The sequence below is a fragment of the Bradyrhizobium liaoningense genome (genome assembly GCF_018130955.1).
Lineage (GTDB): Bacteria > Pseudomonadota > Alphaproteobacteria > Rhizobiales > Xanthobacteraceae > Bradyrhizobium > Bradyrhizobium liaoningense_C.
Genome location: NZ_JAFCJM010000019.1, coordinates 57133 through 112209, shown reverse-complemented (window position 1 = coordinate 112209; position 55077 = coordinate 57133). Strand labels below are relative to the sequence as shown.

At 63.0% G+C, this 55077-nt stretch carries 58 protein-coding genes (2 of these 58 cut by a window edge); 15 read left to right on the top strand and 43 right to left on the bottom strand.

Annotated features, from left to right (window positions below; translation table 11 throughout):
• The 9 genes from JQ632_RS18235 to JQ632_RS18195 all read right to left on the bottom strand — a co-directional run.
• A protein-coding gene (locus JQ632_RS18235; RefSeq protein ID WP_212403944.1) for an O-antigen ligase crosses the window boundary here: on the bottom strand, nt 1–752 show its 5' portion. The gene continues 724 nt to the left of window position 1, outside the view; only the first 752 of its 1476 coding nucleotides appear in the window; it begins with the start codon at nt 750–752; the stop codon falls past the left edge of the window.
• Nucleotides 742–2040 carry a cellulase family glycosylhydrolase gene (locus JQ632_RS18230; protein ID WP_212403943.1) on the bottom strand — a complete coding sequence of 433 codons (1299 nt, stop codon included), beginning with the start codon at nt 2038–2040 and terminating at the stop codon, nt 742–744. The genes JQ632_RS18235 and JQ632_RS18230 overlap by 11 nt, the downstream gene beginning before the upstream one ends.
• 36 nt (nt 2041–2076) lie before the next feature.
• A complete protein-coding gene (locus tag JQ632_RS18225; RefSeq protein WP_212403942.1) occupies nt 2077–3123 on the bottom strand; it encodes a glycosyltransferase family 2 protein in 1047 nt (348 codons plus the stop codon).
• A 345-nt stretch (nt 3124–3468) separates the two neighbouring features.
• Complete coding sequence (locus tag JQ632_RS18220) at nt 3469–4278, bottom strand: hypothetical protein (protein ID WP_212403941.1); 810 nt, start codon at nt 4276–4278, stop codon at nt 3469–3471.
• Complete coding sequence (locus JQ632_RS18215; protein WP_212403940.1) at nt 4226–6487, bottom strand: AAA family ATPase; 2262 nt, start codon at nt 6485–6487, stop codon at nt 4226–4228. The genes JQ632_RS18220 and JQ632_RS18215 overlap by 53 nt, the downstream gene beginning before the upstream one ends.
• Before the next feature lie 252 nt (nt 6488–6739).
• Complete coding sequence (locus tag JQ632_RS18210) at nt 6740–7345, bottom strand: hypothetical protein (RefSeq protein WP_212403939.1); 606 nt, start codon at nt 7343–7345, stop codon at nt 6740–6742.
• A gap of 119 nt (nt 7346–7464) precedes the next feature.
• On the bottom strand, nt 7465–8955 hold the full coding sequence (locus JQ632_RS18205) for an O-antigen ligase (protein ID WP_212403938.1): 1491 nt from the start codon (nt 8953–8955) through the stop codon (nt 7465–7467).
• 44 nt (nt 8956–8999) lie between these two features.
• Entirely contained in the window at nt 9000–9581 is a 582-nt protein-coding gene (locus tag JQ632_RS18200; protein ID WP_212403937.1) for a hypothetical protein, read from the bottom strand.
• Between the two features lie 159 nt (nt 9582–9740).
• Complete coding sequence (locus JQ632_RS18195; protein ID WP_212403936.1) at nt 9741–10943, bottom strand: polysaccharide biosynthesis/export family protein; 1203 nt, start codon at nt 10941–10943, stop codon at nt 9741–9743.
• A 378-nt stretch (nt 10944–11321) separates the two neighbouring features.
• On the opposite strand from JQ632_RS18195, the gene JQ632_RS18190 reads away from it, so the two are divergent.
• The 3 genes from JQ632_RS18190 to JQ632_RS18180 all read left to right on the top strand — a co-directional run bounded on the left by JQ632_RS18190 (nt 11322) and on the right by JQ632_RS18180 (nt 13503).
• The gene (locus JQ632_RS18190) at nt 11322–11765 is read left to right on the top strand and encodes a hypothetical protein (protein WP_212403935.1); all 444 of its coding nucleotides are present in this window, start codon (nt 11322–11324) and stop codon (nt 11763–11765) included.
• 73 nt (nt 11766–11838) lie between these two features.
• Entirely contained in the window at nt 11839–12114 is a 276-nt protein-coding gene (locus tag JQ632_RS18185) for a hypothetical protein (RefSeq protein WP_212403934.1), read from the top strand.
• A 126-nt stretch (nt 12115–12240) separates the two neighbouring features.
• Nucleotides 12241–13503, top strand: coding sequence for a hypothetical protein (locus tag JQ632_RS18180; RefSeq protein ID WP_212403933.1), 1263 nt, complete (start codon nt 12241–12243; stop codon nt 13501–13503).
• A gap of 20 nt (nt 13504–13523) precedes the next feature.
• Here the strand turns inward: JQ632_RS18180 and JQ632_RS18175 are convergent, their stop codons facing one another.
• On the bottom strand, nt 13524–14138 hold the full coding sequence (locus tag JQ632_RS18175) for a transglutaminase-like cysteine peptidase (RefSeq protein ID WP_212403932.1): 615 nt from the start codon (nt 14136–14138) through the stop codon (nt 13524–13526).
• A gap of 190 nt (nt 14139–14328) precedes the next feature.
• Nucleotides 14329–14955: a transglutaminase-like cysteine peptidase gene (locus tag JQ632_RS18170; RefSeq protein WP_212403931.1), complete on the bottom strand. Its 627-nt coding sequence runs from the start codon at nt 14953–14955 to the stop codon at nt 14329–14331.
• Between the two features lie 194 nt (nt 14956–15149).
• Here JQ632_RS18170 and JQ632_RS18165 point away from each other — a divergent pair, with 194 nt between their 5' ends.
• Both JQ632_RS18165 and JQ632_RS18160 read left to right on the top strand, forming a co-directional pair.
• Nucleotides 15150–15887 carry a metallophosphoesterase family protein gene (locus JQ632_RS18165; protein ID WP_212403930.1) on the top strand — a complete coding sequence of 246 codons (738 nt, stop codon included), beginning with the start codon at nt 15150–15152 and terminating at the stop codon, nt 15885–15887.
• Between the two features lie 74 nt (nt 15888–15961).
• A complete protein-coding gene (locus JQ632_RS18160) occupies nt 15962–16552 on the top strand; it encodes a hypothetical protein (RefSeq protein ID WP_212403929.1) in 591 nt (196 codons plus the stop codon).
• Between the two features lie 15 nt (nt 16553–16567).
• Here JQ632_RS18160 and JQ632_RS18155 read toward each other — a convergent pair whose 3' ends face one another.
• Entirely contained in the window at nt 16568–16948 is a 381-nt protein-coding gene (locus tag JQ632_RS18155) for a hypothetical protein (protein ID WP_212403928.1), read from the bottom strand.
• Nucleotides 16949–17147: 199 nt separating this feature from the next.
• On the opposite strand from JQ632_RS18155, the gene JQ632_RS18150 reads away from it, so the two are divergent.
• A complete protein-coding gene (locus JQ632_RS18150; protein WP_212403927.1) occupies nt 17148–17540 on the top strand; it encodes a hypothetical protein in 393 nt (130 codons plus the stop codon).
• A gap of 7 nt (nt 17541–17547) precedes the next feature.
• Here JQ632_RS18150 and JQ632_RS18145 read toward each other — a convergent pair whose 3' ends face one another.
• Nucleotides 17548–17790, bottom strand: a complete 243-nt coding sequence (locus JQ632_RS18145) for a hypothetical protein (RefSeq protein ID WP_212403926.1) — start codon at nt 17788–17790, stop codon at nt 17548–17550.
• A gap of 1165 nt (nt 17791–18955) precedes the next feature.
• Here JQ632_RS18145 and JQ632_RS39480 point away from each other — a divergent pair.
• The gene (locus JQ632_RS39480; RefSeq protein ID WP_249152190.1) at nt 18956–19483 is read left to right on the top strand and encodes a hypothetical protein; all 528 of its coding nucleotides are present in this window, start codon (nt 18956–18958) and stop codon (nt 19481–19483) included.
• An 18-nt stretch (nt 19484–19501) separates the two neighbouring features.
• On the opposite strand, the gene JQ632_RS18135 is transcribed toward JQ632_RS39480, so the two are convergent.
• The 3 genes from JQ632_RS18135 to JQ632_RS18125 form a co-directional block, all read right to left on the bottom strand.
• Nucleotides 19502–19780 (bottom strand): hypothetical protein, encoded by a 279-nt coding sequence (locus JQ632_RS18135; protein WP_312015622.1) that lies wholly within the window; start codon nt 19778–19780, stop codon nt 19502–19504.
• A 98-nt stretch (nt 19781–19878) separates the two neighbouring features.
• Nucleotides 19879–20295: a hypothetical protein gene (locus JQ632_RS18130; protein WP_212403924.1), complete on the bottom strand. Its 417-nt coding sequence runs from the start codon at nt 20293–20295 to the stop codon at nt 19879–19881.
• A gap of 42 nt (nt 20296–20337) precedes the next feature.
• Complete coding sequence (locus JQ632_RS18125; RefSeq protein WP_212403923.1) at nt 20338–20613, bottom strand: hypothetical protein; 276 nt, start codon at nt 20611–20613, stop codon at nt 20338–20340.
• 762 nt (nt 20614–21375) lie between these two features.
• Here JQ632_RS18125 and galE point away from each other — a divergent pair.
• Entirely contained in the window at nt 21376–22371 is a 996-nt protein-coding gene (gene galE / locus JQ632_RS18120; protein WP_212403922.1) for a UDP-glucose 4-epimerase GalE, read from the top strand.
• A 26-nt stretch (nt 22372–22397) separates the two neighbouring features.
• Here the strand turns inward: galE and JQ632_RS18115 are convergent, their stop codons facing one another.
• Nucleotides 22398–22658, bottom strand: coding sequence for a hypothetical protein (locus JQ632_RS18115; RefSeq protein WP_212403921.1), 261 nt, complete (start codon nt 22656–22658; stop codon nt 22398–22400).
• A 524-nt stretch (nt 22659–23182) separates the two neighbouring features.
• Here JQ632_RS18115 and JQ632_RS18110 point away from each other — a divergent pair.
• Nucleotides 23183–23356, top strand: a complete 174-nt coding sequence (locus JQ632_RS18110) for a hypothetical protein (protein ID WP_212403920.1) — start codon at nt 23183–23185, stop codon at nt 23354–23356.
• A gap of 661 nt (nt 23357–24017) precedes the next feature.
• Here JQ632_RS18110 and JQ632_RS18105 read toward each other — a convergent pair.
• From JQ632_RS18105 to JQ632_RS18070, 8 genes are all read right to left on the bottom strand, one after another.
• Complete coding sequence (locus tag JQ632_RS18105) at nt 24018–24302, bottom strand: hypothetical protein (RefSeq protein ID WP_212403919.1); 285 nt, start codon at nt 24300–24302, stop codon at nt 24018–24020.
• Nucleotides 24303–24361: 59 nt separating this feature from the next.
• On the bottom strand, nt 24362–24817 hold the full coding sequence (locus JQ632_RS18100) for a hypothetical protein (RefSeq protein ID WP_212403918.1): 456 nt from the start codon (nt 24815–24817) through the stop codon (nt 24362–24364).
• Nucleotides 24818–25022: 205 nt separating this feature from the next.
• Nucleotides 25023–25808 (bottom strand): ABC transporter permease, encoded by a 786-nt coding sequence (locus tag JQ632_RS18095; protein WP_212403917.1) that lies wholly within the window; start codon nt 25806–25808, stop codon nt 25023–25025.
• Nucleotides 25805–26617, bottom strand: a complete 813-nt coding sequence (locus JQ632_RS18090; protein ID WP_212403955.1) for an ABC transporter permease — start codon at nt 26615–26617, stop codon at nt 25805–25807. Before JQ632_RS18090 ends, JQ632_RS18095 begins: the two co-directional genes overlap by 4 nt.
• A gap of 73 nt (nt 26618–26690) precedes the next feature.
• Nucleotides 26691–27752: an ABC transporter substrate-binding protein gene (locus tag JQ632_RS18085; protein WP_409363496.1), complete on the bottom strand. Its 1062-nt coding sequence runs from the start codon at nt 27750–27752 to the stop codon at nt 26691–26693.
• A gap of 29 nt (nt 27753–27781) precedes the next feature.
• The gene (locus tag JQ632_RS18080; RefSeq protein ID WP_212403916.1) at nt 27782–29089 is read right to left on the bottom strand and encodes an FAD-binding oxidoreductase; all 1308 of its coding nucleotides are present in this window, start codon (nt 29087–29089) and stop codon (nt 27782–27784) included.
• Between the two features lie 15 nt (nt 29090–29104).
• Entirely contained in the window at nt 29105–29821 is a 717-nt protein-coding gene (locus tag JQ632_RS18075) for an HAD family hydrolase (protein WP_212403915.1), read from the bottom strand.
• Nucleotides 29822–29866: 45 nt separating this feature from the next.
• Nucleotides 29867–30949, bottom strand: coding sequence for an ABC transporter ATP-binding protein (locus tag JQ632_RS18070; protein ID WP_212403914.1), 1083 nt, complete (start codon nt 30947–30949; stop codon nt 29867–29869).
• A 210-nt stretch (nt 30950–31159) separates the two neighbouring features.
• On the opposite strand from JQ632_RS18070, the gene JQ632_RS18065 reads away from it, so the two are divergent.
• Complete coding sequence (locus JQ632_RS18065) at nt 31160–32098, top strand: LysR family transcriptional regulator (RefSeq protein WP_212403913.1); 939 nt, start codon at nt 31160–31162, stop codon at nt 32096–32098.
• On the opposite strand, the gene JQ632_RS18060 is transcribed toward JQ632_RS18065, so the two are convergent.
• The 7 genes from JQ632_RS18060 to JQ632_RS18030 form a co-directional block, all read right to left on the bottom strand.
• Nucleotides 32095–33009 carry a lipase family protein gene (locus tag JQ632_RS18060; protein ID WP_212403912.1) on the bottom strand — a complete coding sequence of 305 codons (915 nt, stop codon included), beginning with the start codon at nt 33007–33009 and terminating at the stop codon, nt 32095–32097. The genes JQ632_RS18065 and JQ632_RS18060 overlap by 4 nt on opposite strands.
• A gap of 146 nt (nt 33010–33155) precedes the next feature.
• On the bottom strand, nt 33156–34346 hold the full coding sequence (gene uxuA, locus JQ632_RS18055) for a mannonate dehydratase (protein WP_212403911.1): 1191 nt from the start codon (nt 34344–34346) through the stop codon (nt 33156–33158).
• A 71-nt stretch (nt 34347–34417) separates the two neighbouring features.
• Nucleotides 34418–35467 carry an L-idonate 5-dehydrogenase gene (locus JQ632_RS18050; protein WP_212403910.1) on the bottom strand — a complete coding sequence of 350 codons (1050 nt, stop codon included), beginning with the start codon at nt 35465–35467 and terminating at the stop codon, nt 34418–34420.
• Entirely contained in the window at nt 35464–36870 is a 1407-nt protein-coding gene (locus JQ632_RS18045) for a TRAP transporter large permease (protein WP_212403909.1), read from the bottom strand. The genes JQ632_RS18050 and JQ632_RS18045 overlap by 4 nt, the downstream gene beginning before the upstream one ends.
• Nucleotides 36871–36874: 4 nt before the next feature.
• On the bottom strand, nt 36875–37453 hold the full coding sequence (locus JQ632_RS18040; RefSeq protein ID WP_212403908.1) for a TRAP transporter small permease: 579 nt from the start codon (nt 37451–37453) through the stop codon (nt 36875–36877).
• A gap of 115 nt (nt 37454–37568) precedes the next feature.
• On the bottom strand, nt 37569–38546 hold the full coding sequence (locus JQ632_RS18035) for a sialic acid TRAP transporter substrate-binding protein SiaP (protein WP_212403907.1): 978 nt from the start codon (nt 38544–38546) through the stop codon (nt 37569–37571).
• A 67-nt stretch (nt 38547–38613) separates the two neighbouring features.
• Complete coding sequence (locus JQ632_RS18030) at nt 38614–39429, bottom strand: FadR/GntR family transcriptional regulator (protein ID WP_212403906.1); 816 nt, start codon at nt 39427–39429, stop codon at nt 38614–38616.
• Nucleotides 39430–39568: 139 nt separating this feature from the next.
• Between JQ632_RS18030 and JQ632_RS18025 the strand changes: the two genes are divergently transcribed.
• The gene (locus JQ632_RS18025) at nt 39569–41029 is read left to right on the top strand and encodes a mannitol dehydrogenase family protein (protein ID WP_212403905.1); all 1461 of its coding nucleotides are present in this window, start codon (nt 39569–39571) and stop codon (nt 41027–41029) included.
• A 42-nt stretch (nt 41030–41071) separates the two neighbouring features.
• Nucleotides 41072–41485: a nuclear transport factor 2 family protein gene (locus JQ632_RS18020; protein ID WP_212403904.1), complete on the top strand. Its 414-nt coding sequence runs from the start codon at nt 41072–41074 to the stop codon at nt 41483–41485.
• A 26-nt stretch (nt 41486–41511) separates the two neighbouring features.
• Here the strand turns inward: JQ632_RS18020 and JQ632_RS18015 are convergent, their stop codons facing one another.
• Together JQ632_RS18015 and JQ632_RS18010 are read right to left on the bottom strand one after the other, a co-directional pair.
• Nucleotides 41512–41715: a hypothetical protein gene (locus JQ632_RS18015; protein WP_212403903.1), complete on the bottom strand. Its 204-nt coding sequence runs from the start codon at nt 41713–41715 to the stop codon at nt 41512–41514.
• A gap of 68 nt (nt 41716–41783) precedes the next feature.
• Nucleotides 41784–42644, bottom strand: coding sequence for a DMT family transporter (locus JQ632_RS18010; RefSeq protein WP_212403902.1), 861 nt, complete (start codon nt 42642–42644; stop codon nt 41784–41786).
• A gap of 157 nt (nt 42645–42801) precedes the next feature.
• On the opposite strand from JQ632_RS18010, the gene JQ632_RS18005 reads away from it, so the two are divergent.
• The gene (locus JQ632_RS18005) at nt 42802–44166 is read left to right on the top strand and encodes a PLP-dependent aminotransferase family protein (protein WP_212403953.1); all 1365 of its coding nucleotides are present in this window, start codon (nt 42802–42804) and stop codon (nt 44164–44166) included.
• A 15-nt stretch (nt 44167–44181) separates the two neighbouring features.
• Here JQ632_RS18005 and JQ632_RS18000 read toward each other — a convergent pair whose 3' ends face one another.
• From JQ632_RS18000 to JQ632_RS17970, 7 genes are all read right to left on the bottom strand, one after another.
• Nucleotides 44182–45273, bottom strand: a complete 1092-nt coding sequence (locus JQ632_RS18000; RefSeq protein ID WP_212403901.1) for an AI-2E family transporter — start codon at nt 45271–45273, stop codon at nt 44182–44184.
• 113 nt (nt 45274–45386) lie between these two features.
• Nucleotides 45387–46436 (bottom strand): LacI family DNA-binding transcriptional regulator, encoded by a 1050-nt coding sequence (locus JQ632_RS17995; RefSeq protein ID WP_212403900.1) that lies wholly within the window; start codon nt 46434–46436, stop codon nt 45387–45389.
• Nucleotides 46433–47077: a ThuA domain-containing protein gene (locus JQ632_RS17990; protein ID WP_212403899.1), complete on the bottom strand. Its 645-nt coding sequence runs from the start codon at nt 47075–47077 to the stop codon at nt 46433–46435. Before JQ632_RS17990 ends, JQ632_RS17995 begins: the two co-directional genes overlap by 4 nt.
• 11 nt (nt 47078–47088) lie before the next feature.
• Nucleotides 47089–48186, bottom strand: coding sequence for a Gfo/Idh/MocA family protein (locus JQ632_RS17985; protein WP_212403898.1), 1098 nt, complete (start codon nt 48184–48186; stop codon nt 47089–47091).
• 28 nt (nt 48187–48214) lie between these two features.
• Nucleotides 48215–49063, bottom strand: coding sequence for a carbohydrate ABC transporter permease (locus JQ632_RS17980; RefSeq protein ID WP_212403897.1), 849 nt, complete (start codon nt 49061–49063; stop codon nt 48215–48217).
• Entirely contained in the window at nt 49056–49997 is a 942-nt protein-coding gene (locus tag JQ632_RS17975) for a carbohydrate ABC transporter permease (protein WP_212403896.1), read from the bottom strand. The genes JQ632_RS17980 and JQ632_RS17975 overlap by 8 nt, the downstream gene beginning before the upstream one ends.
• 3 nt (nt 49998–50000) lie before the next feature.
• Nucleotides 50001–51260 (bottom strand): extracellular solute-binding protein, encoded by a 1260-nt coding sequence (locus JQ632_RS17970; RefSeq protein ID WP_212403895.1) that lies wholly within the window; start codon nt 51258–51260, stop codon nt 50001–50003.
• A gap of 186 nt (nt 51261–51446) precedes the next feature.
• On the opposite strand from JQ632_RS17970, the gene JQ632_RS17965 reads away from it, so the two are divergent.
• Complete coding sequence (locus tag JQ632_RS17965) at nt 51447–52205, top strand: SDR family NAD(P)-dependent oxidoreductase (RefSeq protein ID WP_212403894.1); 759 nt, start codon at nt 51447–51449, stop codon at nt 52203–52205.
• A 14-nt stretch (nt 52206–52219) separates the two neighbouring features.
• Nucleotides 52220–53878 carry a glycoside hydrolase family 3 protein gene (locus tag JQ632_RS17960; RefSeq protein WP_212403893.1) on the top strand — a complete coding sequence of 553 codons (1659 nt, stop codon included), beginning with the start codon at nt 52220–52222 and terminating at the stop codon, nt 53876–53878.
• Between the two features lie 30 nt (nt 53879–53908).
• On the opposite strand, the gene JQ632_RS17955 is transcribed toward JQ632_RS17960, so the two are convergent.
• Both JQ632_RS17955 and JQ632_RS17950 read right to left on the bottom strand, forming a co-directional pair.
• Nucleotides 53909–54934, bottom strand: coding sequence for an ABC transporter permease (locus JQ632_RS17955; RefSeq protein ID WP_212403892.1), 1026 nt, complete (start codon nt 54932–54934; stop codon nt 53909–53911).
• A 7-nt stretch (nt 54935–54941) separates the two neighbouring features.
• Nucleotides 54942–55077, bottom strand: partial view of a sugar ABC transporter ATP-binding protein gene (locus JQ632_RS17950; protein WP_212403891.1) — the end only. The gene runs 1370 nt beyond the window's last position; 136 of the gene's 1506 nt are visible here — the last part of the coding sequence; its start codon lies beyond the right edge, outside the window; the stop codon is at nt 54942–54944.

Below are 55077 nucleotides of genomic sequence, written 5' to 3'. Positions count from 1 at the left end.
CGGGCCTGAGCACCAATGATCAAGACTGTAAAAGCCAAGAGCAAAGCAATATGGAGTGCCTTCCTGATGCCCCGGGTCATGAAGACAGCAGCGAAAAGCCATGGCCATGCAAGTCCGGCAAAATTCCCGAACGATGGAGGCTCGAACGAAACGGTTCGAAGGCGCTTATCCCATCCTTCGACAAATCTCAGATTCAAGGCGCCATCCCACGCTTGAACACTATGGTCCGAACCCGCGTGGAGAAACGAATTCAGAGTTTGATAGAATGGAAAACTGACTCCGGCTCGATCGAGAGCCTCGAGCGAGCCGAAGCCGACACACAGTGCCGCGCTAATACAAATGGGCAGTATGAGGCAGGTATACCATCGCCCCGGAACGACTGCACAGGTCAACAATGCGAGTGCCAAGCCGTAGATTACCACGGTCGCGGAAGTGGCCAATTTCACAACCCCATCGCGATCATGAAACCTCGCGGCGCTGATGTCAGTCGCATTCCAGAGGGCCGAAATCGCTATAACGGCTACGATGGCCGCGCCGGTTCGCCAGATAAGGCTCGCGCCTGGCGGCGCGCCAAGATCACCAGCTACGGTAGCGCCAGCAGCGTTGATTCCATACAGCCCCATGGCCAACGCAAAGAAATAGAAAGAACTCTCGTCCCCGAGCTCTCCGAAAGCTTTGAAACCCGCGATCGCGTCGAAGGGAATCGCAATCACGGCCATCGCGAATACCGGGGCAATCAGTCTAACGCGCATGACGAAGTCCGCCGGCTTCGATCTGGTCACCAACGACGATTGCAGGGTAGTTGCTGAGAACGACGGCCTTTCCGGCTATCGTGACGACGGTGTTTCGAGTGGGGTCGTCTGACCTAAGCCAAGCAACGATCCGATTCGCCCCCTCTTCCTCGAACAACAGAACTTGTACCTGAGGGTCCACAGACTCCAATCGGCGAACGAACCTCATGCTCGTCAATCGCCGAACCAATCCGTCATCCGGCTCAACCTTGAAAATACCCTGCGCCGTCTGAAGTCCGAAATGAGACTCTGGATTGGCGGGCTCGTCCCTCGAGTCCTTCCATTCGTACCAGACCGTTGCCCGAACGCCGCTGGCGACGTTCGCAAGATACGCGCGAGCCAAATATGCTCGCTGGGTTGCACGGCCGACCGCCGACGTGGGATATCCCCATTCAGTGCACAGCATGGGCACGTCACGCCATCGATCGGACAGGCGCTCAAGCAGTGCGCGACTGGCCAGGTTCTCAGTTTCCACGCTCTCCGGATCCGGCCGCTGTCCGCGGCTTATGCGATAACTATGCATACTCAAGCCATCAAGACACCCTGCCGCCTCGGTCTTCGCCAGGGCCCCATAGAGTGCGGGCGCCCGGACCGGCAGGCTGGCAGTCGCCGGCGCAAGCACCATTGCCTTGGGAGCAGCCATCTTGATTGCGCTGCAAGTCATTGCGGCGAGTTGCGCATAAGCATCTGGCTTTGGTTTGGGCGGCCAGAATATTGGCAAGTCCGGTTCATTCCAGACCTCCCACGTAACTGACTCGTCAGCGTACCGCTTCGCGGCTGCGGCAGCGAAGCGGCTGAAGGCCGCGATGGCAGCCTCACTCTCTGGTGGTGCCGCAACTTTCCTTTCTCGCACGCCCGGATCTGCCGGCAATTCCAGCCAGCGGCTATAAAGATGGTTTCCGGTAGCTAGAATCACGACGGAGGAAAGACCCGAATGTCTGACCTTCTCAAAAAACGCGTCCGTCGCTGCCCAGTCGAATTCTCCTGGATTTTTCTCGATCGCTTCCCACGACATACCCCATCGTACAAAGCTGAAGCCAAAATTCCGGATATGTTCCAGGTCAGCAGCGTCAATCTGCCATACCTGCACGTGAACACCCAAGCCGGAGGGGAGGCCTTCGGCCATCGCACCCCGATTCGGTGCCGCCAACTCAACGAGCAGCAGAAGAAGCTGTGCCAGCAGCCGTCTGCCTCTACGCAACGGCTTCCTGCGTGGGGTGAATCGGCTTTTGTAAGGAGTTTCGACCATCGTCTGACGCTCGGCTAGCGACGAATGCTGACAACTTCAAACGATCGACATCCAACCACTGTCTGTGCGCATCAAGCCGCGGTCAACCAACTCGCGACTCGAGCTGTAACGGACGCTTTCGGCGTCTATGAGCGACAGGTTTGGATTTGCTGCCAGGAGTTCACCGTAGCGGCGGTACTCAATTGAGCCGCCGTAGTGTTCTCCGTGCGCAAGGGAGTCCTCTATGCGCTTACCGAAATCTTGGAAGTACTTGAAGTGTAACAGAGCGCCCGTGACCGGCGACAGTCTAACCGCGTTAAGCCTGTGACTGTTTACATATCCGTTTCCCTTCCGCCATTTGACGAGCGGCACCTTATATGCCTGCGTTGCCACGACCGGAGCTATCTGCTTGTGCAAAAATCCGGCCTTGTGAGCGACGGATAAGGCCCGCCTGGCCAATTTTGGCTTGAGACGCGGCCATAGTGCCCGTGTATTCTGATCTCCGAAACAAAGGCGCAGACGCGGCCCACCGATGTGCTCAAAGGGTGGGAAGGCAGACGGGAAACCGTATCGGCGCACCACAACATAGCTGCTGTCGTGGTAAGAGCATGTCGCTCTAAAGTCTTCTCCTTGCCGATAGTTGACCTCGCGAATTGGAAGCGAGCTGTACATGTCGAGGAGCAGAGCGTACACGGCCTCATGACCGGACTGATCCAGCCAATTGCAGAATTGCTGCAGCTCCGTATTTTCGCAACCGGGATAGACAAACAGCTCGTCGGTGTCCGCCAGAATAATCCAATGCGATACGCCATAAGTATCCAGAAGGGAGTTCAGCCAATAGACACCGGCGCGGCTCTTCCCGTATGATCCTTCCGTGTAAAACACGTGACAATCTGGTTGATCGAGGACGAACTGCCCTGAGCCATCCTTGGAGCCATTATCGATTATAAAGAAACGGGATACGCCGAGTTGGCGATAATAGTTGAGAAAGTAGGGTAGGCGTAACATTTCATCGCGCAGCACCGCGAAGACACGGATTTCACTCTTATTGTCGGGTATGTTTCTTCGGTCTTGCCGAACGAGTTCAGGATGGAGCGTATTCATATGATCTCGTGAAAATCGTTAGCTGTGGGGCTGAGGAACCGCTAGGCAAATCATCTGCTGTTCCAGTTGTGATCGTACAAGCGCCACCCGATCGTTGAGCGCGCGCACAGTGTGAAGGCGAGAATGCCGGGGCCCGTCAGGGAGTATATTCGACATCAATAGAGCTTTCAGCTACTCGCTCCGCGTTGCCTATCCCGCCCCGCCGGTGGTTGTCCATACGTCGATCAAGGTGCATCCATTTAATTATTAATGCTGGCGCACTGGAGATGCTACTCGGCGAGTGCACGACCACACGAACGGATTGAAGCTCGGCTCCGAGTTTCGTGTCCGACCGCTTGCCCCTTCTCACCGCCAAAATCTCTCGTCCAGCTCAACCCCAGGTATACGCACCTTCGCCCCGTCGCGCGCCAATCTCTTGGCAAAGATTTCGCGCGATACGATATCCACTTGCTTCAGGTTCTCTAACAAGCGCTCGCGCTCAACCCAGCCTACACCAGTCAAATTGATCGCGGCTTCCTCGACGAAGCCGCTATTGATGAGAGCCGCAAATTCAGAGACCACTTCTTGTTGAACAGATTTGCTTAGCATCGAGAAGATCGCAAGCGACAACTGATTGCGTCGAAGCCCGACCCAGCCCTCGTTCGGTCCAGACGCATAGGACCGATCTAGATAGCGTATATTCTCTGGGTCGAATCCGTTGCGCCTCGTCACTACCGAATAGAGCATCAGCCAAAGATACGAGTCGGTTGGTTTTACCTCGAGGGCCGACCGCAACGCGCCCTCGGCCGCTTGCATTTCGCGATCAGCCTCATCCGGGCTCTTTCGCTGCATCGCATTCTCGGCAGCTTGCAGCGTTACCAGCGCCAGTGCGTATCGTAACTCAGGTTGCAGGATAGCCGGTTGCTGCTGGGCTTTCATGCGGACCAGCATGTCTGCCAAAATACCAGGCCTGAACCGGCCATCGGCCATGATGTGTAGTGACACTTTACGGACGGGTGCCATCAACCAGAAGGATGGCAGGACAACCAACGCCCAAAGCGTACCGAAGAGCGCCACGAACAGCAGTATCGCGCGCACGAACGCCTTCCGCACCGGGCGACCGTTATTCCACGTACCCATACTTTGCGTAGTATTTCTGGTAATAATGGCGGCCATGATAGGCTTCATAGCGCGAAAGCAGCCTCGTCTCGGCCTTGTTCAGCACGGCTCCAAGCAGCTTGCTGTGGATCTCCGGCGCTCCGCGCAGATTGTGTCGTGCCACATCAGTCTTTGTCTTGCCCCACTCGACCACAAACAGAAACGAATCGACGAAGGACGAGGTGACACGCACGTCCACCACTGGCGCCATCGGCGGCATGTCTAGCACCACGTAGTCGAATTTCGAGCGCAACAACGCGACAAGATTGTGCATCGCTTTAGATGCGAGGATCTCGTTGGTGTGCAGGAGCTTCGAGGTCGCCGCTATCGGCAATACGGAGAGCTTGGTCTCAGGGTCGACGACTAACGTGTCTTCCAGCCCTGCCCTGAGCGCGATCACATCGACCAAGCCGACCTGCGCGTCCGGCACCAGCGCGCGCGACAACGACGGGTTGCGCAGGTCAGTATCGACCAAGATTACCCGGGCACCACCATGGGCCATAAGCTGGGCGAGATTGACGGAAAGCGTGCTCTTTCCTTCATTGGGAAGGGTCGAGGTGACCGCCAGCACACGGTTCTCCCGCACGACGGAGTTGAGATCCATCGCCACCTTAAGAGTGCGTATAGCCTCGGAATAGCGGGACAGCGGATTTTCGACCACGTAGCGCAGGAGGTCCGGATTGGAGTTGCCCGGGTTGTTGGCAAACCTGTCCGCAAGCGAGCCGGGAAGAAGCGATCGCGACCGTGCGGCGGGGCCACCCACAGCGGGGAGGATCGCGAGGCAATTCGTACCGAGGATTTCCTCCACCTGCTCGGTAGTCCGGAACACGTTGTCCGTGAGCTCGCGAGCCATCGCCACGCCGAAGCTCAGCAGCAGTCCTCCCAATAGCCCCGCCGCCAGAACGACCAGCGACTTCGGGTAGCTCTTTTTCAGCGGCATCGTCGCTGCGCTGATAATGCGCGCCTCAGTGATCGGGAAGGACTGCTGCTGCACCGATTCCATGTAGCGCTGCAGAAAATTGTCGTACATCGCTTGGTATGACTGGGCGGTACTCTCGAGCTCGCGCAACTGGATCTGCGCCTGATTGGTGAGCTGTGCTTCCGAGACGGCCGCGTTCAGGCTGGTTTTGATGCTCTCCTCGCGGGTGAGTGCGATATCATAGTCGCTCTTGTAGGATTCCTGGATGCGCTTGAGCTCGTCCGTAATGTTCTTTCTGATCTCGTCCATTTGCCGGCGAAGGTTAACAGCGGCGAGATGATCGTGCCCATATTTCGTCGACCAAATGGACTCCTTCGACGCCATATCGACATATTGGGCGCGCAACTTGACGATGGTCTCGTTCTTCAGCGCGTCGGCAACAGAGGCATCCGGTATCTCCTGCCTGAGGATGCTATTCATGCGATCGAGCCGCGCCTTGGCTTCGGCGGTCGCTGCATGCGCCAGCACCAGCTGGCTGTTCACTTCAGCAAGCTGCTGTTCATTCATCAGCCGCCCGCCAGTATTGACGATGTTGTTCGCGCTCTTGAAATCAACCACCGCCCTCTGCGCTGTCGAGGCTTGGGTGCGCAGCTCCTTGATGCGGTCCTGCAGCCAGACGCTGGCGCGGCGGGTCGCCTGGTACTTCGCCTCAAGCTGGTCGACGATATAGGCGTCCGCGATGGCATTGGCGATCTTCGCCGCTTTCGCCGGATCGCGCGAGGTGAAGCCGATCTCCATCACATAGGTCGTGCCAAGGCGCTTGATAACGCGATTGCTGGCGAACTGCTCGAGCGCCTTTCGCGTCAATTCGAATTCGGAAAGTGGGCTGCTTGAGGAAAACAGCCCGGCAATAGCACCAAGCAGGGCGGCACCGGTGCCGGTGAACTCGGGGTCATCGATCAGGTGAAGGTCGCGGATGACGGTAAGGCTGATGTTTTCAGATTTAAGGATTTCAACCTGTGTTTCCACGGTGGAGGAATCGATCGCGACGTCCCCGAGCACCGACTGTTGCTGGAACAACTGCACCTTGCGCGTGTCGATCACCATCGACGCTGTCGAGGTGTATTGTGGGGCGGCGGTAAAGAGATATAGCAGCGCAACGATCAGGCAGGCCGCCAGGATGGCGATCATCGTCGGGAACTGTCGGCGAATAATGGCAAGGTAGGAGGCCGGCGACTGCGACTGAGAGCTTTGCATCTCAACGAATTCGCTGTTGATCTCCGAGGCCGGCTTGTTCACCTGCAACATCTATCGATTCCTGAAAATCAGTCCGCGAATGCTTTCAAGGATTGTAAATTTGCAACAGAGCCCTAGCGCTCCACGCGCGCCCTTGCCAGCGCCCAAATAGCGATAGCACAGCACTCGCTGGAATTGAACGCCGGCGCGGGGCGCAAGCGCAGCACCCACGCACCATTTTGCGTGAACCTTAACGGCACGAAAGCAGAGCGGCGCCCAATGGCGCCGCTCTCGGGACCGAGTGAGGCAACTCAGATGCTTGCCTCAGCGAGGACTCACGCTATTCGTGGCGCTTGCAACCGAACCGCTAGGCGTGCTGGTAGCGGAGTTTGGCCTCGCGGAGTTGCCGAAAGTCGTCGCTCCGCTAGCGTTGCCGCCAGTGGCAAATCCGCCGGTCCCCGTGGGACCACCTGCCCCGGTGCCACCACCGCCGGCTGCGGCGATAGCCACATCGCCCGTTGCGGCCTGATAAGCGGCTATCACGTCAGCGTTGCCGCTCGCAGCAATAGCGGTCTGGATCTCGTTTCCGTAGGCTTGGTCCTGCTGCGCGGCCATGCGCGCCACCAGAGCAAGCCCGGCAACAATCGCCCGCATCTGGTCCTTGGTGGTTCCGGAGTTTTTGAGCAGCCCAATCAACCCATCCAGTGTCGTTGGATCGGAAGCTCCGAGATCCCGCACGCGCGAGATCATCTGCGCGCCCCCGTCTGGAAATTGCTGCAGCAAGCTCGCGGGCGATGACTTGAAGTCAGATATCACCTGGGAGGAAAGCTGGCGGTTCGGCGGGTAAATGGCCGCACTGGCGGCCGAGACAATCGTTAGGGCAACCGCCGCCGCGGAAGCCATCCGCAGCGCAAATCGCATGACGCTCATACATACCTCCTGAAATCAATTGGCCCGATCCGCGGGCAATTAATGTGCGATGCGGAACAGTAACGAAACAACCGAGAGCTGTCCACTTAATCTAAAGACTTCGTTAACCAGCAACTGCTTCAGAAATAGACAGTTTTATGAATTTCTGGACTGCGATGGCCCGCCTTGGCGGCAATCTCGGAGCGCGTATTTTCCCATCCCGCGGGTACGGCGAGCTGTCGACCAGACTGCTCGGTTGTACGGAAGGACTGCACCAGCCCGGCGCCAAAAAGCGCAAAGAAAGGAATGGAGTAGCCGGGGACCTGGAGTGTGAAATCGAGACACGAATGCAGAAGCGAGAGGCTGGCAGTCGCCGCCCCCGCAAGCGGGATAATGGCGTCGCGCCGTCTTCCAAAGACGCCCTTCGCCAATACGATGAACATGGCGATCCAAGCGAACGCGACCAAAAGCCCTAAGGGGATGCCGACCTCGGATACCAGCTCGAGGGGGGTCGAATGAGCCGCATCCCAGATGCCGCGAATCGAGATGTTGGGGCTGCGGAAGGGCGGAAAGGCCCATTGGAAGGTGCCCATCCCGGTGCCGAACCAGGGATTGTCGGCGATGATCTTGACGGTGGATTTCCAGGCTTCCACCCGCCCTTCATCGACCAGGCCCTGACTGTCGAAGCGGCTGGAGACGCGCCCGCCCAGCAGCTGCATCAGCCCGAGCGCAACCACGACGCCTGAGCCGAGCGATATCCAGATGCCCGTCCTCGGCGGCAAATCCTTGCGCAGGAAGACGGTAAACGAAACGATCATCGCGAGCAGCGACAGCGCCACGCCGGCGCGCGAGGTCGTCATGAACATCGCCATCAAGCAGATCAGCAGGCTTGCGAGCTGCGGCAGGATTTCGCGCGGCGGGATGTCGGAGAGGTCGCGCGAGAGGCGCTTCCATTCGATGTGCCGCTCCGGGATGCGTCGGCGGATGTCTTCGAGGATCAACAGGATCCAGATCACCGCGCAGGAGCCGAAATAGGCCGCCGCCGTGTTGCGGTTGATGAAGGTGCCGGTGACGCTGCCGAGATAGGCGGTCTTGTCCCGCCAAAGGATCATGGTGGGCTCAATCAGGAACGAGAGCACGCCGTAGAGCGCGTACAGCGCCCCTGAGATCGCAATCACCCAAAGCAGTCTTCGCGCTCGCTCGCGGTCGGCGCCGACGGTGATGCCTAAAACGATGGCGAGGATGTTGGCGAGCGGCGCGCCGAGCGCAAAAAATGCCTCGTTCTTGACGATGGATGCAGAGGGGGCGATCGGCACTTCCAAAAGCTCTGAAGCCCGCTTCCAGATCGGGTTGAATGGCGCGATCCAAGGATGGTCAGACAGTTGCTCATGCAGCACGAAGGCATACCCCGCGACGATGACGCCAATGCCTGCGAGCAGCCAGACGTGCTGCGAGCGCAGGTCGCGCGTCGGCGCAAAGATCACGGCGATCCCAAGACACAGGCACCAGAACGCGATTGAGAGGTCGTTGGTCGAGCCGAACGGGAACGGCGCCCCGGCCACCACGAAGAACAGGATGAACGTGGCGGGCAGGCTCCACGACCAGCGGAAATGGGGAAGCCGAAGGCGCATCGTCGTTCTGGTGGGCTTTGCTTTAGCGTTACTTGCTTGAGCTCTTAGAGGAAGCAATCGATCGGATAGATCTTCAGATCAACGTTCAGGCGGCTGTTCCGGGTCTGCGCCCTGAAGGCGTAGAATAGCCCAAGACTGTCACTTCCCGGTTCGAGTTTTATTCCAGGGGTCAATTCGTCGGGCGGGACCAATAGGCCAATGTGCCGGTTGATGCCGCTGATCTCGACCCGCCCCTCGCCCTCGCCAAATCTGCCGCCAAGCTGTGTGACCGTGACCTTGGGCAGGCCTCGCCGCTGATGGCAAACCTCCTCCTCCCAGAGCTTGGTCTGTTGGACCAGCGGCTTGCCTGACGTGCTGGGCACAACGATATCCGGGAAGGATGGCCGAAGCATGCCGAAGAACCGGCTCTCCGTCGAGTTTGCCGATAATCGAACCGTGAAGGCGAGTTCGCCCTTGGCTCCCTTGAAGCGTTGAAAGATCGGCGCATCGGGCTCGGCGGAAACCACCACGTCGATCCGATGGCGGACGCCGAGTTGCTGAATTTGGCCGGCAGCCTTCTCGGGGAGCGTGGACCCCGCGAGCACTAGAGCCAGAAAACACCAGAATGCTTGCCGTCCAAAGCGCATGAAGCCCTCGCAACACTGCGGGGTGACCGATGACCGGCGCGCCTTGCTCAGTGGTGCCTTGATCCATTGGCCCGAAACAGGGCCGCCTCGATTGCTAAACGAAAATGGCACCGGGACAAAGCCCCGGTGCCATCGTTTCTGGTGGATCAGGGCCCCGCCTTACGGCGCCAACTTGATGTTGTTGCGGAAGATCAGCGCGTCGTTGGCGAGATTGATGGCATCGCTGCCGGTCGCCATGATCACCCGCAGGTAGACCAGGAACTTCGTGACTTCGACGTTGCGCGAGTTCGAGACGTAGATGATGTCCTGGTTCTTCATCATGACCTTGGTGGCCAGGAAGAACCCGCCCGGATCGCGGAAGTTCACGTTGAAGATGACCGGGATCGTGTCGGAGGTGTACTTGCTGATGTCGATGCCGAGCTGGGCAGCAACTTCACGCGGCTCGCGGCGATAGAGATACACCGAGGCCGGATCGGCCTGGCCATCCAAAAGACCACCAGCCTTGCCGACGGCTTCGCCAAGGTTGATGCGCCAGGCGTCGAAGTTGAACTCGCCGCTCTGACCGCTCGCCCCGAACGCCATGAACTTCTGCTGCTCGCGATAGACATAGATGCTGTCGTCGGGCCGCACATAGATGTTGTTCTCGGGCGCCATCACGAGATTCTCGAACGGCACGGTGGCGCGCCGGCCGGCGCGCTCCAGCATGACCCAGGTCTCGAAGCCCTGGCCCTTGATGCCGCCGGCACGGGTAATGGCGTCGAGCACCTTGTCCTTCGCGCCCGCGGCGCTGGCCGGGTAACGCGCCGGCGCATTAACCTCGCCGAGCACGCTGATGAGCTGCGTCCGCTGCGAAGCCATTGCCACCACGGCCTGCGGCTCGATGGCGCGGTTGCTGATCTTTTCAACGATCGAGCGCTGGATTTGCACCGCCGTGAGGCCGGCTGCTTTGACCTGGCCGGCATAGGGCACCGTGATGAAGCCGTCATTGTCGACCGCCTGATCCGGAATCGTCACAAAGTTGCCCGGGCGGACGCCGGCTTCGGCCGGGATGAACAGACCGCCGGCGGCGGCCTCGAAGATGGTGACGCTGACGACGTCGCCGATGCCAAAGACGATGCTGGCCGGCGGACGCTTGTCGGTGAAGGCCCCCGCGAGCCCCTTGGGCTCATGGGTGTGCAGGATCTTGACCGTCGCCGGGTTGATCGGAACCAGCTCGTAAGCCGGCGCGCTCTCGGTCTGAATCTTGTTGTTAACGTCGTCGGTCAGAGGCCCGGACCCTGGATTGGTCGAGCAGGCGCCCAGCGCCAAGGCAACCAACAAGAATGCTGGTTTCAAAACATGAGTCTTGGCAATGGATTGCATGAATCGAGCCCGGTGGTCCCCAATTACTCAAATTGGTACGGCCTGGCGGATGGTGCGGCAAGCTGCCGAGCCGATTTGGCAGGGTTAACGGCGCCGTATGTTGGTAAGTGTTGCCCCTCTGCAACTTACCGGAACCAAGGTTAAGCCATTGTGACCATTTGTTGTAATTCGTGTGCCGCTTGTGAGTGCAGCCTGCCTTCCCAAGCGCCGCTCCCAAGAGGGCCGGTTGTCTGCTACAGGTTCCGCCTCCCCACGGTGTGGAGTACCTGAGTGCCTCTTTCTGTTGCCGCCCTGCTCGGTCTCCTCGCGGCCGCCCCCCTCACGGGCCCGGTTCCGGCCGATGACCCCTGCTCAGGCGGGACAGCGGCGTCGGCCTGCGTGGTGCGCGTCGCAACCCCCTCGGCATGGAAGTTCAGCCGCACCCAAGGGGCCAAGGAGGGCGAGAGCTTCGCCGCCATCACGAAAACGGCCGATACGGCCCAATCCGACGCCGATTTTGCCGGCCTGATCATCCGCTGCGCGCCGAAGGGCAAGATTGACGTGCTGGTGGCGCTGATCCGCCCCTTCCCGCCCCGCAGCCACCCCAAGGTGACGATCGCGCCCTCGACAGGCGGCACCCTGACGTTCGAGGCCAGCATGGCGGCCGCGGGCGCCGCCGTGCTGTTGCCCGACGAGGTCTCGGCCTTTGCCGCCGGCAAGTGGCAGACGACGCCCGCGCTCTCCGTGATGGTGAGGGAAAGCGACAGCGAAATCAAAGGCATGGTTGCATTGAACGGGTTGCGCGAGGCCTACCATTCGCTGCTGGCAAATTGCGGCCAATAGATCGAGCTTTAGCCCTCCACTTAAAGGTGTTTTAGGGTCTGGAACCTAAGGTCCGAAGCACGGGGTGTTTCGGATGGCTGAGCTTTCGATTTTTTGTTTTCTCATCGGTGCGGTACTCGGGCAGCGCTTTCGGGTCTTCGTGCTTTTGCCTGTGACACTTGCGATGGCGCTCATTGCGCTCGCGATCGGCTTGGTCGTACACCTCTCCTTCCTTGACGGGCTGAAGGCCTTCATCCTCTGTGCGCTCGCCGCGCAGGCTGGCTATGTGTTCGGCTCGCTCGCCCGCTTCTGGCTCGCGGCGGCCCGCGCGGCACGCATCTTCGCACGTCCGCTGAAGACTGCGCGCTAAAGCGCTCTCGTAAGCATCGTCTACAATCCGCGTCATCGGTGTGTCGTGATCGGACCGCCGCTTGAATTGCGGAGGATGGCTTGTATGGTGGTCTGATCGTTCAGGCCTTCGTTTCGAGCGCGCCGTTTGTCCCTCGCCTATTTCGCCCTCATCCTCGCGATCGTTTCCGCTTCCATCCTTGAAATCGCCGGCGCCCAATTCAGCGCGCCGATGGGGATGGCCGCGGCCGCGTTGGGCGTGCTCGCGGCCTGCTTGAGCGCGCGAAAGGCCGACTACGAGCATTATCTGCGAGCTGTCGCCTGGACCCGTTGGGTTCTCGTCGTTATTCCCATCGGTATTGCGCTCCAGCTGCTTCCGGTCTGGCTCTCGCTCGCGCATCCGATCTGGGCGAGTGCGCGCGAGGCCGTGGGCAGCTTGCCGTTTGGGTTCATCACGGCCGATGTCGGATTGACGCTGAACGCGCTGGCCCTGGCGCTGTCGGCGCTCTCCCTGACCGGCGTGACCATTGTGGTCTCGCGCGACCGCGGCCGCGCCGAGCTCATCCTGTTCGTGCTCAGCGGCGTGACCGCGGTTTCGGCCCTCGTACTAATCCTGTCGCCGACATTGGCGAACGCATCCTCGACGGGGCTTGCAACGTCGCTCGGTGGCCTCGGCCTCCTCGTCAATCTCGCCGTCATGCAGCTAGCCGCCGAACGGGCCGAGACCCATCACGCTCTGTCCCGCTCGATTGCAATCGGCCTTTGCGGCCTTGTCGGCGCGCTGATTTGCGCGCTGGCGGTCTTCGGCTTGTCCAGCACCGGCAGCGCGATCGGCGCGACGTTCGGCATCGTGCTGGTGCTCTTGATCCTGGTGATCCGGCGTCTCGATTTGTCAGGTCTCGCCGCCACAGCCTTGTCGGTCGCAGCGCTGGTCGGGGCGGCGATCGTACTCGCCTTTGCGTTCGAGAAGGGCTCAGGATCGGCGCTGCTGCGGCTCGCGCCTGATATGGCCGGCGAGCTGAAGCCGACGTTCGAGCGGATGCTTGCCGACACCCGATGGTTCGGCGCGGGCGCGGGCGCCTTCGCCGCCGTCTCGCGGATCTATCAGAGCGACCCGGGGCAGCTCTTGCCCACGCCCTCGGCCGCCGCTGTGATCTTCGTCGATATGGGCTGGGTCGGTCTTGTGGCGGCGTGTGCCGTTCTCGCCGCGCTTCTGCTGCGGCTGTTCTTCGGCGCCCTGGCGCGCGGCCGCGACTCCTTCTTCCCGGCCGCCGCGGCCGCCTGCCTTAGCTTTGCGCTGGTTGAGGCCTTCTCAGGTCCCGGCCTGCTGCGTCCGGCCGCCATCTTTTGCCTGTCGGTGATCGCGGGACTCGGCCTGTCGCAAAGCATCGGCCAATCCTCGCGATCCTGACGTCCGGCTCAAGCCGGCGATCAGACGCTGCGATCGCCGAGGGAGGCCCAATAGTTCGGATTGTTCGGCGTCTGGATCCGGACCCAGCGATAGGACTTCTTCGACCAGGGCAGGATGTGACCGGTCAGGTTGTCCAGCACGAGATCGCCGGAGAAGGTGCGCACCACGACCACGAGATGATGCAGCCCCCAGGAAGTCACGACTTCGCTGAGCAGCACCGATCGCGCCGGAAAGCCCTTCGCGATCAGATCGTGGCGTTTTGTCACGGCGTAGTCGTTGCAGTCGCCGCTTAAGGGATGCAGCAGCCACTTCTCACCTGCCAGGCCCTCCAGATTAGGCTCCGGTCGGATCGCAAGATTCACCTGACGGTTGACTTGGTTGAGCTCGGCCCAGCGCTGGGGCGTCAGCTTAAGCCGGCCACGCCTGAACACCATCAGGCGCGGCTTGCACTCATTCTCGTATCGGAGGCAGAATTGTGTGAACGCCATCGGCGGCAGTGTCGGCGTGTCGAATTTGATGAATTGAATTGCGCTCCCCAGTCCCATTGGAGCGCTTACCAGGTCCGCGTCCGCCGCGCGCGGTGCCCCAATCGATACGATCGAGGCGATCGCCAAGAATCTTGCAGCTTTGCGCATTTTGCGCTCCCCGTTCTTGTCGAAGGGGAATTCACAAAATACCTCTCAAGTATGCCTCACCCGATGGAGTGGCAAACCAGTCAAACAACAACTTCAACAATCTTTGGCTGTATTCGTTCCCCGGTTCGCCGAAGGCTGCCCCGCCGTGGACATCATGCGATTGGCCAACAGGCAAGGAATGGGCGAGTCGTCAGACGTTCCGATCGGCCAGCGACGCCCAATAGTTCGGATTCTTCGGCGTCTGGATCCGCACCCAGCGATAGGACTTCTTCGACCAGGGCAGGATTTGACCGGTCAGGTTGTCCAGCACGAGATCGCCGGAGAAGGTGCGCACCACCACGACGAGATGGTGCTCGCCCCAGTTGGTCACGACTTCGCTGAGCAGCACCGACCGGCCCGGAAAACCCTTGGCGATCAAATCGTGGCGTTTTGTCACAGCGTAGTCGTTGCAATCGCCGCTCGCGGGATGCAACAGCCATTTCTCGCCGCGCAGCCCTTCCAAATTGGCCTCGGGACGGATCGCGCTGTTGATCCGCTGGTTGACCTCCTGGAGCTGCGCCATACGCTCCGCCGTGAGCTTCAGACGGCCGCCCCTGAACACGATCTGCTGCGGCCGAGGCTTGCACTCGTCCTTATATTTCAGGCAAAAGATCGTGAACGCCATCGGCGGCAACGTCGGCTGATCGAACTTGATGTATTGAATGGCACCGCGCAGCCCCATTGGAGCACCGACGAAGGCAGCCTTCGCGCTTTGCTGAACCCCGGCAGCAAACACAATGGCGGCAACGGCCGCCAGGTACTTCACAACGTTGCGCATGTCGCGCTCCCCCGTTTCTTGTTGGGGGCAAGCTACAGAACACCTCTTGAGATACGGCTCAAGGGAGACGCGATCCTTTAATCAAAACGCCTGGACGTCTTTCAGAACCAATTAAGAATACCGGTATGTGACTTGTTCTGCTAAGAGCGATCACGATCCCTGCTCATAGCGACAGATGCGATTCGATCGACCTAATGGGCCTTACCCGACGCTTTCGTAAGAAGACCAAGCCGCGGCTGCCCGACGGAGTCCGCGTCTACGCGATCGGCGACGTGCACGGCCGGGCCGATCTTCTTCAATCCCTGTTAACGGTGATCGACGCCGATCTGAGGCGCTCTGCGCCCGGGCGGGCGATCCAGGTCTTCCTCGGCGACTACGTCGATCGCGGCCCGAACTCCCGCGCCGTGCTGGACATCCTGATCGAACGATCGAAGTCGCACGAGACCGTATGCTTGAAGGGCAATCACGAGGTCTTCCTGCTCGAGGTGCTGAAGGACCCGAGCCGGCTCCAGGAATGGCGTCATTATGGCGGTCTGCTGACGCTCGTCTCCTACGGCGTGACCCCGACCATGAATCCGACCGCAGAGGAGCAGGTCGAATTGATCGAGGCGCTCAAGCGCGCCATTCCGGCCGAGCACCTCTCCTTCCTCCAGCAACTGCCATCCTCGTTCAGCTGCGGCGACTTCTTCTTCGTCCATGCCGGCGTCAAACCCGGCATCCCGCTCGAGCGGCAACGCGACGAGGACCTGCTCTGGATCCGTGACGAATTCCTCAACTCCGAGGAACGCTTCGGCAAATATGTCGTCCACGGCCATACGCCAGTCAGCGCACCCGACATTCGTCCCAATCGCATCAATATCGATACCGGCGCCTATGCCACCGGCAACTTGACCCTGCTCACGATCCAGGGCGATAGTCTGCTCGCAATCTAGGGCTTCGCCGCAAGAGGCAGGCGCGGCTGATCTTCCGGTAAATGTCTCTTAAGCTGTGGTTTAAGGCTTCGCGCATGATCCGACTGGACTGGCTTCGCGCACTCGGCGCCGTCCTTGCAGCGGTGCTGCTGGTCTATGCCGGCCTCGGTCTCTTCGGCCATCTCGCGCAGTCTGCTCCCTTGGCGCTGCTATCGCTTGACGGGGATTCGCTCGCCAGCGATGCCGCCACCAAGGCCGCGGAGGTCCTGCGCCGGCCGGATGCGAAGGGCCGCACCGAGGACAACAAGGCGGCCCAGGACGCGCTGATCACCACACTCAAGATATCGCCGATCCGGCCCGCGCTCTGGTTGGCGCTCGGCGCACTGAAGGCGCGATCGGGCGAACCTGCAACGTCCGCACTCAAAATGTCCTATCTGACGGGATCGATCCCGGCGGAGGTTGCCTTCTCACGGGTCCAGACCGTCACATCCACGTCGGCCGCGACCGATGAGGAGATCAGGCTGTTTGCGACGTCCGACATCCGCGCCGCACTTGCCAAGCGCACGCGGTTCGAGGCACCGCTCGTTGCGGCCTATGTGCAGGCGACGCCGGAAGGGAAGTCCCTGCTGCTGGAAGCGACCCAGGCCACCGATCCGGCGTTCAACGCGACGCTGCGCCGCTATTGAGAGCGGGTTTCTCGCTTAACGAGACGGCTTCGGGTCAACCGGCAAAAAGTCCTGGTCGCGGCGCGGCTGGTCCGATCGGCCCTGATAGACGAACATGCCCTTCTTGGTTGCGACGATGTCGCCCCGCTGCAGGCTCTCATCATTGAGCACGCGCTCGCTCGCGACCTTCTCTGGGTCTTCCGGGATCGGCTTGTAGAGTTCTGGATGCTCGCGCCGCTCACGCGAGACCTCTTTGGCCCGCCGCCTCGCATCATCGATCCGCTGTCGCCAATCCTGACGCGACGGCTCGGGCTCGGCGGAAGGCAGATAGTCGTTGATGCTAGGCTCCGGATCTGTTTGCGCCAGGCAAGCAGGCGGACAGGCAACATGAACGGCGAGTCCAACGCCGAGGGCCACTGTCGCCCTGAACAGTGCGCCACCCCATTTCCAGCAGTCTGATGCAGTATAGCGGCGAGTGGATCGCACTCCGATGACTCCAAAGTGGGGCCCAAACAGCGGCCAGAGGCCGCTTGCATTTTCAGCTTATACCGTGGGCGATTGCAAGAACGCGGATTCGCGGGCAAGCTTTGCGCTTTAGCTTTTGGGGATTTGACCTGTGTTTCGCAATATCGCTTTGTTGGCTTTGGCCATCGTCTTCGGAACGCAGCCTGCGGCAGCGGGCCAGATCGAATACCCGCAAGTCATCCATACGCAGTATGAAGCGGTTGATCAGAAGACCGGAGGTCATTTCGTGCTCTGGTCGGAGCGGGAAAAGATCTTCTATGGCCTCGACCAGAAGCTCTTCCCGGGGGCGCGGTATGTCGACATCACCCAGGTCACCCCGAGCGTCGGATCGATCACGCTGACCTACGTCGAGGTGCGCACGGTCGGCAGCCCCACCTCCGACTATTTGTATCTTGCCGGCAATGTCCGCTTCCGCGTCAGCGGAATGACGCTGAAGTCCAGCAACTTCCCGGCCGGCGGCGGGATGACACCGACCCATCAGTAGCGATGCACTATCTGCTGCGGGCCGAGCCGCTGGTGCGGGTCCGGTTGCCATAATAGGGCACGGCACGTCCGCCTCTGGTCAGCGGCGCCTGGATCGTGCTCGGAATGTTAGGGGTCGCCCTGGCCGACGATGGCTGCGACGGATTGACGATGATCACGTTGCGATTGGGCGTGGACGGATCATTGACCCCTTGGGCCAGAGCGCTCGCTGGCACAAGAAGCGCGATTACGATCAAGACTGGTCGTTTCATGCGATATCTCCCGAGCGAGAACGTCAGGGAGGCGATCACCGTTCCTTCACGGTTCGTTGGGCGACCTTATCGAGGCACGGCAATCAGCTTGCCATCCCGCCAAACGCCCTGAGCGGCCGTCCCCGGTCGCAAGGTGCCTGGCGCCAAGTTCCGCGTGGCCGTGGGCCGCGAGGCGGCTTGGGTGGTCTGCGTCTTTTTCGTAGACGTCGTGACGATGCTGGTACTTGTAAGATTGGCCTGATCCTTGACCCCTTGCGCAAGAGCAGGCTGAACCAGGAAGGTCAAAACCGTGATTGCTGTCAAAACGCCGCGCATGGTCAAACACCGGAAAGAGGAGCTCGACGAAATGTCACAGGTTTTTGCCCAAAAGCAAGCATTTCGAGACCATCGCAAAGGGCCTCTGCAAACCAGATCATCAGAGCGCATCTCCCGCGGCCAAGGGTTTCGCGGTGAAAAAGCCTAGCGAAACCGCCGCATCCGGGTTAGGTGATGGGCCTTGATGGCCGACCCCGGTAACACCGCAGCCAACGCCGCCAAGTCGCACGAGATCAAGGGGCTTGTCCGCCTCTTGTCAGGCCGAATCCGCGAGATCTCCGACGACCCCCGACAGATAAGGGAAATCGTCTACGAGTTGGCGCGCATCAAGCTCCTGGAACAATTCACCCACGCTGACGCGCCGAAAGCGCGAGCGCTCCAGCAAGTCCTCGAACGCGCCATTGATGAGGTCGAGCGTTCCTTTGAGCGGAACGTGCCGTCCTTACCGTCCAATCCTGCGGCGGTCGTCGCGCCGAATTCTCCTCTGGTCAATACGCCTGCTCCACCACCCATTCCTGCGTCGCCTGCTCTGACTTCGCCGGCCGGTCCGAAGGCTGCGGAAACGCCGCGCCGCCCTGTCGCACCACCAAGATCGCTCGACCAATCCAAACGGAGCGGCGCCTTCAACTCTCTGGTTCGACTGGCTGTCATTCTCCTTTTCATTGCAGGCGGCAGTGCGGCCGCTACCTATTGGCCGCAGCTCAGGACCGCGTTCTCCGCTCTCTCCCAATTCACCGCGACAAGAGACCCCCGGCCTCAACCGACCACCACCCCAACCCCGTCGGAGAGCGAGACCGCCGAACGGACGCCGGATAGTGCAAAAGAACCGGCATCCGCAGCACAGCCCTCGATGCCCTTGCCGACGACGTTTGGCGTCTACGCCCTGAGCGAGGGCCAGCTCCAGGAACTGAAGTCGGTCCCTGGAAAGATTCCGGACCGCCGCGTCGCGATCTCGGCGGCCATCACCACGCCGAGCGCAACCACGCTGACGAGTGGCGATGTCAGGTTCATCGTGTTCCGACCCGATGGTGGTGTTGATGCAAGCGGCACCGAAGTCCGGGTGGTGGCGAAGGTCTGGCGCGCGATGGGCGTCGACGCGACGGGCAAGGCCTCGATGGTGAACGCCGGCGATTCCTGGGTCATTCGCAGCATGTCCTTTGCCTACAAGGTAGGTCCGGTCGAGGATCAGCCGCGCATGCTGTTGCTGCAGCCGGAGCAAGACGGCTTTACGCTGGCGCCCGGCCGTTACATCGTGGTGGTCAAGGGCATAGGCTACGACTTCACGGTGGCTGGGACGATCACCGACCCCAATCAATGCGTCGAACGGATCAACGCGACCAACGGCGCGTTCTACTCGCCCTGCCCTCCGCCCCGTTAGCCGCAGCGTCGCTGGTTCTCATTTGCTGGGTTTGCTGTCCTTCGGTGCGTCTGCTGGACCGTCGTCGACCTTGCCGTTATTGGCGACGCATTTGCTGAAATATGCGCGCTGGTCCTTCGCAGTCCCCTTGGTGCTCCCGGCGGCGGGATTGCCAATCTGACGCGGCGGAAATGCCTTCGCCACGGCAGCGTCGCAGGCGCGCGCGACCTCGGCCGTGATCGCCGATGCCGTCGCAGGCGCAGCCAATACCAGGACAAGTGCAAACCCGATCGCCTTTGGCTTGGTGCAGACGGACACTTGAGCTTCTCCCTTCAGTCTCTCGCGTTCTTTCGAGCGAACCATAGCAAGAATCATCGGCCAGCCAAACGACCAAGTGTGAGCGCTGAGGCGCCCGGTCAGCTGCTGAGCTGCGGCGGCCTGAAATCGGGAAAGCGGGTCAGCATCGCCGCCTTGACGAACTTCAGGTGCGAGATCGTGCTCGCGAGCTCCTTGAGGCGCCGCTGACCGTTCGAGATATCGGCGGCGAACAGATCCTGATGGTAATTGTCCAGCGCTTCCCGCTCGAGATATTCATCGGTACCGTTGCCGAAGGTGACGGACGCGCGCGCGAGCGCATCGTCGACGCGTCGGTTGAGGCCGGCCTGCTCCTTCTCCGCTTCCTGGATGGCGGCGTCGATCGCGGCCATGATGGACCCAATTCGCGTGTGATCCGTCTCCGCATCGCGCTCGGCGGACCGCGCCTTGAATCGCTCCTCGCTACGGCCACGGCTCAGCAGATTGTGGGCACGTGCTCTGAGGAATAGCTGGAACATGTGGGCCATCCCGGTCCGAAGCTCTCAAACGTGCAGCATCGGTCAGCCATGGTTAACAAAGGCTAAATTTGCCGCGTCCGCGGCCCGACTTTGCGCGATCCAGGCCTTCCATGCCGACTCATGCTTTGCATAGAGCTCGCGCCAGCGGATTTCATGTGTTCCTCCGGCGTCTCTCGTCGCGTGTCCCGATGCAAACGCGGAGGCGTCCTCCAGAGTTTCGAACTCAGTCGTCTCCTCCAGCGAGAGGCCGATCAAGACGCGATGCCCATGGCCATCGACAAAATAGCGGCGGGGCGCGTTGCCGTTTTGCTCAATCATGTTGGGCGCTCTCAGTCTCAACCCAGGAGAGAACCTCAAGACGGGAGCCACGGCCCCACATGGGAATGACCGGGTTAGGCATCATGCGGAGCAGCGCAGTGCAATTCGCCATCGACGCCTTCCCACCCCGCGCAATTCGGGACCCGATTGATCGTGCAATGATGATCCCTCTAGGCTTTCGCATCCACGCTCACAAGGACGGCCGCTCCTTAACCTAACCACACATGGTTACTTCCGGTCTTGAAATCACCTCTGCGATCGCAGCAACGGATGATGGAGCCCGATCGGCCCTCTTCATCCTAAGGGATGCCGACCTTGTCCGCCTCCGAGCGCTGTCGACGTGTAGGGCGCATAGAGGCGATATCTCGCAAGACGCTTGTGGGATCGCCACGCTCTGACGCCGTAGCCGCAACCAAAGCCCGCAACGAATATCGATGACAGAATCAAGGCCGGCAACATTGGAATGTTTCCACGTGAGCGGAACGCTCCTCCCCCTTCACATTTCATCGGTTCGCTGCGCCGACTTCAAGGCACCGAACGCTGAAAGTTTTGTCAGACGACGATGAAGTTTGTGCAACGGCCTGCTTGAAGAGTAGCCTTGCGCAAGGTTCCGCCTGGGCAACCATTGCGCGCTCTACGCCGTTCCATCAAGGTTAAGCGGTCAAATCGGAAGCGATTGGACGGACGCGATTTGACCTCATTGGCCGTACGCACTATCCCTCACGAACATTCAGCCTCAGCGAGAGACAAAGCACGGACGACATGACCGACAGACCCATCGTTCTCGTCACAGGCGGCGCAGGCTATATCGGCTCGCACGCCTGCAGAGCGCTCGCCGCTTCCGGCTATGAGCCCATCGTCTATGACAACCTCTCCACCGGACACCGCAGCTTCGTGGCCGGCCGGCTTGTTACCGGCGATCTCCTCGATGCGGCAACGCTGGCACGCACCTTCGCCGAGCAAAAGATCTCGGCCGTGATGCACTTTGCTGCGGCGAGCCTGGTCGGCGAGTCCGTCGTCGATCCGCAGAAATACTACATCAACAACGTCCAGGGCACGCTGGCGCTGCTCAACGCCATGCGCGAGGCCGACTGTCGCCGTATCGTGTTCTCATCGACCGGCGCGGTCTATGGCAACGCCGATTCCAAGGCGCTGCCGGAGGATTTTCCGTGCGCCCCGATCAATCCCTACGGCGCCTCGAAATGGATGATCGAGCGCATGCTCGCCGACTATCGCAGAGCTTACGGCTTCGGCGCGTTCTGCCTGCGCTATTTCAATGCAGCCGGCGCGGACCCGGATGGTGGTATCGGCGAACTGCGCGATAACGAGACGCACCTCATTCCGCGCGCTATGATGGCGTTGCAGGGCCATCTCGAGGACTTCGCCGTATTCGGCGACGACTATGATACGCCCGACGGCACTGCGATCCGCGACTACATTCATGTCACCGATCTTGCCGCGGCCCATATCGCGGCGCTCAAACTCCTGCTCGAAGGACATGCCGGCGACAGCTTCAATCTCGGCACCGGCTCGGGATTCTCCGTGCGTGAGATTCTCTCCGCTATCAAGGAAGCGACAGGGCGCGAGGTACCCCAGGTGGTCAAGCCACGCCGGCCCGGAGACCCCACCTATCTGGTGGCCGATCCCTCCAAGTCGCGCAAGCTGCTGAACTTCGTTCCACGTCACTCCGACCTGCCAACGGTGATCCGGACCGCCTGGGCCTGGCACCAGACGGCGCATCCGCTGACGTCGCGCTGACGCGGGACCGGAATGTTCGCTGGGCGCTATTTTAGATCGAAGTCCGCGGTCCAGGTGCTCTGGCCTGCCTGCTTGCGGAAGATCCAGATCGTCAGCGTTGCGCCGTCGGGGACGACCATGCTGTCGCCGGCATAAAGCGTGAATTGCCTGATATCTCCGACGACAACCCAGATCGCGTGTGCATAGACGTCGGGTGCGCTGGTCGCGGTGCAGGACAGCACGGCAGACTTCGGAACGGCGCGGGTGACGGACTGACTCACCGAGGAATCCAGATGAATCTTTGCCATAATGGTGACCTCGTATCGCCCAAATGAAAGCCGGATGCTCCCGCAGATCGAGCGCGAGTGTCAATAGGCAGACAACCGAAAATTGATTTCCAGATCGGCTAGCGGCTGCGGTCATCGAGCAGAGATTGAATGCGCTTCGAAGGGCGTCACGGGCGGCGCGGGCTTCATCGGCTCGGCGCGAGCTCGGCTGGCGCGCAATAGAATTTCGAAAGCGGCCTCGCCAAGACCGTTCGCTGGTTCTGCGGGAACCGAAGATGGTGGCAGGACATTCTCGATCGGCGGATATCAGCGCGCGCGGATCGGATTGGGTTAAGAAGCCCGTGCTTCTACGGAGCATCTAACGCCAAGTAAGGTTGAGCAGTTAGCTTAATCCGCAGTCCTTGTTGCGCGTTTTGTTGGATCGCTTATCCCTCTCATCACCGGGCTTCCCCAAGGCCCGGCCCCACCCAAGCAAAGCCGTCGAGCGAACATGGGTCCGCTTGGCGGCTTTGTCGTTCTGTTGAGTTAAGAGGATCGTTTCGGTTATGGCGCGCAAGCCCTGGTCGTTCAAGGAAGATCGCCGGCTGATGGAGCTGGCCAAGTCTTCGATATCTCTGGAAGAGGCGGCCAGGCAGCTCGGCCGGTCGCCCGACGCGGTCAAACGGATGGCGCTGCGCCTCGGCTTGTCGATCAAGCCGAAGAGCACCAAGAAGAGCTAAAGACGTTCCCTCACGGCTGCCTCGCGCCCATGCAGGCATCGAACTCGCGTCCGGGCGGGCCGGCTCTTCATCCGCCATCAGCAGGCACGCCAGTTCGACGAGTTGACCGAGGTCGTGCTGCGCCGACTCCGCGCTGCAACAGTCGGCCGGAACATCTGGACCCGCTAATGCGACCCTGGTTGCATGAGCGGGCGCCCCAAAGTTAGGGTCTAACCTTTGCCCTCATCGCGACGCTATTTGGTACGTCAGCGAATGTAGAAATAGCCATTCCACCGCGCGGTTACCGGCTGACGGTTTGCTTTCAGCGCCCGAACTTCCTCAACCGATCTCAGATACGGTCCATAAACTGCCGGTGGATAAACGTCATCCCAAAAAACATATCCAGACGCGGATCTCTGCGACGAGGGGATCGATAGCTCGGCACTCGAAGCCGTGCTGGGCATCAGAGAACTGCAGGCACAGAAAGCAACGATCGGCGCAAGCACATGAAGCTTCATGAAAATCGTCCTCTTCAAATGGGCTAATCCCGGGATAATGCGTTCGACCTCGGGAAGTTGCAAGGCCACTTCCCGTTTGGTCCTCCCCAAGGTTGCCGTCCTTGCATGCCCGCGAGGGACGTTGTCTGACCCGCCTGCAGCATCTAGCCCCCGCTGACTATGCTTTAAGCCGCCCCGCGCCGCCTGCCCGCCGCGTCCGGCGTCAGGAGCTCGGCCATCTGCCGGTGCGTATCGCGCAGCGTGGCAATGGCGAAGTCGAGATCGAAATCCGCGTCGCGAACAGCGGCGAAAAATTTGGCCGCGAGCGCAGGGTTCAGCTTGACGCGCGTACAGCCATCGCGGCTCTTGCGGCGGTCCAGCGACAGATGCGAGGCTAGGTGCCTCGCCGCGGCGGCGTCGCAGCCGCACAGGGTCGCCAATTCGTCGTACGTCATCCAGACCTGGGGCATGTTCTTCACCGCGTTGCAGGCCGGTACGCTAGGCCGCAATTGTAAAGGCCGGGTTGCACTCAGGACGCCGGGCTCTTCGACGGCCCCGGCTTGAACGGAGCGCGCGGCCGCGACCCGGCATTCAGGCGGCCGTCCAGCTTCTTGTCGGCCTTGAGCTTGACGACGGCGCCGTTGGCATCCGCCGCCGGCTTCTCGTCCTGGCTGTAGATCAGCGTTGCCTCGAACAGCACCTCCGGCGCCTGTCTGGCCGTGCCGGAGCAGGTTGCCATCGCGCCGCTGCACACCCCCGAAAGATCGACTTCGACCTCGTCGGGCCCGAACACGGTCGGTGGTCCCTGCGTATGGCGCCGCGTCGTCAGGACAGCGGTGAAGCGATCCTGGTCAACCTGGTAGGAGCCGCCATAGGTGAAGAAACTGTCGCTGCCGGTGATCCGTCCACCGGTGAGTTGCACGATGCCGGTGCCCTGACCACGCGGGGTCCTGAACCAAGCAGCGTATTTGCCGTCTCTGAGCATCGGAGTGCCTGCAATTGGACGGCGGGTATGTGCGCCCAACTCTTGGGCGCGACAATGACCGATCGGCGAGCCGTGTCGCGACGGTTAACGCCTCGCAAAACATTCCTGTCAAATTGACCTCGCGGCACGGCTTTCGAGGCGATTTGCCCGACGGCGCTCCTTGGGGAGCCAGACGCGATCTGACCAACGCTCCGATATGTCGGGATCAAGCGCTCTTGCGCTGCCGCGCGCTTGCCACCAGCACCAGCATGAACGAAGCCGCCGTCATCAGCGTCGAGATCGCCGCGATCGTCGGATCGATCTCGTCGCGCAGCGCCGTGAACATCCGCTTGGTCAGCGGCTGGTACTGCCCGCCGGAGATGAACAGTGCGACGATGGTCTCGTCCATCGCGGAGATGAACGCAAAGATGCCACCGGCGACCACGCTCGACTTGATCTGCGGCAGCGTCACCGCAAAAAAGCTGCGCAGGCGGTTCATGCCGAGGCTACGGGCGACCATCTCCTGGGTCGGATCAAAACTCTGCAAGCCGGCGAGCACCGAGATGACCACGTAAGGCAGCCCCAGCATCACGTTCGCCAGCACGAGGCCGGGCATGGTGGCGACGAGACCGACCCTGACATAGACGAAGAAGATGCCGACCGCGGTGATGATGATGGGCACCACCAGCGGCAGCAGCAGCGTCATGTGGACGAGACGCATGATGCGCAGCTTCGACTGGCTGATGGCGTAGGCGGCGGCAACCCCGAGCGGGGTTGCGATCAGCACGGTGAAGATTGCAACCATCAGCGTTACCCGCGTGGCCTGCATCCAGGCGGGGTTCGAGAAATATTGCTGATACCAACGCAGCGACAGCGACGGCGGCGGGAAGGTCAGGAAGCGTGCGCTGGAGAACGAGATCGGCATGATGATCAGCACCGGCAGGATCAGAAAGATCAGCACCAGCGTGCAAGCCGCGGTCAGGGCAATCCGGGCGGGCGAGATCGTCCTCATTTCTGCCCCAGCACCCGGTCGAGCGAGATGAAGCGGCTGACCACGAAGAAGATCAGGAGCACGCTGACGAGCAGCACCACGGCCACCGCGCTTGCCGCGCCGAACTGGCTGTAGAGCTCGACATTGCGGCTCACCAGCATCGACACCATCACGGTGCGGCCGCCGCCGAGCAGCTCCGGCGTAATGTAGAAGCCGAGGCAGAGCACGAAGACCATGGTGCAGCCGGCGAGCACGCCGGGCAGCGACAGCGGCAGGAAGATGCGGAGGAAGGCATGCGCCGGACCGGCGCCGAGGCTGGCACCGGCCTGCATCAGGTCGCCCGGGATCTTCTGCATGGTCGCATAGAGCGGCAGCACCATGAACGGCAGCAGGATATGCACGGTCGCAACCACGGTGCCGAAGGTGTTGTGCACGAGCGCAAGGGGCTCGCCGATCACGTCGAGAGAGCGCAACAGTTGGTTGATCACGCCGGTCCGCTGCAACAGCACCAGCCAGGCATAGGCGCGGACCAGCACGCTGGTCCAGAACGGCAGCACCACCAGCGCGAGGATGAGGACACTCCATCCTCGCGGCACAGCATTCGCGGCATAGGCCACGGGATAGCCGAGCAGCAGCGCCAGCAGCGTCACCAGCAGGCTGATCTCAAACGTCAGCGCAAAGCTGCGCCAATAGATGTCCTCGCTCACGATGCGGCGGTAGTTCTCCAGCGTGAAGCCGTCGTGATAGATCGACTGCCAGGCGAGCCAGCCGACCGGCAGGACGATCAGAAGCAGGATCACGAGCAGCGCCGGCGACACCAGCGCCAGCATCAGGCCGTCTTCACGGCGCTGATGGTGCAGGGAGGGATCTGGTGCCGATGTCGCCAACGTTGCTGCTCGCTTCTTACTTCTGCATGAAGGCCGCCCAGCGCTTCTCGGCCGCTTCGCCCTGCGGTGACGACCACCAGGCATAGGACATCAGCGCCTGCTTCGCCGCGTTCGCCGGCTCGCTCGGCAATTGCGCGGCGCGCTCCGGCTTGATCACGCTGGTCTCGAACGCCTTCGGGTTACCAGGGCCGTAGTCGATGTGCAGCGGCAGATTGGCCTGATGCACGGGGTCGACGGCCTCGTTGAGGAATTTCACCGCCGTGTCGAGGTTCGGCGCGCCCTTGAGGATGCAGAGCGAGGTGCTCTGCAAGATGCCCTGGTTGTAGGTGAAGGCGACCTTGGCGCCCTCCTTGGCGACCGCGCTGACGCGGCCGTTCCAGGCCATCTCCATGTCGACCTCGCCGTCGTTGAGGAGCTGCGCCGATTGCGCGCCCGAGGTCCACCACACCGTGATGTTCGGCTTGATCTCCTCGAGCTTCCTAAAGGCCCGGTCGACGTCGAGCGGATAGAGCTTGTCAGGCGCAACGCCGTCGGCCATCAGCGCCGCCTCGAGCGTCGCGAACGGGTGGTTGCGCAGCGCGCGGCGGCCGGGAAACTTTTTCACGTCCCAGAAATCGGCCCAGCTGTTCGGCGCGTCCTTCGGGAATGTCTTCTGGCTGTAGGACAGCACGCTGGAATAGAACTCGTATGATACCGAATAGGGACTGCGATAGGCCTCCGGCATCGCGGCGCCATTCGGAATCTTCGAGAAGTCGAGTTTTTCCATCAGCCCCTGCTCGCCGCCGCGCAGGCAGTTGCCGGTCGGGGTGTCGACGACGTCCCAGATCGGCTTGCCGCTGCCGACCTGCGTCTTGATCGCCGGCCAGGCGTCGGGGATCGAATCCTGGTTGATGGTGATGCCGAGCTTCTTGGCAGAGGGATCGAGGATCGCGACCGTCTGTGCCTGCTGGTAGGCACCGCCTTGCGAGACGAAGGTGATCTGCTCGGCGGCATTGGCCGCGCCGACGCCCGACCCCATCGCCGCGATCGACGCACCGAGCAGTAGATACCCGTACTTCAAGCCCGATATCATTTTCATTCTCTCCTCCTCTCCAACCAAATGAGACATCATCGTCCGATCGCGTCCAAAAACTGGTACCAGCCGGCGACCATGCGCACGGCGGGCTCGCGCAACGGATAGAAGGGAATTGTCTTGAGCCGGCTTGCATCGAGCAGGCCGACCTCCGGCGTCTCGCCGCGGACGAAAGCGGCGAGATAGCGGCCCATCAGGCTCGACATCGCAACGCCGGCGCCGTTGTAGCCCATCGCAAAAAATGTCCGGTCGTCGAGCCGGCCGATATGCGGCACCGAGTCCAGCGTCATGCCGACGAGGCCCGACCATTTGAACGCCAGCGGGACGTCGGCGAGATCGGGGAAGATGCCGACCATCGCCTTGTGCAGCGCGTCGAAGGCCGATTCGGAGTCCTGCTTGCCGAAGGCGCCGCGGCCGCCGAAGATCACGCGGTTATCGACCATGCGGAACCAGCGCATCATGCGCTTGGTCTCGGTGTAGGTGCGGCCCGTCGGCATCAGGTGCCCTGTGAGATTGCGCGGCAATCTGTCGGTCGCGATGATGGCGCTGCGGAACGGGATCAGCGTGTGCTGCATGTGGGCGGTCGCGCCCGTCAGATCGGAGTAGCTGTTGGTCGCGACGATCACCTGCTTTGCACGCACCGCACCATGCGGCGTCTCCGCGACGATGCCGCGATTCTCCCGCCGCAGTTTTACGACAGGCGAGTCCTGATAGATCGCAACACCGCGGCGCGCCACGCCGTCCGCGAGACCGCGCACATAGTTGAGCGGATGGATGCCGCCGGAGCCCGGATTGAGCACGCCGCCGACGAAGGCGTCCGAGCCGGTCTCTTCGCGCACGCCCTTGGCGTCGAGGATGCGCACTTCTGCATCACCCATCTCGCGCTTCATCCAGCCGGCCTCGTCGATGGCGGCCTTCAGCGTCGTCTCGTTATGTGCGGCCTTGACCTGGCCGGTGCGCGTCAATGCGGCGCTGGCGATGGCGAACTCGGCGACCAGTTCCTCGACAATGTCGGTCGACTCATGCGCGATCTCGTACATCCGCTTCGCCATGGCCCGGCCATGCGCGGTATCGATCTCGCGGAACGACAGGCGGAACTTTGCGGTGATCACGCCGCCATTGCGGCCGCTCGCGCCCCAGCCCGGACGGTTAGCCTCGAGCACGACCGGCGCGAGCCCGCTTTTGGCGATGTGATGCGCCGCCGACAGGCCGGTATAGCCGGCGCCGATGATGACGACGTCGGCCTGGGTCTCGCCGGCGAGGACCGGGAATTCGCGCGCAGGATCGGCCGTGCTCGCCCATAGCGAGTTGGCAGACGGCAGCGCGGTCCATTTCCCAGTCATGAGCGCATCCATGCCTTATGCCGCTGCGCCGATGGCCGCATCCGCAAAGGCCTTCATGGTCGAAAAGTGGAAGTCGGGCTTGGTCAGGTCGGGCACCTCTGGTGTACCACCGAAGCCTGCCATGCCCTGGCGCCGCTCGATCCAGCACACCTTGTAGCCGAGCCGCCGCGCGACCCCGATGTCGTGGTACTGGCTCTGTGCGACGTGCAGGATGTCGGACTGCTTGTAGCCGAAGGCGGACTGCCGCCCCTTGTTGTAGGCAAAGAATTCCGGATCAGGCTTTGCGACGCCGGTGTCGTCGGCACAAACCGTATCATCGAAGGGATTGCCAAGCGCATGCGCGTAGCAGGACAGCGCGACACGGTCGGCATTGGTCATCGCCACCAGGCGGAACTTTGTGCGCAGGCGCTTCAGGGCTTCGATGGAATCGGCGAACGGAGCCCAGCGCAGCACGGCGAGCTGGAACACATCGCAAGACGCATCATCGGCCGGCAGCCCGAGCTGTTTGGCGAGATGGCGGTAGACGTGGAACATCACCTCGCTGGAGCGCTCCGGATGCAGGTCGCGGCCGCGCTTGTAGTGGACGAAGATCTGGTCGTCGGAGAGCTCGGCCGACGACTTGCCCGAGATCTTGCGCACCGCGTTGAGCACGCCGCTCTCGAAATCGATCAGGGTGCCGACGACGTCGAAGGTGAGGACCTTGAAATTGCTGAATGAGGATGGGGACGGCATTGGGAGCTTCTTCTCTTCAGTTTCGATAGGGTTGCTTGAGGGGATTCATGCGCCCGCCTTCGGCACGACGATGGTGTCCTCGGGGTGAAGGGTGACGGTAAGACTGCCGCCAACCGGCGGGATGCGGCGATGGGCCTCGTGATGGCTCGGCTGGCGCAGGCTGAGCCCGGTGCCGTCGGCAAGCGCCAGGAAGATGCGCAGGCTTTCGCCCTGATAGACCACGTCAGTGACGGTTCCGGTGAGACGGTTGCAGGCGGCGTCGCCCGCGCCATTGTCGATCAGGAGCTTTTCGCTATGCACTGCGAGCATCAGCGCATCGCCGGACGGAATGGCGCGGGCGCTGCGCAGTACGGCGTTACCGAGCGCGACGCTGCAGCCATCGACGCGGCGAACGGGCAACAAGGTGGCTTCTCCGATAAAGCTTGCGACGAAGGAATCCGCGGGGTGATCGTGCAGCCGCTCCGGTTCGTCGATCTGGATCAGACGGCCGTCCTTCATGACGGCGACGCGGTCGCTCATGGTCAGCGCTTCGCGCTGGTCATGGGTGACATAGATGATGGTGGCGCCGATGCGCCTGTGCAGCGCGCGCAACTCAATCTGCATGGATTCGCGAAGCTGCTTGTCGAGCGCGGACAGCGGCTCGTCCATCAGGATCAGGCGCGGCTCGAAGATCATGGCGCGCGCCAGCGCGACGCGCTGACGCTGACCGCCGGAGAGCTGCGCGACGCCGCGTCCCTCGTAGCCGGCGAGCCCGACCATGGCGAGCGCGGAGCGCACCTTCTCCGGCCACTTTGCCTTGGGCAGGCGCCGCGCGCGCAAGGGAAAGGCGACGTTCTCGCCGACGCTCATATGAGGAAACAGCGCGTAGTTCTGGAAGACGACGCCGATGTCGCGCTTGTGCGGCGGCATCCAGGTGACGTCGCGGCCGCCGAAGAGGATCGAGCCCGACGTCGGCAGGATGAAGCCGCCGAGGATGCCGAGCAGCGTGGTCTTGCCGGATCCGGACGGGCCGAGCAGCGAGACGAACTCGCCGGCACCAACGTTGAGGGACACGTCGTCGAGGGCGCGAACCGCGCCGTAAGCCTTGCTTGCGGACCTGATCTCGACGCTTTCCGCTCGTTTGTCCAACGATCGACCTCGCCACGTCCTGCACCGGCGCGCCTCACTGCGCGCCATAATCTTGCTTTATAGACAGGGATTGGGGGCACTCACGGTTGTAGCGTGCGTCGCACCTAATCTTCTCTCGCGAGCCCTATCTTTAGGCTATTGTGCTGATGACACCAGAGTTGGCAAAACTCGGCAATTGCCAAATTCTCACCGGGCACATAACATCAAGTTATGCCTGAACTCCGCCGTATGCTGCCTTCCTCGAACGCCCTGTTCGTCTTCGCCGCCGCGGCGCGGAACGGCAGCTTCACGGCGGCCGCCGCCGAGCTGAACGTCACGCAGCCTGCGGTGAGCCGGATGCTCGGCCAGTTCGAGGAGCATCTCGGCGTCCGCCTGTTCGACCGCAAGGCCGGGCGCGCCATGCTGACGGAAGAAGGCGAGCTGCTCTACCGGCGGGTGCTCGAAGGGTTTCGCAGCATCGAGACCGGCCTGATCGAGATCGAGCGCCGGCGCAAGGGCACGGAGACGGTGACGCTGTCGGTCTCGTCAGCCTTCACCACGCATTGGCTGATGCCGCGCATCGACAAGCTGCAACGCAGCTTTCCCAATGTCGATCTGCGCTTCCAGTTGATCTCGGGTGCGCTGCGCGGGCCGGTCGAGAATGTCGACCTCGGCATGCGCTTCCGCGACCGCGACGAGCCTTACTCCGGCGGCACGCTGGTCATGAAGGAGGTCATGCTGCCGGTGTGCAGCCCGACCTATATGAGCGAGGCCGAGCCTGCGGAAGGCAACACGATCATCCGGCTTGCCGAAACGCCCGGCGACTGGGCGGCGGATTATCCGAGTTTCCTGACCAGGCGGCGCGGCCCGGCCAAGTCGCTCAGCTTCAGCGACTATGCGGTGGTGGTGCAGGCCGGCCTCCTCGGCCAAGGCATCGCGCTAGGATGGCTGACCGTTGCCTCGCACTGGTTGTTGACCGGCGCCCTGGTGCCGGCGTCCGACACACTGACGACCACGCGGCGGATCTGCGAATTTTTGCCGCCGCGCAACCGGCCGATGCGCCCCATCGCCGCCGAGATCCGCGACTGGATCATCGCGCAGATGCGCAACGAAATCGCACAGATCGACCGGCTCTATCCCAAGCTCGGCGCGATGGCCGCGTGTTATTAAGGCGGCGTCAGCGCGGCGCAGTACCGATCTGGCAGATGATCACCGATCCCCGGGGGTACCAATATTGAGGAGAGGAAGCCGATCAGATCCGCTCGCGTGTTCAATGACCGCCCACGGAAGAGACTGACGATCTGATCGAGCAGCCCGGCATCAGCCCGTGGATCGTTGGAGTCAAAACCCGCTGTCAGCCTGTCAGCCTCGAATTTCGCGGCCCGTCCACACTCGAGATAGCGGCCAACATGGAGGAAATTGAGCTGCGGCGGCGGGACGGTCGGAACGACATCGGTGCCGTTGACCAGACGGTAGGTCGTCGGGCCGAAAGTATCGTTCCAAGGCGTAACGAAATCGGCGCGGCCCGTGCGCGGGCACCCGTAGAGATAGATCTGCGCATTCTTCAGCTTGAGCTCATCACGCGCGAAATCGGCGATGTTCACCGCGATCGCGGCGCCTAGGCTATGCCCGGTCAGAAAGATAGGCGAATTGTCTTTAAGCGCCGTTGCGATCGCCGCCTTGACATCTTTCCAGACCGCTGCGGCCGCCTGGCGGAAGCCTTCGTGAACCGGCGACGCCGGCTTGCCGAGAGTGAAGTTATTCAACCAATTCAGCAAGTGAAGCGGATCGGTGCCTGCGAAGGCGATGATCGTCGCCCTGCCCCGTCGGGCGATAACTCCCCTCGTATCCGTTAACTCAGGCGTGGAGTTCACCGGTTGAATCAGCGGCTTGGCGCCCGACAGATTCCAGAAGGCAGCAACGTCATCGATCTTGCCCGCTACGTGGGTCTCGTAGGCGAGCTGCGACATCCACATCATGGCGCGCGCGGTGTCGAGATTGAAATCCGTCGAATCGTCTTTGAATTTCGCAAACGCGTCCCGGTCGTATTCACCAAGAGGAAGTTCGACCAAGCGACTCATGTTCAGCTCCCAAATGGCATGTGGCTGCAATGCGTCGATCGAAATGCAATGCAGCCACTCTGGCACACGGGGGAACCAAAAACAATCTCCGCGAGTGAGCGTCTATGTCCTCGCGGACTAGATCAGTCAGCGCATCTGCCGACCCCTTATCGATGCCCGATCGCGCGGATCGCCCCGCGCAGCTCCGCGAGGCCGCGCAAGCGACCGATCGCGGTGTAGCCGGGGTTGGTGCGCTTGGTGGCGGCGAGATCGTCCAGCATGCGGTGGCCATGATCCGGGCGGAACACGATTTGTTTGCCGGGCGCGCGGCGCGCGTTCTCCTTCAATAGCGCCTTCAGCACCGCGATCATGTCGACGTCACCGTCGAGATGGTCCGACTCGTAAAACGACAGGCCGTCCGCCTCGCGCTTGGTCGCGCGCAGATGCGCAAACGCAATGCGCGGGCCGAAGCGTTCGGCCATCGCAGGCAGGTCGTTGTCGGCACGGACGCCGAGCGAGCCGGTGCACAGGCAGATGCCGTTGGCTTTTGACGGCACGGCGTCGAACAGCGCCTGATAGTCGTCGGCGGTGGAGGCAACACGCGGCAGGCCGAACAGCGGACGTGGCGGATCGTCGGGATGCAGCGTCAGCGACACGCCGAGCTGTTCGGCAACCGGCGTGACGCGGCCCAGGAATTCGGCGAGATGCTGGCGCAGGATCTTTGGCGTGATGTCGCGGTACTGCTCGAGGCGGTCGCGAAATTGCGGAATGGTCATCGGCTCGGTGGTCGAGCCCGGCAACGCGCTGGCGATCACCATGACGAGATAGTCGACATCAGCCTGGCTCATCTTGTCGAAGAGCGCCTTCGCGCGCGCCTGCTGCTCCGGCGAGTAGTCCTGAAGCGCCGCGGGGCGCTTCAAAATGTGAAGCTCGAACGCCGCGAAGCGATCCTGGTCGAAGCGCATGGCCCGCGCCCCGTTCGGCAACTCCCATTCGAGATCGGTACGGCACCAGTCGACGACCGGCATGAAGTTGTAGCAGATGATCTTGATGCCGGCGGCGGCGACCGCCTCCATGCTCGCGATCCACGCTTCGATCGAGCCCGTTGCCTTGGCCCCGTGACGCTTGACGTCGTCGGGAATCGGGATCGACTCGACCACGGACCATGTCAGCGGTGAGCGGCCGGGCTGGCCGTGTTCGATGAAGTTCTTGCGCTCCTCGACCGCCTTGCGAGTCCAGGCTTCGCCGATCGGTACCTGATGCAGCGCCGACACGATGTCGGTCGCGCCGGCCTGCCTGACATCGTCGAGCGACACGGGATCATCGGGCCCGTACCAGCGCCATCCCTCGAGCATCATGTCTCTCTCCCTGGAGCATATCCGGAAACGTGTGAGCGGCTTTCCGGAAAGATCATGCTCAAAACAAGAATCTACTGCGCGGTCAGCACGACCTTGACGCTTTGCGAACGGTCCAGCGCCAGCCGCAGCGCGTCGGGTGCGGTCGCGAGTGGCCGTTCGGCGGTGACCAGCGACAGCACGTCGACGCTGCCATTGCCGATCAGTTCCACCGCGGTCATGAATTCGAAGCCGAAGCGGAACGAGCCCCTGAGATCGATCTCCTTGGCCATGACGGCATTCGCCGGCACGGAGATCTGTCCGCCCGGCAGATTGCCGATCTGCACGACGGTGCCGCCCCTGCGAACGATGCCGATGGCGCTGGCGAGGCCCGCCGCCGTGCCCGAGACTTCGAAGGCGACGTCGTAGGGACGCGCGGCGGCCTGCGCCTTCAGCCCGTCCTCATCGCCGGAGACGTTCTCGACATGCGAGGCGCCAAGCCGGGTCGCGAAGGCGAGCGGCGCGGGCGCGATGTCGGCGACGGTGACGTCAGCCATGCCGGCGCGGCGTGCCGCGAGCATGGTAAGCAGCCCGATCGGCCCCGCTCCAAAAATGATTCCGCGCTTGCCGTTGACGTCACCGGCCCGCGCCACAGCATGCAGGCAGACCGCGAGCGGCTCGGCGAGCGCGGCGGCCTGATAGGAGACATGGTCGGGGATCTTCACGCATTGCGCAGGGATGGCGTCAAAATAGTTGGCAAAGCCGCCCTGCATGTGCGGGGTCTTCGACGCCGAGCCCATGAAGAAGATGTTTTCACACAGGTTCGGCCGGCCCTCGCGGCAGGCGACGCAATGCCCGCACCAGCGCGACGGATTGACGGCGACGCGGTCGCCGACCCTGAGGTTCGGTGCAGCGCCCGCGATTTCGACTACCTCGCCGGAGATCTCGTGACCGAGCACCAAGGGCGACTTCACCACGAAGTCGCCGGTGCGGGCATGGCGGAAGTAGTGCATGTCGGAGCCGCAGATGCCGCCGGCGCCGAAGCGGATGCGCACCATGCCATCGGCAAGCTTGTCGAGCGGATGCTCGATCATGCGCAGATCTTCGGGGCCGAACAGCGTGGCGGCGAGAGCAACAGAGGTCATTTGGACAATCCCATATATTTCGGCAGCCAGAGCGTGAGGTCTGGAATGTAGGTGATGGCGACGAGCGCAAGCAGCAGCGGCACCAGCCAGGGCAGGATCGCAACCGTCGTGCGCTCGACCGAGAGCTTTGCGACGCGCGCCAGCACGAACAGCACCATGCCGAGTGGCGGATGCAACAGCCCGATCATCAGGTTCAGCGTCATGATCAGGCCGAAGTGGATCGGGTCGATGCCGAGCTTGAGCACGATCGGCAGCAGGATCGGCACCAGAATGGTAATCGCCGCGATGGTGTCGATGAAGCAGCCGACGAACAGGATCAGGATGTTCGCGAGCAGCAAGAACACCCATTTGTTGTGGGTGACGCTGAGCATCGCATCGGAGAGCGTTTGTGCCGCCTGCGAGACCGTGAGCAGCCAGGCGAAGATCGAGGCAGCCGTGACGATGAACAGCACCGATGCCGTGGTCTCGATGGTGTCGAAAGTCGCCTTCGCCACCGTCTTGAGCGTCATGGTGCGATAGCGCACGAGGCCGAGGAACAGCGACCAGATCACCGCGGCGACGGCAGCTTCCGTCGGCGTGAACCAGCCGAGCGTCATGCCGCCGATCAGGATCACCGGCGCCATCAGCGCCATCACCGCGGAGAAGTCAAAATACCAGTCGATCGCGAGCAGGACAGCGAGGCCGATGAGGACGGCCATGTTGGTCGAGAGACCGGCAAGCACCATCAGCCAGATTGCCATCGGGAAACTCAGCACGATGACGATCTCGAGCCCCGCCGATCCCAGTTGCGGCCAGGAGAACGGCGTGTCGCTGCCCCATTTGTTCTTGTGCGCGAAGTAGGTGACAGTAGCCATCATCAGCAGCGTCATGACCACGCCGGGAATGACGCCACCCAGGAACAGCGCGCCGATCGAGACGTTGGCCATCATGCCGTAGATCACGAAGGGCAGCGACGGCGGGATGATGGGCCCGAGCGTCGCTGACGCCGCGGTGACGCCGACCGAGAATTCGGTCGTATAGCCGTGATCCTTCATCGCCTTGATCTCGATGGTGCCGAGCCCGGCGGCGTCCGCGATCGCGGTGCCGGACATGCCGGAGAAGATCACCGAGCCGATGATGTTGACGTGGCCGAGGCCGCCGCGCATCCAGCCGACCAGCGCGACCGCGAATTTGTAGATGCGTCCCGTGACGCCGGCGATGTTCATGAGGTTGCCGGCAAGGATGAAGAAGGGCACGGCGAGCAGCGGAAAGCTCTCGACCCCTGCGATCATGCGCTGGGCCAGCGTGACGTCGGGCGTGACGCCGCTGACGAGGATGTAGAGCAGCGACGAGGTCGCCATGGCCAGCGCCACCGGCAGGCCCAGCAGCATCAGAAGGAGAAAGCCCCCTAGCAACAACAGCATGACATCACCCTTCCGTTCCGTCGAAGGCACCGGGGCGTTCGAGGATGGAATAGCCCCGCCGCCAGTTCTCGACCGCCACCTGGATCGAACGCCCGAGCATCAGCACAAAGCCGAACAGCGCGGCGTAGTAGACGTAGTTCTTCGGGAAATTGATCGTCGTCATCGGCTCATCGCCGATCACCTTGATGTAGATCCACACCAGCCTGACCGCGTAGGCGAAGAACACGATGCGGATCGCATCGATCGCCGTGGACAGCACGCGCGCTGCGAGGTGCGGCAGATAGCGGTAGATCAGGTCGACCTGGATGTGCCGCGACAGCCGCACGCACATCGACGAGCCGATGAAGACCACGCCGATCAGGCAATAGGTCGCGATCTCCTCGGTCCAGGCATAGCTGTCGTTGAGGACGTAGCGGGTGAAGAACTGGAGGAAAACGCAGAGCGCCATCACCCAGAAGATCGCCAGCGCCACCCAGTCCTCGAAGGCGTATTGGCCGAGGTCCACCTTCGGCGTCGCCTCCTCCTCGAAGGTATGGGCGATCTCGTCGGCGGTGATCTGCCGGTGCAATTCGGCGGTCGACATGTGCTTGCTCCCCAATCTGGCGGATCGTCATTCCGGGGCGATGCGCAAGCATCGAACCCGGAATCTCGAGGTTCCGGGTTCGGCTCTTCGAGCCGCCCCGGAACGACAGTTGTGGTTATTTCACCGCCTGGATGCGGTCCCAGTCGGCCTTGCGATAGCCGAAGCTTTCGAACGTGACGTTCTTCAGAACGGTATCGCGGAACTCGTTCTTGTCGACTTCCGTCACCGTCAGGCCCTTGTCCTTGAAGAAGGCGACCAGCTTGGCTTCGTTCTGCTTGATCTCGCCGGTTGCCTTCGCAGCCGCTTCCTGCGCCACATCGGTGAAGATCTTCTTGTCCTCGTCGCTGAGCTTCTTCCAAAGGCCGCCGGCAACAACGGTGTTGAGATGGTCGACAATGTGGCCGGTCAACACGATGTGCTTCTGCACTTCGTAGAACTTCTTGGCCTCGATCGTGGTCAGCGGATTCTCCTGGGCCTCGACCGTGCCGTTCTGGAGCGCGAGATAGACTTCGGCGAAGGCGATCGGCGCGGTGTTGGCGCCGCAGGCGCGCGGCATCGCAAGATAGGCCGGCACGTCGGGCACGCGCATCTTCAGGCCCTTCATGTCGGCGCAAGCCTTGATCGGCTTGTTGGACGAGGTCTGGCGCACGCCGTAATAGGTCACCGCCACGATGTGATGACCACTCTTGTCCTCGTAGCCTTGCGCGAGCTCCTTGAAGATGTCGCTCTTGGTGTAGGCGAGCAGATGATCGGCATCGCGGAAGGTGTAGGGATAATAGGTCACGCCGATCGGCGGGAAGCTCTTGGCCGCAAAGCTCGAGCCGGAGATGATGATGTCGACCGAGCCGAGCGACAGGCCCTGGTTGATGTCAGTTTCCTTGCCGAGTTGGGAGGCCGGATAGACGTCGATCTGGTAGCGCCCGTTGGTGCGCTTGCCGATCTCCTGCGCGGCCCAGATGGAGGCGGTGTGGAACGGCTCCGAGGTCTCGTAGACATGGGCCCATTTCAGCTTGGTCTGCGCCATGCCGGGACCAGCGGCTGCGAGTAGCGTGCTCGCCGACACGGCGAGCGCAATCGTCATCTTCTTCAACATCGATTTTTCCTCCATCGTTCAAGTCTGCTTCTTTTTCGCCCGGTCTATCGAGCCCGGGCCGCCCAACTCATGACCGCCGCGATCTCCCCGCAGCGGCCTGCTTTCCTGCTGCCCGTTTCGAACCTGCGGGCTTTGCGACCGACCGAGCGGCGCGGCCCTTGCCCGCCGCCGGAGCCGCACCCGTCTCCGCTCCAAAATTCCGCGCGAAGCGCCTTTGCGATTTCGCCAGATGGTCGCGCATGGTGTCGCGGGCGCGATCGCCATCGCGGGCAGCGATGGCGTCGCGCACGGCGCGGTGCTCGTCGAGCGCGGCGCGCCATGACGCCGGATTCTCGAAATAATGCGCGAGCTGCGCGAAATAGGGATTGAGGCGCTGGTCGAACAGCTCGCCGACGACGCGCACCAGCACGGCATTGCCGAGGCAGCCGGCCACCGCGACATGGAAGTCGCGGTCGTGGACCATCGACATGTCGCCGGGATGCTCGACGTTTTCCATAGCAGTGATCGATGCATCGATCCGGGCGATATCGTCGCGCCTGGCGACGCGCGCAGCCTGTTCGGCGATGGCGCCTTCGAGGAATTCGCGCGCGCGCAACAGCTCGAAGGGGCCTTCCATGACGGCCGCGGCAGGAAATGACGGAACGGCGCCGGCGGGCTCGATCACATAGATGCCGGAGCCGACGCGGATGCGAAGGCGGCCCTCGACCTCGAGCGCGATCAGCGCTTCGCGCACGGTCGGCCGCGACACCTTCAACTGCTCGGCGAGTTCCCGCTCGGTCGGCAGCCGGCAGCCGACCGCGTACTCGCCGCTGTCGATCAAGGCTCGCAATTGATCGGCGACCTGGCGGTAAAGCCGTCTCGCCTCCACAGCTTCCAGCGGCACGCTGGCCTCCCCGAAAGGGCCGTCTCGGGATCATTCCCGGCGGCCCGCCAATTTTGGAAAATTGGTCTTACCAATTGACCGGAGCATTGACCGAGGAAAGCCGGCATGTCAAGGCTCGCGAAAATCAGGGGAGACGACCATGCGACTTGGCCGCGCCCATCTCGACCGGTTGCCGTCAGGTATCCGCCGCCCGGCCTACGACCTTTCGAGCGTGACGGCGGGTATCGTGCATCTCGGCCTCGGTGCATTCCATCGGGCCCATCAGGCCGTCGTCATCGACGATTGCCTTGCCGCCGGTGCGCCCGGCTGGGGCATCGTCGGCGCCAGCCTGCGCAGCCCTGATACGCGCGACGCACTCGCACCGCAGGACCATCTCTACACCGTCGCGGTACGTGCGGCCGAAGGCACCGCCTATCGCGTGATCGGTTCGCTCATCGGCAGCGAGGTCGCGCGCGAGAATCCCGCGCGACTGGTCGCGCGCATGGCAGATAGCGCGACGCGCATCGTCTCGCTGACCGTCACCGAAAAGGGCTATTGCCACACGCCGCAGACCGGCGACCTGGACGAGCGCCATCCGGACATCGTGCACGACCTCAATAATCCGGACGCGCCGCGCTCGGCGCCCGGCTTCATCGTTGCCGCGCTGGCGCGCCGGCGGGCGCAGGGGCTTTCGCCGTTCACCGTGCTTTGCTGCGACAATCTTGCGGCCAACGGCCACACCGTGCAGCGGATCGTGACGCAATTCGCGGCCCTGCGATCCAAGGATCTCGGCAAGTGGATATCAGATAGCGTCGCCTTCCCCTGCACCATGGTCGACCGCATCGTGCCGGAGACGACGGATGCCGACCGCGCCGCCGTGTCGGGCGCGCTCGGAATGGACGATGCGTGGCCGGTCATGACCGAGCCGTTCACACAATGGGTGGTCGAGGACCGCTTCTCGGCAGGGCGGCCGGATCTGGCCGGCGCGGGCGTCGAGCTGGTCGCCGACGTCAAGCCGTTCGAGCTGATGAAGCTGCGGCTGCTCAATGCCAGCCATTCCGCGCTCGCCTATCTCGGCTATCTCGCAGGCTACGAGACCATCGCCGACACCATGGCCGATCCGAACTTCGCGCGGCTCGCCGCGCGGGTGATGGAGGAGGCCGCGGTGACGCTTGTCATGCCCGATGGCACCGACCTTGCCGCCTATCGCGCCTCGCTGCTCCAGCGTTTTGCCAATCCGGCGCTGCATCACCGCACCTGGCAGATCGCCATGGACGGCTCGCAAAAGCTTCCGCAGCGGCTGCTCGGTGCAATGCAGGATCGGCTGCGCCTTGGCCTGCCGATCGCAACGCATGCGCTCGCCGTCGCCGGCTGGATGCGCTACGTCACCGCAATGGACGAACAGGGCCGCGCGATCGACGTGCGCGACCCCCTCGCCCGGGAGTTTGCCGCACTCGCGAACGAGGCGGGCCCGGTCGCTGAACGGCTCGCGCCGGCGCTGCTCGGCGTTGAAAAAGTGTTCGGCCCGCTCGGCTCCGATCCGCGCCTTCGCGATGCGGTCACGGCCGCGCTCGGCCGTCTCTACGCGCAAGGCGCGCGGCAGACGGTGGCGGAGAGCTGAATAGGTCTTGATTTTTCCGCGTCTTTGGCCCACCCGGGAAGCATGACGAAGGAAAGCAGGGTCATCGCCGCCAACGCGGCGTTCTACGCAGCCTTCGCGGCGGGCGATTTCGCGGCGATGGAGCGGCTGTGGGCGGATGATGACAGCATCTCCTGCATCCATCCTGGCTGGCCCGCGATCATCGGGCGCGCCACCGTGATCGGAAGCTGGCGCGACATCCTGCAAAATCCGGAACGGCCGCAGGTCGCCTGTGCCGAGCCGCAAGCAATCGTCGAGGGCGATTCCGGGCGGGTGCTGTGCATCGAGATCGTGGACGGTACCGCGCTTGCTGCCGCCAACCACTTTCGCCGCGTCGGCGATACCTGGCGTCTCGTACACCACCAGTCGAGCCCGATCGCGCAGATCGTCGAGCAGACCCACGACGAACCTTCCAGCCCGAGCCGGCGGGTCCATTAAATTCGCGAGAACGCCAAGGCAGTACGTCAGGTTCCGAGCGCGGACTCGCCGAGCTCACGTCCGGGAACACTGAGATGGACCTCGTGTCCCTGACGGATCGCGAGCGAAGCCGCCGCGGCGGCCGATTCAAACGCCGATTCCTTGGTGGCGTACTCGCCGTTGACGTTGCCGTCGTGCAGCACGCCCCATTGGTCCCTGATCGGAACAACCGCGTATTGGGCAAGTCCCATTGTCCTGTCTCCTCTCAGCAGAAGACATAACGCCTGCGCGCGTTGCGCTGTTCCCGCGCGAGAAGCCGTCAGGCGAAGCGTCGCGCCCCGGCGACGCAGAGGACGACGATTGCGGTCGATGCGACCATGGTCCAGGCGACCGGCTCGTGTAGCAACGCCGCTGCGAGCACGAAACCGAAGAAGGGTTGCAGGAGCTGCAACTGCCCGACGCCGGCGATTCCGCCCAGCGCCAGGCCGCGATACCAGAAGATGAAGCCGACCAGCATGCTGAAGACGGAGACATAGGCGAGCCCGATCCAGGCGGGCACACCGACGCCGGTCCAACTGTCCGGCAGCGTGAGGAGCGTGAGCACCGCCATCACCGGCAGCGACAACAGCAGCGCCCAGGAAATGACCTGCCAGCCGCCGAGCCGGCGCGAGAGCGCGGCCCCTTCGGCATAGCCGAGCCCACAAAGCAAGATCGCCGCGACCATCAGCGCATCGCCGGTTACCGAACCGCCGCCGCTGCGTGCGAGCGCAAAACCTACCACCGTCCCCGCGCCCAGAATCGAGAACAGCCAGAACGCCGGCTTCGGCCGCTCGCCGCCGCGCTGCACGCCGAAGATGGCGGTCGATAGCGGCAACAGACCGACGAAGACGATCGAATGCGCCGCGGTGATATGCGTCAGCGCGAGCGCGGTGAGCAGCGGGAAGCCGACGACCACGCCGACGGCAACGATCGTCAGCGGCACAAGGTCGGCACGTCCGGGCGGTTTTTCGCGAAGCGCGAGGAGACACAGCGCGCCGAGCAATGCGGCGATCGCGGCGCGCGCGGAGGTGAGGAAGATCGGCGTGAAATCGGCCACCGCCACGCGTGTCGCCGGCAGCGATCCGCTGAAAATCACCACGCCGAGGAGGCCGCTGCCCCAGCCGACGGTCGTTCGCTCCATGTCACCTCACCTTCCGAAGCGAGAGATAGCGGGTGACGGCTGGTGCGCACAGGGACAATGGCATACAATTTTAGCCAACTGTATGGCTCAAGCGAGCCACACAATTGATCCGGAGAGAGCCGTGGCCGACAGGAAGGCGACCCGCACCGAGACGCTGATGCAGGCGGTACGATTGAGGATCGCGAGCCGCGCGCTGGCGCCGGGCGACCGGCTGCCGTCGGTTCGCGGTTTCGCCGAGACCATGGCTGTCTCGCCGTCCACGGTGGTCGACGCCTATGACCGCCTTGCCGCCGAAGGCGTGATCCGGGCGCGGCGCGGCTCCGGATTCTATGTGACGGGCGTCAACCTGCCGCCGCTCGCGCTGGCCGAGCGCGGGCCACCGCGCGCCCGCGACGTCGATCCGTTCTGGGTGTCGCGGCAGTCGCTCGACGCCGACCCGTCGTTGCCAAAGCCCGGCTGCGGCTGGCTGCCTGCGGACTGGATGCCGAACGCCGCGCTGCGGCGTGGCCTGCGCCAAATCGCGCGCGGCGATGATGCGGTGCTGTCGGACTATGGTAGCACGGCCGGATCGGTCGCCTTGCGCCGCCTGCTGCTCGGCCGCTTCGCCGACGATGGCATCACGGCGACGACGGACCAGATCATGCTGACGAGTTCGGGAACGCAGGCGGTCGATCTGATCTGCCGCCTTCTGCTCCGTCCCGGCGATACGGTGCTGGTGGACGACCCCTGCTACTTCAATTTCCGGGCGCTGCTGCGCGCGCATCAATTGAAGATCGTCAGCGTTCCCTACACGCCAACGGGACCTGATATCACGGCATTCGAGCAGACCATCCTCACTGAGCACCCCCGCCTCTATCTCACGAACTCGGCGCTGCACAATCCCACCGGCGCGAGCCTGTCGCCGCAAACGGCGCATCGCGTGCTCAGCCTCGCCGCGGCGCACGATATGACCGTGGTCGAGGACGAGATCTTTGCCGATTTCGAGCCCTCGCCGTCGCCGCGCCTCGCCGTTCTCGACGGGCTTCACCGCGTGATACGGATCGGCAGCTTCTCCAAGACGCTCTCTGCGTCCGTGCGCTGCGGCTATGTCGCGGGCCGCGCCGACTGGATCGAGGGGTTGATCGACCTCCAGGTTGCGACCAGCTTTGGCGGACCAAGCCGGGTCACGACCGAACTGATCGCGGGTGTGCTGGCGGGCGGCAGTTACCGCAAGCACATGGACGACGTCCGCCAGCGCCTGTCGCGGGCACGTAAGGCCGCCGCTGCAAAGCTGGCGCCGCTCGGCATCGAGCCATGGATCATGCCCCGTGGCGGGTTCTACCTGTGGTGCCGTCTGCCCGACGGGCAGGATTCGACCGAGATCGCGCGACGTTGCATGGAGGAGGACGTCATCTTGGCGCCCGGCAACGTGTTCAGCGTATCGCAGTCAGCCGCAACCTTCATGCGCTTCAACGTCGCGCAGCTCGGCGGCGAACGCGTGCTGGCAGTGCTGCGCGCGGCGATGGCCGCGCGCACGGACTGACGCGGCAAGCTCCGGTCAGCGGTCGGTCGCGGCGTTCGATGCCGGCGTGGCGCGCTCGACGCGGATCCAGGCCACCGCCATCTCCCAGGCGACGGCGAGAACGATCGGCCCGATGAAGAGGCCGACGATGCCGTGCGCGAGCGTGCCGCCGATCACTCCGATCAGGATGACCAGGGTCGGCGTGGTCAGGCCGCGCCCCATCAGGATCGGCTTCAGGATGCTGTCGATGAAGCCGACGATGACGAGGAAGATCGTCAGCAGCAGCGCCGTGGTGACGTCCTTGTACATCCAGAGCCAGATGATCACCGGCGCAAGGACGATGAACGCTCCGATCTGCACGATCGAGAGCAGCAGAACGATGAAGGCCAAGAGGCCCGCGCTCGGGAGAGCGGCCAACTTGAAGCCGACACCGGCAAGCAAGGCCTGGATGATGGCGACGCCGATGACGCCCTGCGCCACGGCGCGGATGGTCGCGCCTGCGAGCCCCAGAAAGTGCTCGCTCTGCTCGGGAATGATGCGGAACAAAAATCCCCGGCCGGCCGCCACGAGCTGCGGTCCAAAAGGAAAGAGGAAGCCGGCGACGAACACCGACACGAGAAACTGCAGCGTCCCGACCCCCGCATCGCCCGCGAGCGACAGCATCGTGCCGGCCACCGGTTTCAGATACGGCACCACCTCCTGCAATGTCGACCGCAAATTGTTGTAGACCTCATTCCAGAGATCGAAGAGTTGCGGTCCGATCAGGGGCCAGGTCTTGATCGATTCCGGCGCGGATTGGAGCACGAGATCGCCAGCCCCGATCTTGCTGGCAAGATCCTTGATGCCTTCGACCGCGCTGATGCCGAGCCACGTTGCGGGTCCGATGACGATCCCGAGCGTGACCAGCGTGAGGATCGCCGCGGCCGTCTTGGGGCGGCCGCCGAGCAGCTTCGCAAGCCAGCTGAAGGCCGGGTAGAACGCGACCGCGAGCACCCCGCTCCAGGCCAGGATCGGCACGAAGGGCCGGATGATGACGAAGGTCCAGGTGATCAGGAGCGCGAGCAGCCCGAGCCGGATCACGAGCTGGATGATGTCTTCCGCCGACGGCGATGGACGAAGTGGTTTCAAGGCCGCGCCTTCTTCTCAAGGACCATGCTGGGAGCCCAAGTTCTCTCCCCCCTTTCTCGCGGCAATTCCGGTCCAGTTCAAGTGGGGAGCCGCACCGTTCTCAGGCTTGACTCTCAGGGCAGATTGTCCCGCAGAAAAATGTCGATGCGGATGCGCTCCTGGTCGGGGCTGGTCGGCTCGGCCAGGCAATGCGCGAGCAGGACGCGCGCGGCAGAGCGCGCCTCGTGGCCGGGGTCCTGGTTGATGATGGCGTCGATCGTGCCGCGCACCAGGAAACGCCGCGTGTGCTGGGTGAGCTCATGGGCGATCCAGACCACGTCGCGGGCGCTGCCCGAGGCTTCCAGCGCCTTGGCAATGCCGCGATTGCCGGCGCCGCAGGAATAGATCCCAAGCAGGTCGGACTGGCGCGTCAAGAGCTCGGCCGTGAGCAGGCGCGTACGCTCGTTGTCGTCGCGCCCTTCCAGGACCGGCAATGCCGCAACGTTCGGATACTCGCTCGACAGGATCTGGTGAAAGCCGAATTGCCGCTCGGTATGGTCGCGCAACGACAGCGATCCCGCGATGACGGCGACGCTCCCGGTGCGACCACCGAGGAAGCGCCCCATCAGGGTCGCGGCGGTGCGCCCCGCCGCGGGATTGTCGATGCCGACATAGTGCAGGCGGCGCGAGCTCGGCGCGTCCGAGACCAGCGTGACGACGGCGACGCCGCGCGCGGTCAGATCGTCGATCGCAGCCCGCACGCGCGGATGATCGAGTGCGATGACGGCCACGCCCTGGAAGGTCGGCGACAGCTCCTCGAGCGTACCGGCCAGAACGTCGGGATCGAACACATCGACGTGAATCACGTCGATGAAGGCGCGCTGGCTGGCGAGCAAGTCGGCCGTGCGCTGGACCTGTTCAGTCAGATTGGTCATGAAGCTGTTGGTGCCGGCCGGCAGCACGAAGGCGAAACGGAAGGTCTGGCCTCGCGCCAGTCGTGCGGCCGCGGCGTCGGTGCGATAGCCGAGCTTGGCCACCGCCGCCTCGACCCGCGCCACCGTCTTGGCGCGCACGCCTTCGCGCCGGTTCACCACGCGATCCACCGTCGCGAGCGAGACGCCCGCCGCGCGCGCGACGTCTTCCAGCGTGGCGCGGGCCGCGGGCTGCATTTCGCCGCCCGTCATCCGCGCGCGGCCCACAGCATGCCGCGGGTCATCAGCGTCCTGATCTCGGGCACGTCGAGCTCATAGGCGCGATGACCGAGCGAGGAATAGAACACCCTGCCCTCGCCATAGCGCTTCTTCCAGACCACGGGCATCACGACGCCCTCGATCCACGGTGCATGCTCGCCGGAAAACGTCGTCGTGGCCAACACCTCGTTCGCGGGGTCGACATGCATGTAGTATTGCTCGGAGCGGTGCTCAAAACTCTTCAGGCCCTTCATGATGGGGTCGTCCGGCTTCGTCAAGTCGACCTTGTAGTCGATGATGTTGCCGGGATGCGCGACCCACTGCCCGCCGCAGAGAAACTGGTAGTCGACGGATTCGCGGAAGGCATCGCACATGCCGCCATGGTGGCCGGCAAGCCCGACGCCGCTCCGCACGGCGGCGCAGAGATTGAGCGCCTCCGGCTTCTCGATCTTCGACATGGTATAGATCGGGATGATTAGCGAGAGGTCGTGGATCGCGGGATCGGCGAACGCCGCGGTCGTGGTCTCGATGCGGACGTCAAAGCCTTCCTGCTTCAGCCAGCCGCGGATCATGGAGGCGCACAGATCGGGATCATGTCCCGGCCAGCCGCCCCATACGATGAGTGCCTTGCGCATTGTTCTTGTCCTCAGTCGATCTGCCCGGTGTCGCGTCCCGCCGGCATCATCGCCGGCCGGTCGACGCTGCTTTCGATTTTCACCCGCCGTCCCTCGTCGGCGGAGGTCTGGAACGCCTCCATCACCTCGAGCACGTGGAAGGCGAGCGCGCCGGAAGCGCGGTGCGCCCGGCCCGTGAGAAGCGCGGTTGCCATGTCGGCGACGCCGATGGAGCGGAATTCGCCCTCGACATGCCCATGGGTCAGCGGCATCGCCTCCCATTCGCCGCCGGTCTTCGCCACCTGCACCTCGCCGCCGAAGCGGTTGGGGTCCGGCACCAGCAGGCTGCCCTTGTCGCCATAAATCTCGATCGGCACGTGACGGTGTTTTGGCACGTCAAAGCTCATCGCGATGGAGACGACGGCGCCGCTCTCGAACTCCAGCATGCCCGCGACATGGGTCGCGACCTCGACCGGGATCAACGTTCCGTTCATCGGCTGGCTGGTGACGAGACGCTCGGCCTTCGGCCGCGCGGTGGAGCCCATCACGCTCGCGACCGGGCCGAGGAGCTGCACGAGGTCGGTGATGTAGTATGGCCCCATGTCCAGCATCGGTCCGCCGCCGCGCAAATAGTAGAAGCCCGGCGCCGGATGCCAGCGCTCATGGCCCGGACAGCCGAAGAAGACGCTGCCGCCGACGGGCGCGCCGATCGCGCCGTCGTCGATCAGCTTGCGCGCGGTCTGATGACCGCCGCCGAGGAACGTATCCGGTGCGCAGCCGACGCGCAGGTTCTTCTGTGCAGCCAACTCCATCACCTTGCGCGCCTCCGTCACGTTGACGCCGAGCGGCTTTTCGGAATGGACGTGCTTGCCGGCATTGAGCACGGCGAGGCTGACGTCGGTGTGGGCCAGCGGCACCGTGAGGTTGATGACGATCTCGACGTCGTCGCGCTTCAGGAGCTGATCGACCCGCATCGCGGGCAGGCCGAACTCGGCGCCGCGCCGCTCGGCCGCATCGCTGCGCATGTCGGCGACCGCCTTGATATCGAGGACGGGAAAGCGCTGTGCGGCCTTGAGGTAAGCGGTGCTGATGTTGCCGCAACCGACGATTCCGATACCGACTTTTCTCATTCCATACTCCCTGAGGTCGCGATCCGCCCTATCCCTTGACCGCACCTGCGGTCAGACCGGCAACGATGTGCCGCTGCGCGAAGATGAAGAGAATGATGGTGGGCAGGATCGTCAGCGTGATGAAGGCGAGGATCAGGTGCCATTCGGACGAGTACTCGCCTTGATAAACCATGATGCCGAGCGGCCAGGGATAGAGCTCGTCTGTATTGAGCATCACCAGCGGCAGCAGATAGGCGTTCCAGCTATTGACGAAAGTAATGGTGCCGACCGTCGCCAGGATCGGCCGTGACAGCGGCAGCGTCACGTAACGGAAGAATTTGATGTAGCTGCAGCCGTCGACCAGCGCGGCCTCGAGCAGTTCATAGGGAATGTCCTTGAAGAAGCGGCGCAGGAGCAGGACGCTCATCGCGAGGCTGAAGGCGACTTGCGGCAGAGCAACGCCGAAATACGTATCGAGCAGGCCGAGATCGCGCACCTTGATGAACAGCGGCAGCACCGCGGTCGCGGCCGGAAACAGCAGGCCGAGGGTCAGGTAGCTCAGCAGCATCGAGCTGCCGAAGAACCTGACATGGGCAAAGGCGAACGCCGCCATCGATGCGACGATCAGGGTCAGCGTCACCGCGAGTGTCGAGATGACAAGCGAGTTGCGCAGGAGCTGCCAGTACCTCTTTGAGAACAGGATGTCGGCGTAGTTCTGCCATTCCCAGTGCTGCGGCAGCCCGAACGGATTGACGCGCAGCTCGCCCAGGGACTTGAAGCCGCCGAGCACGGTTGCCAGCAGCGGCACCAGCACGAAGGCCGCGATCGCAGCCAGGAACAGCGCCTTGTAGAGCACGACGGGGTCGAGCGGCGGACGCGTGGTCTCAACACTATTCATCGCGCATGAACCATCGTTTGTAGGTGAAGGCGAAGGTCACGCAGATCGTGAACAGGATGACGCCGACGGCGCTGCCATAGCCGACCCGCATCCGCGAGATGCCGTTGTTGTAGAGGAAGCTCACCAGCGTGTTGGAGGAATCAGCCGGTCCGCCGCGCGTCAGCGGCATCACCAGGTCGAAGAGTTGCAGCGAGCCGATGATGGCGAAGAACACCGAAAGGCGGATGGTCGGATAGAGCAAGGGGATGACGACGTGACGCAGCACCTGCCCCCGCGTCGCGCCATCGATGCGGGCTGCCTCGACCAGGTTCTTGTCGAGGCCCTGGAGCGCCGCGATGAACAGCATCATGTGGAAGCCAAAATACTTCCAGACGATCACGATCAGGATGGCCAGCATCGCCGTGTCGGTCGAGGCGAGCAGATGCGGCGCCTCGGCGCCGAAGAAGCGCCAGATCGACGCGACAAGACCGTAATCGCCGTCATAGACGAAGCTGAAGATCAGCCCGGTCGCGATCTCGGCGAGGATATAAGGCATGAAGAACAGCATCCGCAGGGCGACCGCGCCACGGAAGCGTTCGGCGAGCATCAGGGCGAGCGTCAGCGCCAGCGGCAACTGGACGAGAAGCGATACCGCGATGATCAGGCCGTTATTGCGCAGCGCCAGCCAGAACGCACGCGTCTCCAGCACGAAGCGGTAGTTGTCGAGCCCGATCCAGTTGGTCGGCTTGCCAAAGCCGTTCCAACTGAAGGCGGAGTACCAGGCCGCCTCGCCGATCGGCACCACGACGAACACCGTGAAGAGCAGCAGCGCCGGCGGCAGGAACAGGATCAACACGGTATAACGGCCGTCCCAGGCCGGGCCGCGGACCACCACCGGGGCGGGCGCAGCCTCCACCAGATCGAGCGATGGAGAGCTTGCGATCCGTCGCGCCACGGCTCAGTTGCCCTGCTTCCACGCAGCTTCGATGGCCTTGGCCGCGTCCTGCGGATTCATGCTGCCGCCAGCGATCTCGGCCGAGACGTCATTGACGACGCGGCCGACCGACGGACCGAGGCTCTGGTCGTAAAAATTCTGGTGATAGTTCGACTTCGAAAGATTGTCGGCGATCCGTTTCATGAAAGCATTGTTCAGGCCGGCCTCGGCGCCCTTCACCACGGGGACGATGAAGTTGCCACTCGCAAGGCGCGTCTGCACATCCTTCGAGATGAAGTATTTGAGGAAGTCGACGGCCTCCTTCGGCGAGCCCTTGGTGACGAGCCAGCCGGTGATGCCACCGAGCGTGTCCGTCGGCGCGCCCTTGCCGCCCGCGACCACGGGAAAGTCGAACCAGCCAATCTTGTCCTCGGAGAGACCCACCTTGTCGGCAGCGAGCGCGCGCTGGAGATTATAGACGCTGCTGATGGCGAGCGTCATCGCCGCCTTGCCGTCGCCGAAATAGCCGACGGCCTGCGGGTTCTTGAAGCCGAGGAAACCATTCTGGAACGGCTGGAGATCGACGAGTTGCTTGAACAACTCGCCGGACTTCTGGAATGTCTCGCCGGCAAAGCCGCCGTTCTCGCCGCGCAGCGCCGCATCGAACGCCGGTTTGCCGCCGATGCGGACCGCAAGATGCGTCCAGTAGAAATGCAGCGGCCATTTGTCGGCGCCGCCGACCACGATCGGCGTCACGCCGGCCGCCTTCAGGGCCTTCACCGCGGCGAGCAGATCGTCCCAGGTCTTGATGGCGGCCGGATCGACATTGGCCTTCGCCATCAGTTCCTTGTTGTAGACAAAGCCGACCTGCGACAGCGCGATGGGCAGGCCGTAATTGCGGCCGTCCCGAGCGAACGCCGCCAGCGCCGCCGGAGTAATGGTGTCGCTGTAGCCCTTGATCTGATCGGTGATGTCGTCGAGGACGCCGGCCTCGACCTGCGCCTTGAGGACGCCGCCCGCCCAACTGTAGATGATGTTCGGACGGTCCTTTGATTGCAGGATGGTGGGCAGCTTGGCCTTGTAGGCCTCGTTCTCGAGGAACTGCATCTCGATTTTGACGCCAGGATGCGACGCCTCATAGGCGCGGGCGACCTCCTCCCAGATCTTCACCTGGGCCGGATTCACCTCGATATGCAGCCATTTCACCGTGGTATCGGCCGATGCCGCGCCCAGCGCGAGCAGCCATGCGGTTGCAGCGAGTCCCAGCTTGCTCAGCAGTCTCATCAGCGTTCCTCCCGATAGCGTCTATTCTTTTGTTGCAATCCTGCCTTCAATTTTTGAGGTACGCAACTAAAATTCTGATCGATACACCTCACCGTGAAGCAGCTAAGGTTGGTTGAACTACTGCCGGCGGCGTGCGGCGCCGCCGGAGCAAGCATCTTGGGAGGAAGCCAATCTTGGGAGGAAGCAATGGCCGCCATTTATCCTGACCTCGCCGGCAGGGTCGTTCTCGTCACCGGCGGGGCATCGGGCATCGGCGAAGCGATCGTGCGGCACTTCGCGCGGCAAAAGTCGACCGTCATCTTCTTCGATATCAAGGTCGAGGAAGGCACCCAGCTTGCGCAAGAACTCGCGGGTGCGGGCCTTGCCGTGCATTTCCAGAACGTCGACCTCACCGATACCGCAGCGTTGCGCGCCGGAGTGGTCGAGGCACGCAGGGCGCACGGCGCGATCAGCATCCTCATCAACAACGCTGCCCATGACGAACGGCATCCGACCGAGGAGATGACGCCGGAATATTGGGACGACCGCATCGGCGTGAATCTCAAGCATCAGTTCTTCGCGGCGCAGGCCGTGCTGCCGGACATGAAGGCGGCGAAGGCCGGCGTCATCATCAATTTCGGCTCGGTCTCGTGGATGGCCGGACAAGGCGGCATGGCCGCCTACACCGCCAGCAAGTCCGGCGTGCTCGGCCTCACCCGTTCGCTGGCGCGCGACTACGGCCCCTACAACATCCGCGTCAATGCGATCGCGCCCGGCTGGATCATGACCAAGCGTCAGACCGAGAAATGGCTGACGCCGGAAGGCGAGGACGAGTTGATGCGGCGGCAATGCCTGAAGCGCAAGCTGGCGCCGGACGAGATCGCGAAGTTCACGGTGTTCCTTGCGTCGGAGGAAGCGTCGGCCTGCACCTCGCAGCACTATATCGTGGACGGCGGCTGGGTGTGACGGGTTGAGCGACCATGAATACGTCCTTCCTCGCGCGCGCTCCCTTCAATCTCGACGCTCCTGCCATCGCCTGGGTGGAAGCCACCTATCGCGCGCTGAGCCTGCAAGACAGGGTGGGGCAACTGTTCAACCTCCTGTCGCGCGGAACCGATCCCGGCGAACTTGCGAGCCTTGAGCGATTGCGACCGGGCGGAATCACCCGGTACTTCGGCTCGGACGGCGAAGCGGAGCGCGCGCAAATAGCGGCGGCGCAGAAGTCTGCGCCGGTGCCCCTGCTGGTCAGCGCCGACCTGGAGGGCTCGCGCATGAGCCTGCCATTCGGGACGCAGGTCCCCAATCCGCTCGCGCTCGCGGCGATCGATGACCTCGAGGTCACGGCCGAGATTTCGCGCATCATCGCCGATGAAGCCGTTACCATTGGGGTCAACTGGTCGTTCGCACCTGTGATCGACGTCAACCATGCCTTTCGCAGCCCGATCGTCGGAACGCGGAGCTTTGGTTCGGATGTCGAGACAATTCACCGCCACGCGCTGACGCATATCGAGGTCCTGCAACGGCACGGCGTGGCGGCAACCGCCAAGCATTGGCCTGGGGAAGGCTACGACGACCGCGACCAGCACCTGGTGACCACGATCAATCCGCTCTCCATGGCAGAATGGGAGGCGAGCTTCGGCCGGCTCTACCGCGCTGCGATCGACGCAGGCGTGCTCTCCATCATGTCGGCGCATATCGCCCTGCCCGCATTCGTCAGGGAGCGACTGCCCGATCCCGGGATCGAGGCCTTCCGGCCGGCGTCCGTCAGCAAGCTCCTCAATATCGACTTGCTCCGTCAAGAACTCGGCTTCAACGGCCTGATCGTCTCCGACGCCAGCGAGATGGCCGGCCTGACATCATGGTCTCGCATGCGCGCGGCCAAGTCGCAGCTCATCGCCGGCGGATGCGACATGATTCTGTTCACCCGCGCACCGGAAGAGGACATGGCGGAGGTGCGCGCGGCTGCCGAGGCGGGCCACCTTGCCGCCGAGCGATTCGAGGATGCGGTGCTGCGCGTCCTGGCACTGAAGGCAGCAATCGGTCTCCACAAGGCGTCAGAGCATCGGCCGACCGGAGCGATCGCGCGGGCATCCGACAAGTCCATCGCCAACACAGCGTTGCGGCGGGCGCCGACCCTGGTCAAGGACACCTTGGGGCTGCTGCCGATCGATCCGAGCCGGCATCGGCGCGTCCTGGTGATATCGGGAGGAATCATCAGCCCGCTTCACGGCACGCCCAGTGAATTCAAGCTGCCGGATCTGCTGGCCGACGAGGGATTCGAAGTCACCCTTCACACGAAGCAGCCTGCCGTCGATCCGGCCGATGTCGATCTCGTCCTGTATCTACTCGGCGAGGAAACGCTGCTGACCCGCGGGCGCGTCTTCCTCGACTGGGCGCGGCTTGGCGGTGACTTCGTCGGCGCAATGCGACGCTATTGGCACGACATTCCGACCGTCATGATTTCGTTCGGCTACCCCTACCATCTCTATGATGCGCCGCGCGTTCCGGTCTACATCAATGCCTACTGCACGATCGACGACATGCAGGCCGCCGTCGTCGATTTGTTGATGGGCCGGCATCCCTGGAACCGGAACAGTCCGGTAGATCCCACTTGCGGGCTTGAGGACGCGAAGTATTGAGGCAAGCGCGCGCCCCTGCGCGCGTGCACCTTATTCCGCGGTCGCGCCACCGAGTGAAGCGCCGGCACCGCTGGCCTGCGGCTGCCCCTTGGCAGTCGTGGCGCGGCGGCGGCGCTGCACGAGGTATTGATCGGCGAGCACGCCGATCAGGATCACGGTGCCCATGACCGCGAAATTGAGCGAGCTCGGAATGCCCAGCAAATTAACCAGATTTTGCAGCACCTGGAGCAGCACGGTGCCGAGCACGACGCCGACGATCGAACCCTCGCCGCCGCGCAGCGAACAGCCGCCGAGGACGGCGGCGGCAATCGCATAGAGCTCGTAGAACGAGCCATGCACCGCCGGCGAGATCGAGCGGGTATACATGGCGATCAGGATCGCCGCGAACGCGGTCAGCCCGCCGCAGATCACATAGGCGGCGATGACGACGCGGCCGGAGCGGATGCCGGAATAGCGCGCCGCCTCCTCGTTCTTGCCGACGGCGTAGAGATAGCGGCCGAACACGGAGCGGTGCAGCACCACCCACGCGATGACGGCGATGACGAACAGCGCGATCACGCTGTGCGGCAGCGGGAAGCCGAGCACGTTGGTGCGCCCCGCGGTCAGCCATTCCAGCATCGGAAAACTGGCGCCAAAACCGAAGCCGGCGGTCGCATCCTCGGTGTAGTAGCGCGCGGCGCCGCGATAGATCAGCAGGCCGCACAGCGTGACCACGAAGGGCTGGATGCCGATCTTGGTGACCAGCGTTCCGTGCACCGCGCCGATTGCCAGGCCGCCGGCAATGATCATCGCGAGGGCCAGCACCCAGTTGACGTCGTGATTGACGATGAGATCGATGAAGAGGACACCGAGCAGCGCGATGACCGAGCCGACCGACAGCTCGATCCCGCCGATGATGATGACGAAGGCCTCCGCGATCGAGAAGATGCCGAACATCCCGACCTGGTTGAGCGTATTGGAGAGATTGCCGACGTAAAGGAAGCGCGGATTGATGAAGGCGACGACCGCGCCGACCACGAGAATCAGGACAAGGAGGCTTAGATCTTTCTTGTTCAAGGCACCCTCACTCCACCGCGTGGCCGACGGCCAACTGGAGCACATTGTGCTCGCTGAACTGGCTGCGATCAAGGAAGCCGGAGATTGCACCTTCGTGCATGACGGCGATCCGGTCGCTGACCCCGATTACCTCCTCCATGTCG

What these genes read in the sequence shown, in the direction of transcription:
- JQ632_RS17970 (WP_212403895.1), bottom strand. Translation starts at nt 51,260, where the DNA reads ATGAGACTGCTGAGCAAGCTGGGACTCGCTGCAACCGCATGGCTGCTC.
- JQ632_RS18020 (WP_212403904.1), top strand. Translation starts at nt 41,072, where the DNA reads ATGACGAAGGAAAGCAGGGTCATCGCCGCCAACGCGGCGTTCTACGCA.
- galE (WP_212403922.1), top strand. Translation starts at nt 21,376, where the DNA reads ATGACCGACAGACCCATCGTTCTCGTCACAGGCGGCGCAGGCTATATC.
- JQ632_RS18065 (WP_212403913.1), top strand. Translation starts at nt 31,160, where the DNA reads ATGCCTGAACTCCGCCGTATGCTGCCTTCCTCGAACGCCCTGTTCGTC.
- JQ632_RS18195 (WP_212403936.1), bottom strand. Translation starts at nt 10,943, where the DNA reads ATGCAATCCATTGCCAAGACTCATGTTTTGAAACCAGCATTCTTGTTG.
- JQ632_RS18060 (WP_212403912.1), bottom strand. Translation starts at nt 33,009, where the DNA reads ATGAGTCGCTTGGTCGAACTTCCTCTTGGTGAATACGACCGGGACGCG.
- JQ632_RS18100 (WP_212403918.1), bottom strand. Translation starts at nt 24,817, where the DNA reads ATGCTCAGAGACGGCAAATACGCTGCTTGGTTCAGGACCCCGCGTGGT.
- JQ632_RS18080 (WP_212403916.1), bottom strand. Translation starts at nt 29,089, where the DNA reads ATGACTGGGAAATGGACCGCGCTGCCGTCTGCCAACTCGCTATGGGCG.
- JQ632_RS18115 (WP_212403921.1), bottom strand. Translation starts at nt 22,658, where the DNA reads ATGGCAAAGATTCATCTGGATTCCTCGGTGAGTCAGTCCGTCACCCGC.
- JQ632_RS39480 (WP_249152190.1), top strand. Translation starts at nt 18,956, where the DNA reads ATGCCCTTGCCGACGACGTTTGGCGTCTACGCCCTGAGCGAGGGCCAG.
- JQ632_RS18110 (WP_212403920.1), top strand. Translation starts at nt 23,183, where the DNA reads ATGGCGCGCAAGCCCTGGTCGTTCAAGGAAGATCGCCGGCTGATGGAG.
- JQ632_RS18050 (WP_212403910.1), bottom strand. Translation starts at nt 35,467, where the DNA reads ATGACCTCTGTTGCTCTCGCCGCCACGCTGTTCGGCCCCGAAGATCTG.
- JQ632_RS18220 (WP_212403941.1), bottom strand. Translation starts at nt 4,278, where the DNA reads ATGGCCGCCATTATTACCAGAAATACTACGCAAAGTATGGGTACGTGG.
- JQ632_RS17960 (WP_212403893.1), top strand. Translation starts at nt 52,220, where the DNA reads ATGAATACGTCCTTCCTCGCGCGCGCTCCCTTCAATCTCGACGCTCCT.
- JQ632_RS18175 (WP_212403932.1), bottom strand. Translation starts at nt 14,138, where the DNA reads ATGCGCAAAGCTGCAAGATTCTTGGCGATCGCCTCGATCGTATCGATT.
- JQ632_RS18170 (WP_212403931.1), bottom strand. Translation starts at nt 14,955, where the DNA reads ATGCGCAACGTTGTGAAGTACCTGGCGGCCGTTGCCGCCATTGTGTTT.
- JQ632_RS17980 (WP_212403897.1), bottom strand. Translation starts at nt 49,063, where the DNA reads ATGAATAGTGTTGAGACCACGCGTCCGCCGCTCGACCCCGTCGTGCTC.
- JQ632_RS18090 (WP_212403955.1), bottom strand. Translation starts at nt 26,617, where the DNA reads ATGCTGGCGCTGGTGTCGCCGGCGCTGCTCGTGATCCTGCTTCTGATC.
- uxuA (WP_212403911.1), bottom strand. Translation starts at nt 34,346, where the DNA reads ATGATGCTCGAGGGATGGCGCTGGTACGGGCCCGATGATCCCGTGTCG.
- JQ632_RS18165 (WP_212403930.1), top strand. Translation starts at nt 15,150, where the DNA reads ATGGGCCTTACCCGACGCTTTCGTAAGAAGACCAAGCCGCGGCTGCCC.
- JQ632_RS18230 (WP_212403943.1), bottom strand. Translation starts at nt 2,040, where the DNA reads ATGGTCGAAACTCCTTACAAAAGCCGATTCACCCCACGCAGGAAGCCG.
- JQ632_RS17995 (WP_212403900.1), bottom strand. Translation starts at nt 46,436, where the DNA reads ATGACGGGCGGCGAAATGCAGCCCGCGGCCCGCGCCACGCTGGAAGAC.
- JQ632_RS18225 (WP_212403942.1), bottom strand. Translation starts at nt 3,123, where the DNA reads ATGAATACGCTCCATCCTGAACTCGTTCGGCAAGACCGAAGAAACATA.
- JQ632_RS18040 (WP_212403908.1), bottom strand. Translation starts at nt 37,453, where the DNA reads ATGTCGACCGCCGAATTGCACCGGCAGATCACCGCCGACGAGATCGCC.
- JQ632_RS18210 (WP_212403939.1), bottom strand. Translation starts at nt 7,345, where the DNA reads ATGAGCGTCATGCGATTTGCGCTGCGGATGGCTTCCGCGGCGGCGGTT.
- JQ632_RS18145 (WP_212403926.1), bottom strand. Translation starts at nt 17,790, where the DNA reads ATGAAACGACCAGTCTTGATCGTAATCGCGCTTCTTGTGCCAGCGAGC.
- JQ632_RS17985 (WP_212403898.1), bottom strand. Translation starts at nt 48,186, where the DNA reads ATGAGAAAAGTCGGTATCGGAATCGTCGGTTGCGGCAACATCAGCACC.
- JQ632_RS18005 (WP_212403953.1), top strand. Translation starts at nt 42,802, where the DNA reads ATGCAGGCGGTACGATTGAGGATCGCGAGCCGCGCGCTGGCGCCGGGC.
- JQ632_RS18205 (WP_212403938.1), bottom strand. Translation starts at nt 8,955, where the DNA reads ATGCGCCTTCGGCTTCCCCATTTCCGCTGGTCGTGGAGCCTGCCCGCC.
- JQ632_RS18045 (WP_212403909.1), bottom strand. Translation starts at nt 36,870, where the DNA reads ATGCTGTTGTTGCTAGGGGGCTTTCTCCTTCTGATGCTGCTGGGCCTG.
- JQ632_RS18035 (WP_212403907.1), bottom strand. Translation starts at nt 38,546, where the DNA reads ATGTTGAAGAAGATGACGATTGCGCTCGCCGTGTCGGCGAGCACGCTA.
- JQ632_RS18200 (WP_212403937.1), bottom strand. Translation starts at nt 9,581, where the DNA reads ATGCGCTTTGGACGGCAAGCATTCTGGTGTTTTCTGGCTCTAGTGCTC.
- JQ632_RS18015 (WP_212403903.1), bottom strand. Translation starts at nt 41,715, where the DNA reads ATGGGACTTGCCCAATACGCGGTTGTTCCGATCAGGGACCAATGGGGC.
- JQ632_RS18160 (WP_212403929.1), top strand. Translation starts at nt 15,962, where the DNA reads ATGATCCGACTGGACTGGCTTCGCGCACTCGGCGCCGTCCTTGCAGCG.
- JQ632_RS18095 (WP_212403917.1), bottom strand. Translation starts at nt 25,808, where the DNA reads ATGAGGACGATCTCGCCCGCCCGGATTGCCCTGACCGCGGCTTGCACG.
- JQ632_RS18185 (WP_212403934.1), top strand. Translation starts at nt 11,839, where the DNA reads ATGGCTGAGCTTTCGATTTTTTGTTTTCTCATCGGTGCGGTACTCGGG.
- JQ632_RS18010 (WP_212403902.1), bottom strand. Translation starts at nt 42,644, where the DNA reads ATGGAGCGAACGACCGTCGGCTGGGGCAGCGGCCTCCTCGGCGTGGTG.
- JQ632_RS18125 (WP_212403923.1), bottom strand. Translation starts at nt 20,613, where the DNA reads ATGATTGAGCAAAACGGCAACGCGCCCCGCCGCTATTTTGTCGATGGC.
- JQ632_RS18130 (WP_212403924.1), bottom strand. Translation starts at nt 20,295, where the DNA reads ATGTTCCAGCTATTCCTCAGAGCACGTGCCCACAATCTGCTGAGCCGT.
- JQ632_RS17965 (WP_212403894.1), top strand. Translation starts at nt 51,447, where the DNA reads ATGGCCGCCATTTATCCTGACCTCGCCGGCAGGGTCGTTCTCGTCACC.
- JQ632_RS18075 (WP_212403915.1), bottom strand. Translation starts at nt 29,821, where the DNA reads ATGCCGTCCCCATCCTCATTCAGCAATTTCAAGGTCCTCACCTTCGAC.
- JQ632_RS17990 (WP_212403899.1), bottom strand. Translation starts at nt 47,077, where the DNA reads ATGCGCAAGGCACTCATCGTATGGGGCGGCTGGCCGGGACATGATCCC.
- JQ632_RS18215 (WP_212403940.1), bottom strand. Translation starts at nt 6,487, where the DNA reads ATGTTGCAGGTGAACAAGCCGGCCTCGGAGATCAACAGCGAATTCGTT.
- JQ632_RS18025 (WP_212403905.1), top strand. Translation starts at nt 39,569, where the DNA reads ATGCGACTTGGCCGCGCCCATCTCGACCGGTTGCCGTCAGGTATCCGC.
- JQ632_RS18105 (WP_212403919.1), bottom strand. Translation starts at nt 24,302, where the DNA reads ATGCCCCAGGTCTGGATGACGTACGACGAATTGGCGACCCTGTGCGGC.
- JQ632_RS18085 (WP_409363496.1), bottom strand. Translation starts at nt 27,752, where the DNA reads ATGAAAATGATATCGGGCTTGAAGTACGGGTATCTACTGCTCGGTGCG.